The organism is Streptomyces sp. NPDC091209 (assembly GCF_044757755.1).
Lineage (GTDB): Bacteria > Actinomycetota > Actinomycetes > Streptomycetales > Streptomycetaceae > Streptomyces.
On the sequence record NZ_JBIVVR010000004.1, the window covers coordinates 1 to 57,671 of the forward strand.

At 70.6% G+C, this 57,671-nt stretch carries 45 protein-coding genes, 1 tRNA gene and 1 pseudogene (1 of these 47 running past the window's edge); 21 read left to right on the forward strand and 26 right to left on the reverse strand.

The window, feature by feature from the left end; translation table 11 throughout:
• Nucleotides 1–508 precede the first annotated feature (508 nt).
• The gene (locus ACIQRL_RS12945) at nt 509–832 is read right to left on the reverse strand and encodes a hypothetical protein (protein WP_401330871.1); all 324 of its coding nucleotides are present in this window, start codon (nt 830–832) and stop codon (nt 509–511) included.
• Between the two features lie 99 nt (nt 833–931).
• Nucleotides 932–1,019: transfer RNA gene (locus tag ACIQRL_RS12950), tRNA-Leu, on the reverse strand.
• A 142-nt stretch (nt 1,020–1,161) separates the two neighbouring features.
• Between ACIQRL_RS12950 and ACIQRL_RS12955 the strand changes: the two genes are divergently transcribed.
• Nucleotides 1,162–2,493 carry a DUF2254 domain-containing protein gene (locus ACIQRL_RS12955; protein ID WP_401330873.1) on the forward strand — a complete coding sequence of 444 codons (1,332 nt, stop codon included), beginning with the start codon at nt 1,162–1,164 and terminating at the stop codon, nt 2,491–2,493.
• 204 nt (nt 2,494–2,697) lie between these two features.
• Here the strand turns inward: ACIQRL_RS12955 and ACIQRL_RS12960 are convergent, their stop codons facing one another.
• The 3 genes from ACIQRL_RS12960 to sucC all read right to left on the reverse strand — a co-directional run bounded on the left by ACIQRL_RS12960 (nt 2,698) and on the right by sucC (nt 6,523).
• Nucleotides 2,698–4,296: an aldehyde dehydrogenase family protein gene (locus tag ACIQRL_RS12960; RefSeq protein WP_401330875.1), complete on the reverse strand. Its 1,599-nt coding sequence runs from the start codon at nt 4,294–4,296 to the stop codon at nt 2,698–2,700.
• A 143-nt stretch (nt 4,297–4,439) separates the two neighbouring features.
• A complete protein-coding gene (gene sucD, locus ACIQRL_RS12965; protein ID WP_401330877.1) occupies nt 4,440–5,381 on the reverse strand; it encodes a succinate--CoA ligase subunit alpha in 942 nt (313 codons plus the stop codon).
• An 11-nt stretch (nt 5,382–5,392) separates the two neighbouring features.
• Nucleotides 5,393–6,523, reverse strand: a complete 1,131-nt coding sequence (sucC, locus tag ACIQRL_RS12970; RefSeq protein WP_401330879.1) for an ADP-forming succinate--CoA ligase subunit beta — start codon at nt 6,521–6,523, stop codon at nt 5,393–5,395.
• 166 nt (nt 6,524–6,689) lie between these two features.
• Between sucC and frc the strand changes: the two genes are divergently transcribed.
• The 4 genes from frc to ACIQRL_RS12990 all read left to right on the forward strand — a co-directional run bounded on the left by frc (nt 6,690) and on the right by ACIQRL_RS12990 (nt 12,988).
• Nucleotides 6,690–7,922, forward strand: coding sequence for a formyl-CoA transferase (gene frc / locus ACIQRL_RS12975; RefSeq protein ID WP_401330881.1), 1,233 nt, complete (start codon nt 6,690–6,692; stop codon nt 7,920–7,922).
• A complete protein-coding gene (locus ACIQRL_RS12980) occupies nt 7,923–10,070 on the forward strand; it encodes an acetate--CoA ligase family protein (protein ID WP_401330883.1) in 2,148 nt (715 codons plus the stop codon).
• A gap of 123 nt (nt 10,071–10,193) precedes the next feature.
• Nucleotides 10,194–11,582, forward strand: coding sequence for an OFA family MFS transporter (locus ACIQRL_RS12985; RefSeq protein ID WP_401330885.1), 1,389 nt, complete (start codon nt 10,194–10,196; stop codon nt 11,580–11,582).
• Nucleotides 11,582–12,988 (forward strand): OFA family MFS transporter, encoded by a 1,407-nt coding sequence (locus ACIQRL_RS12990; RefSeq protein WP_401330887.1) that lies wholly within the window; start codon nt 11,582–11,584, stop codon nt 12,986–12,988. Before ACIQRL_RS12985 ends, ACIQRL_RS12990 begins: the two co-directional genes overlap by 1 nt.
• 230 nt (nt 12,989–13,218) lie before the next feature.
• Here ACIQRL_RS12990 and ACIQRL_RS12995 read toward each other — a convergent pair whose 3' ends face one another.
• The 4 genes from ACIQRL_RS12995 to ACIQRL_RS13010 all read right to left on the reverse strand — a co-directional run bounded on the left by ACIQRL_RS12995 (nt 13,219) and on the right by ACIQRL_RS13010 (nt 16,567).
• Nucleotides 13,219–13,893: a GntR family transcriptional regulator gene (locus ACIQRL_RS12995; RefSeq protein ID WP_401330889.1), complete on the reverse strand. Its 675-nt coding sequence runs from the start codon at nt 13,891–13,893 to the stop codon at nt 13,219–13,221.
• Nucleotides 13,894–14,049: 156 nt separating this feature from the next.
• The gene (locus ACIQRL_RS13000) at nt 14,050–14,997 is read right to left on the reverse strand and encodes a beta-ketoacyl-ACP synthase III (RefSeq protein WP_401330891.1); all 948 of its coding nucleotides are present in this window, start codon (nt 14,995–14,997) and stop codon (nt 14,050–14,052) included.
• Nucleotides 14,998–15,132: 135 nt separating this feature from the next.
• Entirely contained in the window at nt 15,133–15,267 is a 135-nt protein-coding gene (locus ACIQRL_RS13005) for a hypothetical protein (protein ID WP_261704980.1), read from the reverse strand.
• A complete protein-coding gene (locus ACIQRL_RS13010) occupies nt 15,236–16,567 on the reverse strand; it encodes an OFA family MFS transporter (protein ID WP_401330893.1) in 1,332 nt (443 codons plus the stop codon). The genes ACIQRL_RS13005 and ACIQRL_RS13010 overlap by 32 nt, the downstream gene beginning before the upstream one ends.
• A gap of 565 nt (nt 16,568–17,132) precedes the next feature.
• On the opposite strand from ACIQRL_RS13010, the gene ACIQRL_RS13015 reads away from it, so the two are divergent.
• Together ACIQRL_RS13015 and fdhD are read left to right on the forward strand one after the other, a co-directional pair.
• Nucleotides 17,133–18,104 (forward strand): 2-dehydropantoate 2-reductase, encoded by a 972-nt coding sequence (locus ACIQRL_RS13015; RefSeq protein ID WP_401330895.1) that lies wholly within the window; start codon nt 17,133–17,135, stop codon nt 18,102–18,104.
• A 249-nt stretch (nt 18,105–18,353) separates the two neighbouring features.
• Nucleotides 18,354–19,217, forward strand: a complete 864-nt coding sequence (gene fdhD, locus ACIQRL_RS13020) for a formate dehydrogenase accessory sulfurtransferase FdhD (RefSeq protein WP_401330897.1) — start codon at nt 18,354–18,356, stop codon at nt 19,215–19,217.
• Nucleotides 19,218–19,307: 90 nt separating this feature from the next.
• Here fdhD and ACIQRL_RS13025 read toward each other — a convergent pair whose 3' ends face one another.
• Nucleotides 19,308–20,126, reverse strand: a complete 819-nt coding sequence (locus ACIQRL_RS13025) for a LysR family transcriptional regulator (RefSeq protein ID WP_401330899.1) — start codon at nt 20,124–20,126, stop codon at nt 19,308–19,310.
• A 139-nt stretch (nt 20,127–20,265) separates the two neighbouring features.
• Here ACIQRL_RS13025 and ACIQRL_RS13030 point away from each other — a divergent pair, with 139 nt between their 5' ends.
• Nucleotides 20,266–20,994 (forward strand): SDR family oxidoreductase, encoded by a 729-nt coding sequence (locus ACIQRL_RS13030; protein ID WP_401330901.1) that lies wholly within the window; start codon nt 20,266–20,268, stop codon nt 20,992–20,994.
• A 25-nt stretch (nt 20,995–21,019) separates the two neighbouring features.
• On the opposite strand, the gene ACIQRL_RS13035 is transcribed toward ACIQRL_RS13030, so the two are convergent.
• On the reverse strand, nt 21,020–21,562 hold the full coding sequence (locus tag ACIQRL_RS13035) for an isochorismatase family protein (protein WP_401330903.1): 543 nt from the start codon (nt 21,560–21,562) through the stop codon (nt 21,020–21,022).
• Between the two features lie 245 nt (nt 21,563–21,807).
• Between ACIQRL_RS13035 and ACIQRL_RS13040 the strand changes: the two genes are divergently transcribed.
• Complete coding sequence (locus ACIQRL_RS13040) at nt 21,808–23,823, forward strand: exo-alpha-sialidase (protein ID WP_401330905.1); 2,016 nt, start codon at nt 21,808–21,810, stop codon at nt 23,821–23,823.
• A 201-nt stretch (nt 23,824–24,024) separates the two neighbouring features.
• On the opposite strand, the gene ACIQRL_RS13045 is transcribed toward ACIQRL_RS13040, so the two are convergent.
• Complete coding sequence (locus ACIQRL_RS13045) at nt 24,025–25,140, reverse strand: bile acid:sodium symporter family protein (protein WP_401331728.1); 1,116 nt, start codon at nt 25,138–25,140, stop codon at nt 24,025–24,027.
• A 171-nt stretch (nt 25,141–25,311) separates the two neighbouring features.
• Between ACIQRL_RS13045 and ACIQRL_RS13050 the strand changes: the two genes are divergently transcribed.
• From ACIQRL_RS13050 to ACIQRL_RS13065, 4 genes are all read left to right on the forward strand, one after another.
• Nucleotides 25,312–26,184: a LysR substrate-binding domain-containing protein gene (locus tag ACIQRL_RS13050; RefSeq protein WP_401330907.1), complete on the forward strand. Its 873-nt coding sequence runs from the start codon at nt 25,312–25,314 to the stop codon at nt 26,182–26,184.
• 319 nt (nt 26,185–26,503) lie between these two features.
• Nucleotides 26,504–28,330 (forward strand): AMP-dependent synthetase/ligase, encoded by a 1,827-nt coding sequence (locus tag ACIQRL_RS13055; protein WP_401330909.1) that lies wholly within the window; start codon nt 26,504–26,506, stop codon nt 28,328–28,330.
• Between the two features lie 316 nt (nt 28,331–28,646).
• Nucleotides 28,647–29,432 (forward strand): aldo/keto reductase, encoded by a 786-nt coding sequence (locus ACIQRL_RS13060; RefSeq protein ID WP_401331729.1) that lies wholly within the window; start codon nt 28,647–28,649, stop codon nt 29,430–29,432.
• A gap of 178 nt (nt 29,433–29,610) precedes the next feature.
• A complete protein-coding gene (locus ACIQRL_RS13065; RefSeq protein WP_401330911.1) occupies nt 29,611–30,306 on the forward strand; it encodes a glycoside hydrolase family 75 protein in 696 nt (231 codons plus the stop codon).
• A gap of 81 nt (nt 30,307–30,387) precedes the next feature.
• On the opposite strand, the gene ACIQRL_RS13070 is transcribed toward ACIQRL_RS13065, so the two are convergent.
• Nucleotides 30,388–31,089 (reverse strand): SDR family oxidoreductase, encoded by a 702-nt coding sequence (locus ACIQRL_RS13070; RefSeq protein ID WP_401330913.1) that lies wholly within the window; start codon nt 31,087–31,089, stop codon nt 30,388–30,390.
• A 129-nt stretch (nt 31,090–31,218) separates the two neighbouring features.
• A complete protein-coding gene (locus ACIQRL_RS13075) occupies nt 31,219–32,127 on the reverse strand; it encodes a class I SAM-dependent methyltransferase (protein WP_401330915.1) in 909 nt (302 codons plus the stop codon).
• Nucleotides 32,128–32,268: 141 nt separating this feature from the next.
• On the opposite strand from ACIQRL_RS13075, the gene ACIQRL_RS13080 reads away from it, so the two are divergent.
• Nucleotides 32,269–33,039 (forward strand): phytanoyl-CoA dioxygenase family protein, encoded by a 771-nt coding sequence (locus tag ACIQRL_RS13080; protein WP_401330917.1) that lies wholly within the window; start codon nt 32,269–32,271, stop codon nt 33,037–33,039.
• Nucleotides 33,040–33,068: 29 nt separating this feature from the next.
• On the opposite strand, the gene ACIQRL_RS13085 is transcribed toward ACIQRL_RS13080, so the two are convergent.
• Both ACIQRL_RS13085 and ACIQRL_RS13090 read right to left on the reverse strand, forming a co-directional pair.
• The gene (locus ACIQRL_RS13085; protein ID WP_401330919.1) at nt 33,069–34,787 is read right to left on the reverse strand and encodes a glycoside hydrolase family 6 protein; all 1,719 of its coding nucleotides are present in this window, start codon (nt 34,785–34,787) and stop codon (nt 33,069–33,071) included.
• Between the two features lie 11 nt (nt 34,788–34,798).
• Complete coding sequence (locus tag ACIQRL_RS13090; RefSeq protein WP_401330921.1) at nt 34,799–36,283, reverse strand: cellulase family glycosylhydrolase; 1,485 nt, start codon at nt 36,281–36,283, stop codon at nt 34,799–34,801.
• A 255-nt stretch (nt 36,284–36,538) separates the two neighbouring features.
• On the opposite strand from ACIQRL_RS13090, the gene ACIQRL_RS13095 reads away from it, so the two are divergent.
• From ACIQRL_RS13095 to ACIQRL_RS13110, 4 genes are all read left to right on the forward strand, one after another.
• Complete coding sequence (locus ACIQRL_RS13095) at nt 36,539–39,463, forward strand: glycoside hydrolase family 48 protein (protein ID WP_401330923.1); 2,925 nt, start codon at nt 36,539–36,541, stop codon at nt 39,461–39,463.
• 170 nt (nt 39,464–39,633) lie between these two features.
• Nucleotides 39,634–42,294: a cellulose binding domain-containing protein gene (locus ACIQRL_RS13100; RefSeq protein WP_401330925.1), complete on the forward strand. Its 2,661-nt coding sequence runs from the start codon at nt 39,634–39,636 to the stop codon at nt 42,292–42,294.
• A gap of 153 nt (nt 42,295–42,447) precedes the next feature.
• Nucleotides 42,448–43,029 carry a hypothetical protein gene (locus ACIQRL_RS13105; protein ID WP_401330927.1) on the forward strand — a complete coding sequence of 194 codons (582 nt, stop codon included), beginning with the start codon at nt 42,448–42,450 and terminating at the stop codon, nt 43,027–43,029.
• Nucleotides 43,030–43,154: 125 nt separating this feature from the next.
• Nucleotides 43,155–44,606 carry an amidase gene (locus ACIQRL_RS13110; protein WP_401330929.1) on the forward strand — a complete coding sequence of 484 codons (1,452 nt, stop codon included), beginning with the start codon at nt 43,155–43,157 and terminating at the stop codon, nt 44,604–44,606.
• Nucleotides 44,607–44,746: 140 nt separating this feature from the next.
• On the opposite strand, the gene ACIQRL_RS13115 is transcribed toward ACIQRL_RS13110, so the two are convergent.
• Together ACIQRL_RS13115 and ACIQRL_RS13120 are read right to left on the reverse strand one after the other, a co-directional pair.
• Nucleotides 44,747–46,618 carry a rhamnogalacturonan lyase gene (locus ACIQRL_RS13115; RefSeq protein ID WP_401330931.1) on the reverse strand — a complete coding sequence of 624 codons (1,872 nt, stop codon included), beginning with the start codon at nt 46,616–46,618 and terminating at the stop codon, nt 44,747–44,749.
• A gap of 87 nt (nt 46,619–46,705) precedes the next feature.
• Nucleotides 46,706–47,116, reverse strand: a pseudogene (locus ACIQRL_RS13120) (helix-turn-helix transcriptional regulator); the annotation flags it as partial.
• Between ACIQRL_RS13120 and ACIQRL_RS13125 the strand changes: the two are divergent.
• Entirely contained in the window at nt 47,073–47,444 is a 372-nt protein-coding gene (locus ACIQRL_RS13125; protein ID WP_401330933.1) for a hypothetical protein, read from the forward strand. The pseudogene ACIQRL_RS13120 and the gene ACIQRL_RS13125 overlap by 44 nt on opposite strands.
• Before the next feature lie 102 nt (nt 47,445–47,546).
• Here the strand turns inward: ACIQRL_RS13125 and ACIQRL_RS13130 are convergent, their stop codons facing one another.
• From ACIQRL_RS13130 to ACIQRL_RS13140, 3 genes are all read right to left on the reverse strand, one after another.
• Entirely contained in the window at nt 47,547–48,263 is a 717-nt protein-coding gene (locus ACIQRL_RS13130) for a methyltransferase domain-containing protein (RefSeq protein WP_401330935.1), read from the reverse strand.
• A gap of 5 nt (nt 48,264–48,268) precedes the next feature.
• Entirely contained in the window at nt 48,269–48,574 is a 306-nt protein-coding gene (locus ACIQRL_RS13135; RefSeq protein WP_401330937.1) for a 4a-hydroxytetrahydrobiopterin dehydratase, read from the reverse strand.
• 661 nt (nt 48,575–49,235) lie between these two features.
• The gene (locus ACIQRL_RS13140) at nt 49,236–50,306 is read right to left on the reverse strand and encodes an ADP-ribosylglycohydrolase family protein (protein WP_401330939.1); all 1,071 of its coding nucleotides are present in this window, start codon (nt 50,304–50,306) and stop codon (nt 49,236–49,238) included.
• A gap of 27 nt (nt 50,307–50,333) precedes the next feature.
• Between ACIQRL_RS13140 and ACIQRL_RS13145 the strand changes: the two genes are divergently transcribed.
• Nucleotides 50,334–51,170, forward strand: coding sequence for a helix-turn-helix domain-containing protein (locus ACIQRL_RS13145; protein ID WP_401330941.1), 837 nt, complete (start codon nt 50,334–50,336; stop codon nt 51,168–51,170).
• 168 nt (nt 51,171–51,338) lie between these two features.
• On the forward strand, nt 51,339–52,202 hold the full coding sequence (locus ACIQRL_RS13150; RefSeq protein WP_401330943.1) for a helix-turn-helix domain-containing protein: 864 nt from the start codon (nt 51,339–51,341) through the stop codon (nt 52,200–52,202).
• Between the two features lie 69 nt (nt 52,203–52,271).
• On the opposite strand, the gene dnaK is transcribed toward ACIQRL_RS13150, so the two are convergent.
• The 5 genes from dnaK to ACIQRL_RS13175 form a co-directional block, all read right to left on the reverse strand.
• A complete protein-coding gene (gene dnaK, locus ACIQRL_RS13155; RefSeq protein WP_401330945.1) occupies nt 52,272–54,149 on the reverse strand; it encodes a molecular chaperone DnaK in 1,878 nt (625 codons plus the stop codon).
• 144 nt (nt 54,150–54,293) lie between these two features.
• The gene (locus tag ACIQRL_RS13160; protein ID WP_401330947.1) at nt 54,294–54,719 is read right to left on the reverse strand and encodes an OsmC family protein; all 426 of its coding nucleotides are present in this window, start codon (nt 54,717–54,719) and stop codon (nt 54,294–54,296) included.
• 176 nt (nt 54,720–54,895) lie between these two features.
• Nucleotides 54,896–56,632 (reverse strand): hypothetical protein, encoded by a 1,737-nt coding sequence (locus ACIQRL_RS13165; protein ID WP_401331730.1) that lies wholly within the window; start codon nt 56,630–56,632, stop codon nt 54,896–54,898.
• A 77-nt stretch (nt 56,633–56,709) separates the two neighbouring features.
• On the reverse strand, nt 56,710–56,871 hold the full coding sequence (locus ACIQRL_RS13170; protein ID WP_401330949.1) for a hypothetical protein: 162 nt from the start codon (nt 56,869–56,871) through the stop codon (nt 56,710–56,712).
• Nucleotides 56,868–57,671, reverse strand: the 3' portion of a protein-coding gene (locus tag ACIQRL_RS13175; protein ID WP_401330951.1) for an ATP-binding protein. Its footprint extends 258 nt past the window's final position; 804 of the gene's 1,062 nt are visible here — the last part of the coding sequence; its start codon lies beyond the right edge, outside the window — the gene reads right to left on this strand; it ends in the stop codon at nt 56,868–56,870. The genes ACIQRL_RS13170 and ACIQRL_RS13175 overlap by 4 nt, the downstream gene beginning before the upstream one ends.

A 57,671-nucleotide genomic window follows, 5' to 3' on the forward strand; every position in this document is an offset into this window, starting at 1 on the left:
GAGGTGCTGGACCGGTGTCTGCACCACCTGCCACCAAGCCCTGCCCGCCACAGCACGCACGACGCCAAGATCGAGATAGACCTAACGGAGTCCTACTAGCGTTCGCGCTGGGGCACTGATCCCAACGCGCGCCCAGGGTGAATCGCTCGTGGCTCACAGGCGGGCTGGAGTCCAACAGACTCCGAGCGGTCCATCAATCCGGCAAGCGCACCAGTGGCGGCGGCCATAGACGGGACCAACCGACCCCCGCTACACACCGCAACGCTGGAGCGAGCCACTGGCGCACCCGGAAATTACCCACCAGAGTCCTGATGCTGATCAAAGTCCCCGCGTCACCACGCCCTGCGGCTCGCCGTTGACCGTTACGGCCGGATCGGCCTCCACCACGCGCACAGCCATGTCGATCGGTGCGGGGCGGACGTTGGCCGATTCAGCTGCCGAGAAGTGTCGGACATTGGAGGAACCGTCGGCGAACGGACGGACGGTGTGGGCCAGGAGGCGGGTCAGTTCATCGTCGAGGCCGTGCTGCAGGGGGGGTGCCGTCGGGGCCGAAGGAATCGATCTCGCGCTCGGCGAGCTGCTTGCCGGTGGCCGCGTGGGTGGCGGTGAGGTGCAGGATGCCGCTCTCGTTGTAGCGGAACTTGATCTCGATCCTGTTCCGGCGGATGCCCTGCTCACGGGTCGGTAGATCCACCTCGATGTTGGCCAGGGGGAAGGCGCGGTCGCTGTCGGCCGGGTAGCCGGCCTCGCCCTCGATCACCGGCACGCGCACGAAGGAAGCGCCCGGCGTGTCCGGGTAGAAGTTGGCCGAACCCTCCACCGAGCCGATCACGCGGCCCGAGGGCCCCAGGAACGACGAAAAACCGGTGAGTCATCCGACTCGACCGGTAATTCGCGAACGCATCGAGGACGATCTCGTGAACGTCCCTGCTGGTGTCCGAGGGGGGACTTGAACCCCCACGCCCGATAAAGGGCACTAGCACCTCAAGCTAGCGCGTCTGCCATTCCGCCACCCGGACTAGGTGTCTGCCGCCTGGCCGAGGGTGTTCCCCGCGGCGACATGGACAACAATACCAAGGTTTCGGACTGCCTCTCACCTGCATATCCGGGCCTCCGGAGCGGGTCCGCGGGGCGGCGTGGGGGTGCGCTTACAGTCTCACCATGGGCGACTGGATGACTACCGAGGGTTTGCGGGAAGGTCGGCGGCCGAGGGCGTTGTCGCCGTTGCGGGAGCATCTGCGGGACACGTTCTGGTTCGCGCCCACCGCGGCCATGGTGCTGGTCTTCGTGGTGTGGGCGGCGGCGAACGCGCTCGACACCGCGCTCGTCGAGGCGCTGCGAAAGGCGCACGACTACGACACCCTCGACGAGCTGCTGCGGCTGGCCGACGACGCGAAGACCGTGGTGACCGTGGTCGCCTCGGCGATGATGACCTTCATCGGTGTGGTCTTCAGCATCTCGCTGGTCGCCGTCCAGATGGCGAGCGGGCAGTTCAGTCCCCGCGTGGTGCGGATCTTCGTGCGGAGCCGGATCACCAAGGCCACGTTCGCCGTCTTCCTCGCGACCTTCCTGCTGTCGCTCCTGGTGCTGACCTCGTACGAGGGGCAGGCCGAACCACGGAAGGTGACCTCGGTCCCCCTGGTCCAGTCGGTTCTGACGCTCCTGATGCTGGGGCTCAGCCTCCTGCTCTTCGTGCTGTACGTGAACCAGACCCTGCGGCTCATGCGCATCAGCCATGTCATCGACCGCATCACCCGTGAGGCGTTCAAGGTCGTCGCGCGGATGCCCGTGGCCCGCTCGTCCGGCGAGGAGAACACGCTCGGCCCGGAGACCGCCCGGGTCGTCCACCACGGGCGGGCCGGCGTCCTGCGGGACGTGAACATCGCCCGGCTGGTGAAGGCGGCCCGGCAGCAGGATGTCGTCCTGCGGCTGATCCCGCGGATGGGGGATTTCGTCGTACCGGGTACGCCGCTGCTCGCCGTCCACGGAGGTTCCGCCCCGGCAGGGCGGTCGCTGAGTTACACCGTGTCCGTCGGGGTGGAGCGCACCTTTCACCAGGACTTCGCGTTCGGGCTTCGCCAGTTGTCCGACATCGGGCTGCGGGCGCTGTCGGCGGCGGTGAACGATCCGACCACGGCCGTGCAGGCGATCGACCGCATCGTGCAGTTCCTGGCCGCCGTCGCCGGCCGGCCCCTCGACGCGGCGCTCCATCGCGACCGGCGCGGGAGCGTGCGGCTGGTGCAACCCGTGCCGGGCTGGACCGAGCTGGTCGATCTCGGGTTCGCCGAGATCCGGGCGTGTGCGGTCGGCAGCCCGCAGGTCACCCGGCGCCTCGTCGCCGGGTTCGACGATCTGGCCGTGATCGCTCCCGCGGACCGCCGCGAGCCGCTGCTCCGGCACCGCGCCCTGCTCATCGAGGCCGTGGAGCGATCGGGGCTGGAGGCGTCGGACCGTGCCTTCGCACTGCGACCGGACCGGCAGGGCATCGGGTAGCCGACGCGGCTCGCTGGGCGGCCCCGCCCCGGTGGGACCCGGCGCACCCGGCCGTCCCGCAGGGCGGCGCCCGATGACGGACGCCGCCCGCTCTCACCCCATGAGACTCACCGAGCTCACCGAGCCCGCCAAGCCCGCCGGGCCCACAGCGCCACCGGGTCACCGGGTCACCGGGTCACCAGATCGGCCTCACCCGAGGTGGGCTCACGGCATCAAGTGGTACTCCGGGAAGTTCCCCGGCAGCCGTTCCCCCGCCGGGCCCTGGGTCACCGCGCGTACCAGCAGTTCCCCGCCCACGAACGCGCCGCGCCACGACGCGCCGAAGCCGCCGAACAGTTCGTCGCGGTCGCCCCGGGAGCGGGGCCGGCCGTGGCCGACCTTGAACGCCCGGATCTGCGGGGCCAGTCGGGTGTACGTCGCCTCGTCGTCCGTGGACAGGGTGGCGACCAGCGCTCCGTTCGACGCGTTCATCGCGGCGAGCAGTTCGGCCTCGGTGTCGACCAGGACGATGGTGTCGACGGGGCCGAAGGGTTCCGCGTGGTGCAGCGGTGAGGAGGGCGGCGGGTTGAGGAGCGTGACGGGCTGGACGTACGCCGATGTGTCCTGGCCGGGCAGGAAGCGGGTGTCGGACAGCCTGCCGCGGTGCAGCGGGACGGCGCCCCGGTCGATGGCCTCGGTGACCTGGTCGTGCAGTTCCTTGGCCTTGGCCGCGTTGATGACCGGGCCGAAGTCGAGGGACGGGTACGGGTCGTCCGGGTGCTCGACGGCGAGGGGGTGGCCGATCCGCAGGGTGCGGACGGCCGGAAGGTACGCGGCGAGGAAGTCGTCGAACAGGGTGCGCTGGACGACGAAGCGCGGGTACGCCGTGCAGCGCTGCTTGCCGTAGTCGAAGAGCTTGGGGACGACCGCCGTCAGCGCGTCCCAGTCGGTGTGGTTCCAGATGCCCCAGGTGTTGAGTCCCTCCTGTTCGAGGACATGGCGCTTGCCGAGGTCGGCGACGGCGGTGGCCACCGCGGCGCCGGTGTCCCGGCCGCCGACGAAGGAGACGCAGCCGATCTCGGGCGCGCGCACGAGCGCCTCCGACAGCTCGCCCCCGCTGCCGCTGACCAGGGTGACGGGGATGCCTTCGCGCACGGCGAGCGCGCAGGCCAGTGTGAGGCAGGCGACGCCGCCGTCGGTCGGGGTCTTGGCGATGACGGCGTTGCCCGCCAGGGCCTGGACCAGCATCGCGTGGACGAGGACGCTCATCGGGTAGTTCCAGCTCGCGATGTTGGAGACAGGGCCGTCGAGCGGGGCCCGGCCCGCCACCATGGGCTCGATGCCGTCGACGTACCAGCGCACGCCGTCGATCGCCCGGTCCACGTCGGCCTGGGCCAGCCGCCAGGGCTTGCCGATCTCCCAGACCAGCAGGAGGGCGAGCAGTTCGCGGTGTTCGGTCAGGGCGTCGAGTGTCGCCGCCACGCGGGCCCGGCGTTCCGCGAGGGGCACATGGCGCCAGGCCCGGTGCTGGTCGAGGGAGGCGCGGACGGCCCGCCGGGCGGTGGCGCCGTCGAGCCGGGGCGGTCCCGCGATGGGACTGCCGTCGACGGGGCTGGTCGCGGGCAGGGCCCGGCCGTCCGCCTGCCAGCCGGAGTTCCACAGGTTGAGCACCCGGTCGTCGCGGAACGCCTCGGGGGCGACGGTGAGACACCGCCGCCAGGCGTCGGTCCAGGACGTTCCGGACTTGAGGACGAGGGGGGTGGGGTTGAAGGGGACGGGATCGAGGGGATCGCGTTCACGAGCGTTGGCGTCGGGGGTCGTCACGGGTGTCTCCGCTCTCGGTGCACAGTCGGGGGCGGGGGGCCCGGCTTCCGCCGAACGGCAGGTCGTACGGGCCCGCGCGAACAGTCGTCGCGTACATAGTGGGAAGGTAGTGAGGTCGTTCGGCTTCCGGCAGTCACCTCACGTCAACTATGAGTGACATCACTCGGGGTCGCGCGCTCCTCCAGCCGGGCCAGGACGAGCCGTGCCGTCTCGGTCGGGGTGCCGCCCACCTGCACCCCGGCCGCCTCCAGGGCCTTCTTCTTGGCCCGGGCGGTGCCCGCGGAGCCGGAGACGATGGCGCCCGCGTGTCCCATGGTGCGGCCCTCGGGGGCGGTGAATCCGGCGATGTATCCGACGACCGGCTTGGTGACGTGATCGCGGATGTACGTGGCGGCCCGCTCCTCGGCGTCGCCACCGATCTCCCCGATGAGAACGATCAGCTCGGTGTCGGGGTCGTCCTGGAAGGCCGCCAGGCAGTCGATGTGCGAGGTGCCCACGACGGGGTCTCCGCCGATGCCTACACAGGTCGAGAAGCCGGTGTCCCGCAGTTCGTGCATGAGCTGGTAGGTGAGGGTGCCGGACTTGGAGACCAGGCCGACGCGTCCCGGCTTGGTGATGTCGGCGGGGATGATGCCCGCGTTGGACTGTCCGGGGGTGATGAGGCCGGGACAGTTGGGCCCGATGACGCGGGTCCCCCGGGCGGCTGCGTGCGCGCAGAAGGCGACGGAGTCGTGGACGGGGATGCCCTCGGTGATGACGACGGCGAGACCGATCCCGGCGTCTGCGGCCTCCAGTACGGCCGTACGGGCGAAGGCGGGCGGCACGAACACGACGCTCACGTCCGCGCCCGTCGCCTCGATCCCCTCGGCCACCGATCCGAAGACCGGGACGCTTCCGGAGGCGCTTCCCGGGCCCCCGGGGTACGGGGGGACGTCGAACTCGACGGTCCGGCCGGCCTTGCGCGGATTGACGCCGCCGACGACGTTCGTGCCGGCCACGAGCATGCGCCGGGTGTGTCTCATGCCCTCGGCACCGGTCATGCCCTGGACGAGGACCTTGGACTCCTTGGTGAGAAAGACGGCCATGTCCCGCTCCTTCAGGTGGTGTCGGCCAGTCGGGCGGCGAGGCGGGCGGCGGCGTCCATGGTGGCGGCCTGCCGTACCAGGGGGTGCGCGCGGTCGCCGAGAACGGCGCGGCCCCGTGCGGCGTTGTTGCCGTCGAGCCGGACCACCAGGGGCTTGGTCGGCCGTACGGTGTCCAGGGCCCGCACGATGCCGTCGGCGACGGCGTCGCAGGCGGTGATTCCGCCGAAGACGTTGACGAGGACGCATCTGACGTCCGGGTCGGAGAGCACGACGGAGAGGCCGTCGGACATGATCCGCGCGGACGCCCCGCCGCCGATGTCGAGGAAGTTGGCGGGGCGGGCCCCGCAGCCGGCGACCACGTCGAGGGTCGACATGACGAGGCCCGCGCCGTTGCCGATGACGCCGACCTCGCCGTCCAGCTTCACGTAGTTGAGGCCCCTGGCCGCGGCCGCCGCCTCCAGCGGGTCGGTGTGCGAAGCCTGGTGCTCGCCCCAACACGCTTGGCGGAAGCGGGCGTTGTCGTCGAGGGTCACCTTGCCGTCGAGGGCCACGATCTGGCCCTGGGTGGTGCGGACGAGAGGGTTCACCTCGACGAGGAGGGCGTCCTCGCGTGTGAGTACCTGCCAGAGCCGCGTGAGGATGTCGGCGGTACGCGGCGGCAGTCCGGCGGCCCGTACGATCTCGTGCGCCTTCGCCGAGGTGACGCCCTCCGCCGGGTCCACGGGGATGCGCGCCACCGCTTCCGGCCGGGCCGCGGCCACCTGCTCGATCTCCGTGCCGCCCTCGGTGGAGGCGACGGCGAGGAAGCGTCCGGCGGCACGGTCGAGGACGTACGAGACGTAGAACTCGCTCTCGATGTCGACGGGTTGGGCCAGCATCACGGTGCGGACCGGGTGGCCCTTGATGTCCATGCCGAGGATCCGGCGGGCCGTCCGTTCGGCGGCGGCGGGGTCCTCGGCGAGCCGCACGCCGCCCGCCCTGCCGCGCCCGCCGGTCCTGACCTGGGCCTTGACGACGACCCGGCCACCGAGCGCGCGGGCGATCCGGCGCGCCTCCCGGGGCGAGTCCGTGACCTCTGCGCGTGGCACCGGGATGCCGTGCTCCGCGAAGAGTTGCCGCGCCTGGTGCTCGTACAGGTCCATGATTCGGCTCCTGTCCTGAAAGTGGTGCACGACCCCTGGACATCACCCACCGGATGCGGGATAACAATCTTCATACAGTATTCGTCGACTGTATGCAATGTGCCGAACCTGGCCCACCGCCGGCTGCACCGGGGCGGTTCGAGGCAACGGACAAGTGAGGTGACCTGTGACGACCAAGGCTCTCGAAGGCATCCGCGTCCTGGACATGACGCACGTTCAGTCCGGGCCGTCGGCCACCCAGTTGATGGCCTGGCTCGGCGCCGACGTGGTCAAACTGGAGGCGCCGACCGGTGACATCACCCGCACCCAGCTGCGGGACATCCCGGACGCCGACTCCCTCTACTTCACCATGCTCAACAGCAACAAGCGCAGCATCACCCTCAACACCAAGACCGAGCGCGGCAAACAGCTCCTGACCGAGCTGATCCGCCGCTCCGATGTCATGGTGGAGAACTTCGGCCCCGGCGCGATCGACCGCATGGGCTTCACCTGGGACCGCGTCCGTGAGATCAACCCGCGGATCGTCTACGCCTCCATCAAGGGTTTCGGGGACGGCCCCTACACCGACTTCAAGGCGTACGAGGTGGTCGCGCAGGCCATGGGCGGTTCCATGGCGACCACCGGTTTCGAGGACGGTCCGCCGATGGCCACCGGCGCTCAGATCGGAGACTCCGGTACGGGCGTCCACGCCGTCGCCGCGATCCTCGCCGCGCTCCTCCAGCGCACCCGCACCGGGCGCGGCCAGCGCGTGAACGTCGCCATGCAGCACGCCGTCCTCAACCTCTGCCGGGTGAAGCTGCGCGACCAGCAGCGTCTCGCGCGCGGGCCGCTCGCCGAGTACCCCAACGAGGACTTCGGCGACGAGGTCCCGCGCTCGGGCAACGCCTCCGGCGGCGGCCAGCCGGGCTGGGCCGTCAGGTGCGCGCCCGGCGGCCCCAACGACTACGTGTACGTCATCGTCCAGCCCACCGGCTGGAAGCCGATCACGCGGCTGATCGGCCGCCCCGAACTCGCCGACGACGCCGAATGGGCCACCCCGCAGGCCCGGTTGCCCAGGCTCGCCAAGATGTTCCAGCTCATCGAGGAATGGACCGGCACCCTGCCCAAGTGGGAGGTGCTGGAGAAACTCAACGCCCAGAGCATCCCGTGCGGACCGATCCTGTCCACCAAGGAGATCATCGAGGACGCGTCACTGGCCGCCAACGACATGGTCGTCGAGGTCGAGCACCCCGAGCGCGGCTCCTACGTCACCGTCGGCAGTCCCCTCAAACTCTCCGACTCCCCCGTCGACATCACCGCCTCCCCGCTGCTCGGCGAGCACAACGAGGAGATCTACATCGGCGAACTCGGCCTCGGCGACGAGGAATTGCGGCTGCTGAAGTCGGGCGGGGTGATCTAGATGGCGGCCCAGGACCGGGTGGCGAGGGTGCGGGCGCTCCTCGACGGCGTACGACGCGAGGGGCGGACCGCGCTGACGGCGCCCGAGGGCAGGCTGGTCGCCGACGCCTACGGGATCGCCGTGCCCGGCGAGGAGTTGGCCCGCGACGAGGGCGAGGCGGTGGCCCACGCGGAACGCTTCGGCGGCCCGGTGGTGATGAAGGTCGTCTCCCCCGACATCCTGCACAAGACCGACGCGGGCGGGGTGCTGGTCGGTGTCGAGGGAGCGGCGGACGTACGGGCCGCCTTCCGCACCATCGTCGGGAACGCGCGGGCGTACGACCTCCGCGCCCGGATCGACGGCGTCCAGGTGCAGGAACTCGTCCCGCCGGGGCAGGAGGTCATCGTCGGCGCGGTGAGCGACCCGACGTTCGGGAAGGTCGTCGCGTTCGGGCTCGGCGGGGTGCTCGTCGAGGTCCTCAAGGACGTCACCTTCCGGCTCGCGCCGGTGAGCGACGACGAGGCGCTGTCGATGCTGGACTCCATCCGCTCGGCGGAGATCCTGCGCGGGGTGCGCGGCGCGCCGCCGGTGCACAGGACGGCCCTGGCCGAGCAGATCCGCCGGGTCTCCGAACTCGTCACGGACTTCCCCGAGATCGCCGAGGTGGACCTCAACCCGGTGATCGCCTCCCCGGAGGGCGCGGTCGCGGCGGACGTCCGCGTGCTCCTCGGCGGGAGCGCTCCGGCCGGGCGACGCCGGTACACCCGTGCGGAGATCCTCGCCTCGACGGACCGGCTGATGCGGCCGCGTTCGATCGCCGTGATCGGGGCCTCCGACGTCCCGGGCAAGATCGGTCACGCGGTGCTGCGCAACCTGATCGACGGGGGCTTCGCGGGCGAGATCCATCCGGTGAACCCCCGGGCCGACGACATCCAGGGCCGCAAGGCCTACGCGAGCGTCACGGACATTCCCGGGGAGGTGGACGTCGCGGTGTTCGCCGTGCCCGCCCGCGCGGTGGCCCGGGTTCTGGAGGAGGTGGGACGCAAGAACATCCCCAACGCGGTCCTGATCCCCTCCGGGTTCGCGGAGACCGGCGAACGGGGGCTCCAGGACGAGATCGTGGCCATCGGGGAGCGGTACGGCGTCAGGCTGCTGGGCCCGAACATCTACGGCTACTACTCGACCTGGCACGACGTGTGCGCCACGTTCTGCACGCCGTACGACGTGAAGGGCGGTGTCGCGCTCACCTCGCAGTCCGGTGGCATCGGCATGGCCGTCCTGGGATTCGCGCGGACCACGAAGACGGGTGTCTCGGCGATCGTCGGGCTCGGCAACAAGGCGGACCTGGACGAGGACGACCTGCTCACCTGGTTCGGCGAGGACCCGCACACGACGTGCGTCGCGATGCACCTGGAGGACCTCAAGGACGGCCGCGCCTTCGTGGCGGCGGCCCGCGCCACGGTCCCGAAGAAGCCCGTCGTCGTCCTGAAGGCGGGGCGGACCGCCGCCGGCGCGCGGGCCGCGGGCTCGCACACCGGAGCCCTCGCCGGCGACGACGCCGTGTACGACGACATCCTGCGGCAGGCCGGGGTCATCAGGGCTCCCGGACTGAACGACATGCTGGAGTACGCGCGCGCCCTGCCGGTGCTCCCGGCTCCCCGGGGCGACAACGTCGTGATCATCACGGGCGCGGGCGGCAGCGGCGTGCTCCTGTCCGACGCGGTGACCGACAACGGACTGTCCCTGATGGAGATCCCGCCGGACCTCGACGCCGCCTTCAGGAAGTTCATCCCGCCCTTCGGGGCCGCGGGCAACCCGGTGGACATCACGGGCGGCGAGCCGCCGTCGACGTACGAGGCGACGATCCGGCTGGGTCTGGAGGACCCGCGCGTCCACGCGCTCGTCCTCGGCTACTGGCACACCCTCGTGACCCCTCCCCTGGTCTTCGCCGAACTCGCCGCGCGCGTGGTGGCCGAGTTCCGCGAACGCGGCGTCGAGAAGCCGGTGGTGGCGTCGCTCGCGGGTGACGTGGAGGTCGAGGAGGCCTGCCGGTACCTGTACGAGCGGGGGGTCGTGGCCTACCCGTACACGACCGAGATGCCGGTGGCCGTCCTCGGCGCGAAGTACCGCTGGGCGCGCGCGGCAGGACTGATGGGGGGCCGCTCATGACATGAGTGTGCGCGGGGGCGGCCGACGGTGCGCGTCGACCGCCCCCGGGACCCGTGAGCGCACGAAAGGCATGGGGCAGGGGGCGCTGACCAGATCTTTCGACGCAAGGGGTGCTCGATCGACATGACAACAACCGACTACTCGACTGCGGTCCCTCATCGAGAGGTGAGAGACCGCCACGGCCGCGTGTACCGGGTCGGAGAGACCGACATCGACATCATGGGCCGCAGACGCGCGTGGATGGTCTTCCTGCCCTGGGCGGGCATGCTGGGGATCAGCTCCGCCGAGTACGCGTTCACCTCGGCGGAGGACACCCTCCACGAGGCCCACCTGTGGAGCAGCGGGCACATCTTCTGGCTGATGGGCGTCTGGATCTTCTTCCAGGCGGCCGTGGCCTTCCCGGCCGGGCGGCTGCGGGAGAGCGGCAGGCTCCCGGCCCGTACGGCGATGCTGCTGGGCGCGCTCGGCACCCTGCTCGGCTATGTGTCCCTGGCGTTCGCGCCGCATGTGGCGGTCGCCTACCTCGGCTTCGGCATGTGCAGCGGCATCGGCGCGGGTCTCGTCTACGCGACCTGCGTGAACATGGTCGGCAAGTGGTATCCGGAGCGCAAGGGCGGCAAGACGGGCTTCGTCAACGGCGGTTTCGCCTACGGGTCCGTGCCCTTCGTCTTCCTGTTCACCTCGTACATGGATCTGGGCAACTACCGGGGCGTCCTGGTGGGTGTCGGTCTGCTCTGCTGCGCCCTGGTCGCGGTGGCCGGCTGGTTCTTCAAGGACCCGCCGAAGGGCTGGTGGCCGGCGCACGTGGACCCGCTGAAGGTGTCCGACGACCCGAAGATCCGGCGGGCGCTGGAGAAGAACCCGCCGGCGGTGAAGCAGTACACCCCCAGGGATGCGGCCCGTACCCCCGTTCTCTGGATGATGTGGTTCTGCCTGCTGTGCACGGCCGGGATCAACATCTTCGGCATCGCCTTCCAGGTGCCGTTCGGCAAGGACATGGGCTTCGCGGGCGGGATCGTGGCCACGGCGATGTCCCTGAAGGCGATCGTCAACGGCACCGGGCGCGGGGTCATCGGCTGGATATCCGACCGCTTCGGAAGGCGGCACACGCTGATCATCGTCTGTCTGGTGCTGGGCTCCGCCCAGTTCGGCGTCCTGGTGTCCGGCCAGATGGGCAGCATGCCGTTCTTCCTGTTCTGCTCCATGGTCTCGGGCTTCGGCGGCGGCGCGATCTTCCCGCTGTTCGCGGCCATGACGGCGGACTACTTCGGTGAGAACAACAACGCCTCCAACTACGGGATGGTCTACAGCTCGAAGCTGATCTCGGGCCTGGTCGGCTCCGGCATGGGCGCGGTCGTCGTCGGCGCGTGGGACTACCACGGCGCCTTCGTGCTCGCCGGGTCCATCGGTCTGGCGTCCGCCGTACTGGCCCTGTTCCTCAAGGCACCGGGCCGGCCGCAGGCCCGCAGCATCGTTCCCAATCCGCACCCGCTCGGCGAGGAGATGGCCTGATGACGACGGAACCCATCGCGGAGAAGGGCGCGCCGGACGACCCCGGCGCCCCGGAGCGCGCCTACCGGGAGGTCACGGACGCCCGGGGGCGTGTCTACCGGATCGGCGAGACCGACCGGGACATCCTGGGCCACTCACGGAAGTTCATGGTGTACCTGCCGTGGGCCGCCATGATGGCCATCAGTGTCTTCGAGTACGCGTACGGCTCGGCCGAGGACACCCTGTCCCACGCCCACGGCTGGACGCAGAGCAACACCTTCTGGATCCTGAGCATTTGGGTCTTCTTCCAGGCGGGCATCGCCTTCCCCGCCGGCTGGCTGCGGGAGAAGGGGATCCTGACGGCCCGCAAGGCCATGTACACGGGCTCGGTCATGTGCGCGGCCGGCTTCCTCGCCCTCTCGCATCTGAGCAATGTGCTGCTGGCGATCCTGGGCTTCGGTGTCATCGGCGGCATCGGGTCCGGTCTGGTGTACGCGACCTGCATCAACATGGTCGGCAAGTGGTTCCCCGAACGCCGTGGCGCGCGGACGGGATTCGTCAACGGCGGATTCGCCTACGGCTCCCTGCCGTTCATCTTCATCTTCAACTACGCCTTCGACACGGCCAATTACCACCGTGTGCTGGACCTCATCGGCTGCTACGTGATGATCGTGGTGCTGTCCGCCGCGTTCTTCTTCAAGGACCCGCCGAAGAACTGGTGGCCCGCGGACATCGACCCGCTGACGTACGGCGGTTCCCCGAAGGGCGCCGCGAGTCTCTCCAAGAACCCTCCCGCCGTGAAGCAGTTCACCCCCAAGGAGGCCATCAGGACCGGCATGCTCCCGCTGATGTGGATCGCGCTCGTGATGACCGCGGGTGTGTCGATCTTCGGGATCTCCTTCCAGGTCGACTACGCCAAGGAGGTCGGCTTCGGGCCCCTGGTGGCGGCCTCGTCGATGGGCGTGATGGCGGTCATCAACGGCGTCGGCCGCGGCGTGGTGGGCTGGCTGTCCGACACGTACGGCCGCAAGCAGACCCTGGTGTTCGTCATCGTGGTCCTCGGTCTCGCGCAGTTCGGCGTGATCTGGGCCGGTGACATCCACAGCGAGGCGCTCTTCCTGATCTTCGCCTTCCTCTCCGGGTTCGGCGGCGGGGCCTTCTACCCGATGTTCGCGGCCCTGACTCCGGACTACTTCGGCGAGAACTACAACGCCACCAACTACGGGCTGGTGTACAGCGGAAAGCTGATCAGCGGTCTGTTCGGCGGGGGGCTCGGCTCGATGGTGGTCGCCGCCTGGGGCTACGACGGCGCGTACGCGCTGGCCGGCGGTATCTCCATGGCGGCGGCCGCGGTCGCCCTGCTGCTCCGGCAGCCGGGGCGCAGCACGGCGGACACCCCGGCACCACAGCCACAACCGGTCGGCTGAGCAACGGCCTTCCCGACGGGGGTGGCCCTCTCCGCGACCCGGCGGGAGGGTCACCCCCGGGTGCGTGCCGGCGCGCACCCGGCCGGCGTCCTCGTCCGGCGCGCGGAGCACGGGACGAAGGGAGGCGGGGCGCCGGAGGAAGAGCGCGGAGCACCGGACGAAGGGCGTGGGACGCCGGACGAAAGGCGTGGGACGCCGGACGAAAGGCGTGGGCGGGCCCGCTCGCCGGACTACTTCTCGCGGTCGTGGTACATCTTCCGCGTGTGCTCCGTGTGGGCCCGCATGACCGCGGTGGCCCGCTGTCCGTCGCGTTCCGCTATCGCGGCGATCAGTTCGCGGTGTTCGATCCAGGACTGCAGGCCTCGCTGGCGGGCCACCGGGGTGTAGTACCAGCGGACCCGGCGGTCGACCTGCGCGGCGAGCTCGGCGAGGACCGTGTTGCCGGCCAGCTCCATGACCTTGGCGTGCAGCCGCGCGTTCATCGCGACCGCGGCGTCCACGTCGTCGTCGGCGACCGCCCGCTCGCCCTCGGCGCACAGGGCTTCGAGCGCGCCGATGGCGGCGGTGCCCGCGTTGGCGGCGGCGAGCCGGGCCGCTTCGGCCTCCAGGAGCGTACGGACCGTGAGGAGCTGGTCGGCCTCCTCCTCGGTCGGCTCGTGCACGAACGCGCCCTGGGCGGGCCGCAGATCGACCCAGCCCTCGGTGCTCAACCGCTGGAGGGCTTCGCGCACGGGCTGCCGGGACACTCCGAGATGACCGGCGAGCTCGCTCTCGACGAGGTGCTGGCCGGGCCGCAGGGCGCGGGTGGTGATGAGTTCGAGCAGCGCCTCGTAGACGCGGTCACGGAGCGGGCCGGGCCGTTCGAGCCTGGGTACCGCTCCCTGAGGCAGTCCTGTCGACAACATCACGGTCCCTCCAGGGCAGCGCCGTCGCCGCGATAGGAAAGTCGATTGTCCATTGTCTTTCGCCTACAGTCTACGGCGCACAAATGGCCGACAGGCACAGGAGTCGGGCTTGTCACACCCGGGGACGCGAGGGCCGGACGAGCGGCTCGGGCCGCCTCACGGACAGCGGACGACCTGCCCCGCGTAGGAGAGGTTGCCGCCGAAGCCGAACAGCAGGACGGGGTCGCCGGTGGAGATCTCGCCGCGCTCGACGAGCTTGGAGAACGCGAGCGGGATGCTCGCGGCGGAGGTGTTCCCGGACTCGACGACATCGCGCGCCACGACGGCGTTGACCGCGCCGATCTTCAGGGCGAGGGGTTCGATGATGCGCAGGTTGGCCTGATGCAGGACGACCGCGGCGAGGTCCTCGGGGGCGAGGCCGGCCCGCTCGCAGGCCTTGCGGGCGAGCGGCGGGAGCTGCGTGGTGGCCCAGCGGTAGACGCTCTGCCCCTCCTGCGCGAACCGCGAGGGGGTGCCCTCGATGCGTACCGCGTGACCCATCTCGGGTACCGAGCCCCACAGCACCGGTCCGATACCGGGTTCCTCCCCGTCGGCGCAGGCCTCGACGACGGCGGCCCCCGCGCCGTCCCCGACGAGGACGCACGTGGTGCGGTCGGTCCAGTCCGCCACGTCGCTCATCTTGTCGGCGCCGATGACGAGCGCACGGGTCGCGGCACCGGCGCGCACGGTGTGGTCGGCGGTCGCGAGGGCATGGGTGAAGCCGGCGCAGACGACGTTGACGTCCATGGCGGCCGGGGAGGGGATGCCGAGGCGGGCCGAGACCCGGGCGGCCATGTTCGGGGAGCGGTCGACGGCCGTGGAGGTGGCCACGAGGACGAGGTCGATGTCGCCGGGCGTCAGGCCGGCGGCGGCGAGCGCCTTGGCGGCGGCGTGCGCGGCCAGCTCGTCGACCGGTTCGTCGGGGCCGGCGATGTGGCGGGTCCGGATGCCCACGCGGCTCCTGATCCACTCGTCACTGGTGTCGACCAGGCCCGCCAGGTCCTCGTTGGTGAGTACCTTGGCGGGCTGGTAATGGCCGACGGCGGCGATCCGTGAGCCGTTCATGAGTGGTCCCCCTCGTGCTTCGGTAGCGGGATCCACCAGTCTGTTCAATGACTCGCCGGTACGGCGGCAGGTGAAGCCACAGGATTGCGGCGCCAGGCTTGTCGGCTTCTGTCAGACTTCCGGAAGCCCGAACACCTACCCCGAGAACAATTGCGTCGCCTTCTGCACGAGCTCGTAGAGGCCGTAGCACAGGGGTGCGCCCACCCACAGCCAGGCGAAGACGATCAGCGCTCGCCGGTCAGGCGGACTCGGGCTGCTGTCGTGCGACATCGGCGGCCTCCCTCGGTGCGGGGATGTGGTGGCGGGCGTGCACGGGCCGTACGAACTCGTTCGCGACGAAGCCGACGGCGAGCAGCCCGATCATGATCAGGAACGACAGTTCGTACAGGGCGGAGCCGTGCTTGCCCGCGGCCTTCTGGTGGTCCGCGATCCAGTTCACGATCAGCGGGCCGAGGACGCCCGCGGTGGACCAGGCGGTGAGCAGCCTGCCGTGGATGGCGCCTACCTGGTAGGTGCCGAACAGGTCCTTCAGATACGCGGGGATCGTGGCGAAACCGCCGCCGTAGAAGGAGAGGATCACCAGCGCGCTCAGGATGAACAGGGGTTTGGACGAGTCCCCGAGCCATGCGATGAGGGCGTACATCAGGGCGCCGGCCCCGAGGTAGACGCGGTAGATGTTCTTGCGTCCGATCAGGTCGGAGGTCGAGGACCAGCCGATACGGCCCGCCATGTTCGCCGCGGACAGCAGGGCGACGAATCCGGCGGCCGCCGAGACGGACACCGGCGTGGACGTTCCCCCGAAGAAGTCCGTGATCATCGGGGCGGCCTTCTCCAGGATGCCGATGCCCGCGGTCACGTTCATGCAGAGGATGATCCACAGGCACCAGAACTGCGGGGTTCGGACGGCGTTCCGTGCGGAGACCTGGACCCCGTCGAGCGCGCTCGGCCCGGCCGCGGCCGGTTTCCCGCCGCGCGGCACGCGGACGAGCAGCACGCCGAGCGTCATGAACACGGCGTACGTCAGCCCGTGCACGAGGAACGCGAGAGCGATCCCGGAGGAGTCGGATCCGAACGACTTCAGCATCTGGGCCGACCAGGGCGAGGCGATCAGCGCGCCGCCGCCGAAGCCCATGATCGCGATGCCGGTGGCCATCCCGGGCCGGTCCGGGAACCACTTGATCAGCGTGGAGACGGGCGAGATGTAGCCGATGCCGAGGCCTGTTCCGCCGACGAAGCCGTAGCCGAGGACGATCAGCCAGTACTGCTCGGTGGCGGCGCCGAGCGCGGAGATGAGGAAGCCGGAGGAGAAGCAGACGAGGGCGACGGTCATCGCCCAGCGCGGGCCGTTGCGCTCGACGAGCGTGCCGCCGAACGCGGCCGACAGGCCGAGCATCACGATGGCGAGCTGGAAGGGCAGCGCGCTCTGGGTTCCGCTGAGGCCGAGCGCGGATTCGAGCGGCGGCTTGAAGACGCTCCAGGCGTAGGCCTGGCCGATGGAGAGATGGACCGACAGGGCGGCCGGCGGGACGAGCCAGCGGCTCCAACCGGGAGGTGCGACAGGAGGGCTCATGATCCGGGACGATAGGAAGCGGTCGCTCGGCTGTGAAGCGGCGTGACGCGAACTCGTCGACCGTATGCGATGAGCGGTATCCCTGACGCGACGAACGGTCACGGAGCGGGCCCTCGGGTCGGTCGGGCCGGGCACAGTGAGACCCGGAGGCCGGGTCCGGCCGGACGGCGCCAAGCCCGGATCAGGGTCGCCGGACACCGCCGAACCCGGGGGCCCGTCCAGTCGGACACCGCCAGGCCCGAGTCAGGGTCGCCGGACACCGCCAGGCCCGGGCCAGACTCGCCGCACACCGTCGGACCCGGAGGCCGGTCCGGCCGCACACCGCCAGACCCCGGCCACACTCGCCTCACACCGCCAGGCCCGGGCCAGACTCGCCGGACACCGCCGGGCCCGGGTCAGGGTCGGCGGTGTCCACCCCGGAGCGAGGGGGAGGGCGAGGGCGTGGGGGTGGGACGGCGGGAAGGGTTCTCAGCCCTTGCCCTCGCCGATTCCATCCTGTAGACAATATTTCGTCGACAGAGTTCGGAAGTTCCTCGGTACCCTCGACCGAACGGAGCGCCACACAGTGAGAGTCGCAGTTCTCGGCGCCGGTGCGATCGGCGCCTACGTCGGCGCCGCGCTGCACCGCGCCGGCGCCGACGTGCATCTCGTCGCCCGTGGACCGCATCTCGCGGCCATGAGGCAGCACGGCGTCCACGTCATCAGCCCGCGCGGGGACTTCACCGCGCGGGCCCACGCCACCGACGACCCGGCCGACATCGGTCCGGTCGACTACGTCTTCCTCGGCCTGAAGGCCAACTCGTACGCGGCGTGCGGGCCGCTCATCGAGCCACTGCTGCACGACACCACGGCGGTGATCGCCGCCCAGAACGGCATTCCCTGGTGGTACTTCCACCGGCACGGCGGACCCCACGACGGTCACCGCGTGGAGAGCGTGGACCCGGGCGGCGCGGTCAGCGCGGTGCTCGCGCCGGAGCGGGCCGTCGGATGTGTCGTGTACGCCGCTACCGAACTGGAGGGACCGGGCGTCGTCCGCCATCTCGAAGGCACCCGGTTCTCCATCGGGGAACCGGACCGGTCCGTCTCGGCGCGCTGCCGGGTTTTCAGCGACGCCATGCGCGACGGCGGGCTGAAATGCCCGGTCGAACCGGACCTGCGGAACGACATCTGGCTCAAGCTGCTCGGCAACATCTCCTTCAACCCGATCAGCGCGCTGGCCCGCGCCACGATGCGGCAGATGTGTCTGCACGGCGGGACGCGCAAGGTCATCGAGATCATGATGACCGAGACGCTGGCCGTCGCCCGGGCCCTCGGCTGCGAGGTGGGCGTGTCCATCGAGCGGCGCCTCGCGGGCGCCGAGCGCGTCGGCGACCACCGCACCTCCACGCTCCAGGACCTGGAGCGGGGCAAGCCGCTGGAACTCGACGTGCTGCTCGCGGCCGTCGTGGAGCTGGCGGAGATCACCGGGGTGCCGGTGCCGACCCTGCGTACGGTGCACGCCATCTCGGATCTGCTCGCGCTGCGGACGGCGGCATGAGCGCGGAGCGGGCCGCCCACGGCCGGAGCGGCCCGCGGCCCGCTCCGCGCGTACGGCACGACCGGCCCGGGGCACGCCAGCGGGTCCGGCCCGCGGCACGAGCGCGGGTCCGGCGCGCGGCGCGCATGCAGGACAATGAGGACGTGAAGGTCACCCGCCCCGCCCGTCGATCCGGTGACCCGCACGGCAACCGCCGCAGGAAGGGCCGATCCGGCCGGCCGCACGTACGGAAGCGGGACTGATCACGTCATGGGACGAGTCACGGAACGACGCAAGGTGATCCGCATCCGGGACGGGGCCGTGAGCACCCGTCCGGACACGCTCGTCGCCGAGGAACCGCTGGAGATCCGCCTGAACGGCAAGCCCCTGGCGATCACCATGCGCACCCCGGGCGACGACTTCGCGCTCGCCGCGGGCTTCCTGGTGAGCGAGGGGGTACTCGGCCGGGCCGACGAGCTGCAGAACATCGTGTACTGCGCGGGGGCCACGGTCGACGGCTCCAACTCGTACAACATCGTCGACGTACGGACGGCGCCCGGTGTCGTCATCCCCGACATCACGCTGGAACGCAATGTGTACACGACGTCGTCGTGCGGGCTGTGCGGCAAGGCGAGCCTGGACGCCGTCCGTACGACGGCCCGCTGGACCGTCGACGACACGGAGGGCGGCACCACTCCCCCGGTGCGGCTGGAGCCCGGGCTGCTCGCGGACCTCCCCGACCGGCTGCGCGCGGCCCAGCGGGTCTTCGACCGGACCGGGGGCCTGCACGCGGCGGCGCTGTTCACCGAGGAGGGCGAGCTGGTCGACGTACGCGAGGACGTGGGCCGGCACAACGCGGTCGACAAGCTGGTCGGCCGCGCCCTGCAGAACGGCACGCTCCCGCTCTCCCGGACGGTCCTGCTGGTCTCCGGCCGGGCGTCCTTCGAGCTGGCGCAGAAGGCCGTGATGGCGGGCGTCCCGGTGCTCGCCGCGGTCTCGGCTCCGTCGTCGCTGGCCGTCGACCTGGCGGCGGAGACCGGCCTGACCCTGGTCGGCTTCCTGCGCGGCGCCAACATGAACGTGTACGCGGGCGAGCACCGCATCGCCCTGCGGGCCGCGGCCGCCCAGGGCTGACACCGGCTCCCCGCGTCACGGCGGCGGGGCCCCGAACGGCGGGGAGCGCCCCCTGCGTCGGAGGGGCCCCGCTTCGGCCGACCGCCGATCTCAGCCCCGAACCCCCGCGACCTCGGCGAACGCGGCGATCAGGGGCGTGCGACGACTCCGCTCCCAGGCCAGGAACACCTGGTCGGGCGGCGCGTCCGTGACGGGTACGTACGTGATGTCCGGGCGTGAGTACTGCTCGGCGACGGACTCCGGTACGAGGGTGATGCCGGCCCCGCCCGCCACGCGCTCGAACTTCTCCTCGATGGTCCGGATCGGCAGGTCGTCCGGCCCGGGGTCGGAGTAGCGCAGCCAGGTCTCGCTCTCCAGGTCGGCGAGGGTCAACTCCTCCTTCCCGGCGAGCCGGTGGGCCGCCGGGAGCATCGCGACCCGGGCCTCGTCGAAGAGGGGCAGCAGCGCGAGTCCTTCCTCCTGGATCGGCCGGCGGACGTAGGCGAGGTCGACCGTCCCGTCGAGGATCAGCCGCTCCTGGTCGTCCCATTCGACCCGGCGCGCCTGCACGTCGACGTCGGGATGCCCGGCGCCGAAGGCCCGCAGGGCGTGGGTGACGACCACTCCGGCCCGGAAGCCGACGACGAGCCGGCCCGGGCCGCGGGCCGCCGCACGCCGCACCCGGCGCCGGGTCGCGTCGGCGGCGGCGAGCAACGGGTGGGCGTCGTCCAGGAGTTGGCGCCCGGCCGCGGTCAGGGCCACACCGCGGCTGTCCCGTTCGAGGAGCACGGCGTCCAAGTCCTTCTCCAGGGCCTTGATCTGACGGCTCAGTGCCGGCTGGGCGATGTGCAGTCGCTGCGCCGCGCGCCCGAAGTGCAGCAGTTCGGCCACCGCCACGAAGTAGCGGACCTTGCGCAGGTCGAGATCCATGACCGCCCCTCCGTCGTAGCGCCGACGATGCCTTCAGGGTATCGCCGACGCCGAAAGAGGTCTTGGACGGCGGGGCACGGCCGCGAGCAGGCTGGGAGACACCGGGGAGGACCCGGGAATCACGCGAAGGGGAACCGACATGGGTCACAGGGGTGTGCGAGGACAGCGGGTCGTCGTGATCGGCGGCACGGCGGGCATCGGGCTCGCGGTGGCGGAGGCTGCCGCCCGGGAGGGGGCCGAGGTGGTGGTCGCCTCGCGGCGCCGGGAGAGTGTGGACGCCGCCCTGGAGCGGCTGCCGTCGGACGCGCGGGGGCACGCGCTGGACGCGACCGACGAGCACGGCGTCCGGGATTTCTTCGGCCGGATCGGCGATTTCGACCACCTGGTCTACACGGCCGGTGAGTCATTGCTGCTGGGGAGTCTCGCCGCGTCCGATCCGGCGCAGGCTCGGCGTTTCCTGGACACCCGGCTGTGGGGCGCGTACACGGCCGTCAAATACGGCGCCCCGGCGATCCGCGAAGGCGGCTCGGTCGTCCTGACCACCGGCACGGCCGGGCGTCGGCCGATGCCGGGGACCACCGTCGCGGCGAGCCTGTGCGGGGCGATGGAGTCGCTCACCCGTGCCCTGGCCCTGGAGCTCGCCCCGATCCGGGTGAACGCGGTCTCGCCGGGGGTGGTCCGGACCGGGCTGTGGCGGGACCTGCCGGAGGAGGACCGCGACGGACTGTTCACGTCCGCCGCCGCGTCACTCCCCGTCGGCCGGGTGGGCGAGCCGGAGGACATCGCCGAGGCCTATCTGTATCTGATGCGCGGGGGCTACAGCACCGGCTCCGTCGTCGTGGCCGACGGGGGCGGCGTACTGGTGTGAGAGCACCCTCCGGCTCCCGCACGGCTCATCCCGCGATGAGGCGCACCTCGTCGGCGGTCACGACCGTGCCGAGGCGCGGGAAGTCCAGGCGGACGGAGGCCTCGTGCTCGGGAGCCGTGAACGCGGCCATCGCGTCCTGGACGAAGACCAGGTCGTAGCCGAGGTCACCGGCGGCGCGCGCGGTCGACTCGACGCCGAGGTTGGTGGCGATTCCGCCGAACACCAAGGTGGAGACGCCGTGTTCGCGCAGCCGCTCGTCCAGGCCGGTGCCCTGGAAGCCGCCGATGGTCCGCTTCACGATCTCCAGATCACCCTCCGCGACGAGTCCGGCGACGAGTCCGCTTCCGGGCGGCTGCTCCGGTACTCCGGACCGCTCGACCCGGATGAACACGACGAGCGCGCCCGCCTTCCGGAAGGAGGCCGCCAACTCCTCTGCGGTGGCGAGGACTTCGGTCCCCTTGTGCGGCGCCAGGGGCAACGCCACGATGCGCTCCATCAGATCGACGAGCACGAGGGCGGTGCGCGCCGGATCGAGGGCGAGACGGGGTTCGGCTTCGGGTGCGGTCATGACGGAACGTTAGCCCGCATCAGCCGTCCGTACCGGAAATCCGGATCAACAAGCCCGTGAACTGCTCTTCGCCGTGCGGTCACCTGGACACGCTCCGGCTGGTCGAAATCTGGCGTGAACACGACCGGTGCACGCTTCTTGTGAGGTGCGTGAGGGCCCAAGTAGCGTCTGCGGCGCGAACGTTGGACGTGGGATGTCCAGAGAATCCGTATTGCCCAGTCGCCGCACGAAGGGCAGGTCGCACCATGCCGTCACGCCTTGGCACCCGTCTGAGATCCACCTTCGCCGCCCGCCCGGGGCCCGGTTCCCGCACTCGCCCGAGGCCCGCCTTACCCGCCCGTCCACAGGCCGGCTCCCGCACCCGCTCGCGAGCCGCCCTCGCCCTCCGTTCGGGAGCCGGCTCCCGCGCCCGCCTCAAAGCCGCCCTGACCGCCGCTGTCAGCATCGCCGCGCTGGTCGCGCTCCCGGGCACGGCGCGGGCCGAACCGGCCGCCACCGGAGGCGAGTTCGAGCAGCAGGTGCTGTTCAAGGCCTCCCAGGACCCGGGTTACGCCTGCTTCCGCATACCGTCCGTCGTACGGACGACAGAGGGAACGCTGCTGGCGTTCGCCGAGGGGCGCGTCCTCAACTGCGGTGACGCGGCCGACATCGACATCGTGGTGAAGCGCTCCAGCGACGGCGGGCGCACCTGGAGCCCGCTCCAGGTCGTCAACGACGGGGGCGGGAACACCCACGGCAACCCCACACCGATCGTGGACCGTGAGACCGGCCGGATCGTGCTGGCGGAGACGTACAACACGGGCCGTACGGACAGCGCGAGCTGCTCGGTGCCGTGCGACCGGACCCCGCATCTCCAGTACAGCGACGACGACGGTCTCAGCTGGTCGCAGCCGCGCGACCTGAGCGACGAGATCCTGCCCGCGAACTGGAACTCCTGGTACGCCACCGGTCCGGTGCACGGCATCCAGCTCACCCGCGGCCGGCACGCGGGACGACTCGTCTTCGCCGTCAACACCGAGACCTGGAACGGCAGTCGGGTCACCGCCAACAACGCCGCGCTCATCACCAGCGACGACGACGGCGACCACTGGGACATCGGGGCGACCGACTCCTGGCCGATCGCCGACGACGGCACCTACCGGCAGAAGCCCTCCGAGATGACGCTCACCGAGCGCACCGACGGATCGGTCCTGGTCAGCGGTCGCGAGCAGGACGGCACCGACCTCGGGCACCGCACCGAGGCGGTCAGCAGGGACGGCGGCGACAGCTTCGTCTCCCCCTTCCGTGACATCCCGGACCTCTACGCGCCCCAGGTGCAGGGCTCGACCCTGCGCGTCGGCGACCGGATCCTGCTGTCCTGCCCCGCCGACCCGGACCGCCGCCGGACCATGATGGTCCGCTCCTCCTACGACGGCGGACGCACCTGGGACAGCGTGGACCGCGGAACGGTCGTCACCACCGACTGGTCCGGCTACTCCGACCTGGTGCGCGTCGACGGCGACACGGTGGGCCTGATGTACGAGGGCGGCGCGGTCGACGCGCGCGACGAGATCCGTTTCGCCCGCTTCACCGAGGACTGGCTCCAGCCGCGCCGCGGCCCTGACCCGACGACGGCCGACCTCGCTCCGTTCACCCGGCGGGCCGCGGTCCTAGGCGGCGCGGGGCGGACGGCGGGCGTCCTCGGGGACGCGATGGAGTTCGACGGTGTCGACGACGCCGTACGGCTGCCGTATCAGGACCGGCTGCCGCTGGGGACGAAGGACTTCACGGCGTCCCTGTGGTTCCGCTACACGGCCACCGGCGGTGAGCAGCCGCTGCTGTGGATGGGCGGGATCGGTACGACGCAGCCGCAGGTGTGGCTGCGCGGGGAGCCCGCGTCCAACCGGATCACCGGTCTCATCACGACCAGGAACGGCGCGTCGGCCCCTTCCACGGCGTTCGTGCGCACCGCGGGCGCGTTCAACGACGGCCAGTGGCACCATCTGGCGCTGCGCCGCGGCGGGGGACAGCTCACGCTGTTCCTCGACGGGACGACGGTCAGCACGGCGGACGTGCCGGGATCGGTCAGCCGGAACTCGCCGTTCGGGGTGCACATCGGCCAACGGATGGACAGCCGGGCGTACTTCACCGGTGCGATCGACGATGTTCGGGTCTACGACCGGGCGTTGAGCGACGACGAGCTGTCGGCACCGCCCTCGCGGAAGGTGACCGGGGACACCGTCCTGTGGCTCCCCATGGACCGGGTGAGCGGGGACCACTAACGGTCCCGTCCGTGCCCGACGACGCACGAGCGCGACGGCGGAACGGGACCGGGCTCGGCATCCTGCCGGCCCTGGTCCCGGCGGCCGTACCGCTCACCGTCCTCCCGGACCACCACCGGGAGGACGGTGCCACGCCGGGCGACGGCCACCGGGGCGTCCTCGGCTACGACGCCACCGGCGCGGCGGGCGCGGCGGTGCAGCTCAGCCGGGATGTGTCCCTGTACCGACCGCGATGCGTGACGTTGCGGCTGGGGAGACCTGGGACCTGGCGGACCCGCCGGACCCGCCCGTACCGGCGGCGGGACCGCCCGTGCCCGTCGTCCCTCCGGTGCCGGACGGCTCGTTCGGGCCGGTCCGGCCGTCCTCCCCGGTGACCTCGGGGTCGCGGGCGCGGCGCTTGGCGATCACCGCGCACACCATGAGCTGCATCTGGTGGAAGAGCATCAGCGGCAGCACGGCGAGCGAGGCGTGCGCGCCGAACAGGACGCCGGCCATGGGCAGGCCCGAGGCGAGCGACTTCTTGGACCCGGCGAACTGGATGGCGATCCGGTCCTCCCGGTTGAAGCGCAGGGCCTTCGCGCCGTACCAGGTCAGGAGGAGCATGACGCCGAGCAGCAGCGCCTCGACGACGAGGAGTCCCGCCAGCCGCACGGCGCTGACCTGGTGCCAGATGCCCTGCACCATGCCCTCGCTGAACGCGGTGTACACGACGAGCAGGATCGAGCCGCGGTCGACGTAGCCGAGGACCTTCTTGTGGCGGGTGATGAAGGCGCCGATCCAGGGGCGCAGCAGCTGCCCGGCCACGAACGGCACGAGCAGTTGCAGCACGATCCTGACCACTGAGTCGGCGGAGAACCCGCCGCCGCTGTTGCCGAGGAGGACCGCGGCGAGCAGCGGGGTGACGACGATGCCCGCGAGCGACGAGAAGGAGCCCGCGCAGATCGCGGCGGGCACGTTGCCGCGGGCGATGGAGGTGAAGGCGATGGACGACTGGATGGTCGACGGGACCAGCGTGAGGAAGAGCAGGCCGGTGTAGAGGTCGTGCGTCAGGAGCACCGGCTCCAGTCCGCGGGCGGCGAGGCCGAGGAGCGGGAACATCACGAAGGTGCAGATCAGCACCGTGCCGTGCAGCCGCCAGTGCTTGAGTCCGTCCACCGCCTCACGGGTGGACAGCCGCGCGCCGTAAAGGAAGAAGAGGAACGCGATGGCGGCCGTGGACGCGCCCGAGGCGACGTCGGCCGCCGTACCGCTCGCCGGGAACAGGGCGGCGAGGCCCACGGTCCCGAGCAGCAGCAGGATGTAGGGGTCGACCGGCATCCAGCTCGGCCACTGCAGGCGTTTCACGATGCTCCACTGCTCGGTTGCTCGGTTCGGTGCGGCTGATCGTCATCGGCGGATCGTGCCCTCTCCATCGTCCTCGCCCGGACCGCGATCGGGAATCCGTCATACCGCTCTGACTGTCATCACGTATCGCGATAACGTGGGGGTGTGTACGACCCTTCCCAGCTCCGTACGTTCCTGGCGGTGGCCCAGACGCTGAGCTTCACGCAGGCCGCCCGGCGGCTGGGGGTGCGCCAGTCCACGGTCAGCCAGCACGTACGGCGGCTGGAGGACGCGGCCGGGCGGCAGTTCTTCTCGCGCGACACACACTCCGTGGAGCTCACCGAGGACGGCGAGGCGATGCTCGGGTTCGCGCGGCGGATCCTGGAGGTGCAGGAGCAGGCCACGGCGTTCTTCACCGGGACACGGCTGCGCGGCCGGCTGCGCTTCGGCGCGTCCGAGGACTTCGTCCTGACCCGGCTGCCGGAGATCCTGGAGGGGTTCCGCTCCGACCATCCCGAGGTGGACCTGGAGCTGACGGTCGAGCTGTCCGGCACCCTCCACGAACAGCTCGCCGCCGGACATCTCGACCTGGTGCTGGCGAAACGGCGGCCGCAGGACCCGCGCGGCGAACTCGTCTGGCACGACCGCCTGGTGTGGATCGGCGCCCCGCGGCTGCGGCTGGACCCGGAACGCCCGGTCCCGCTGATCGTCTACCCTCCCCCGGGCATCACCCGCGCGCTCGCCCTCGAAGCGCTGGAACGCCAGGGCCGGCCGTGGCGCGTCGCCTGCACCAGCGGCAGTCTCAACGGGCTGATCGCGGCGGCCCGCGCGGGTCTCGGGGTGATGGCCCACTCACGGGGACTCGTGCCGCCCGGCCTGGTCCGGGTGCCGGAGCGAGCGGGGCTCCCGGAGCTCGGCGAGGTCGACTTCGTCCTGCTGCACGGCCACCGGCGGCCGTCCGCACAGGGGGCCGCGGACGCGCTCGCGACAGCGATCCTCGCGGGCGGGGACCGGCTGCACGGAGGGCAGCGGAGCTAAGAGGGAGCCAAGGGCTGTCCCGTGTCGCACGACAGCGTGTGCGGAGGTCCAGCGTCCGCACCGGGCCCGGAATCGGAGATTCCGAATCTGCCGACCGTGGCCTCTCGCTCCGGCGCCGGGTCGTAGCGATTCCGTGGAGATTGCGGACGCGAAACCTACGGACCCGTAAGGAGTTCTGTCCTACCCTTCCCCTTGTGTGTACATTTCAGTGGCTGACCTGTGTGGACACCGCACCCGTCGCCGGTTCGATCCCCCTCCCGTCCCGTCGAGCGGTGGGGTAGCTTTCACGGCGCTGTGCGGAGCGCCACGAGGAGCGGTATTGCGCGAGTTCACCAACCCCCCGTTGGCGTCGGCACCGCCGGTTGGCGGCCTGGCCGACGTCGTCTTCGACCATGCCCAGGAAGACCCGCTCCACATCGCGCTCGGCCGCAAGGACGAGCAGGGACAGTGGCGCGACGTCACCTCGGCCGAGTTCCGGGACGAGGTCCTGGCACTCGCCAAGGGCATGCTCGCCCAGGGCATCCGCTTCGGCGACCGGGTCGCCATCATGTGCCCCACCCGCTACGAGTGGACGCTCTTCGACTTCGCCCTGTGGACGATCGGCGCCCAGGTCGTGCCCGTCTACCCCACCTCCTCCGCCGAGCAGGTCTTCTGGATGCTGCACGACGCGCAGGTGTCGGCGGTCATGGTGGAGCACGAGGACCACGCGATGACCGTCGCCACGGTCGTCGACCGGCTCCCCCAGTTGCACAAGCTGTGGCAGCTCGACGTGGGCGCGGTGCACGAGCTGTACGAGGCGGGCGCGCACCTCGACGACGAGGTGGTCCACCGGCACCGCCGCGCGGTCACCCCCGAATCCATCGCGACGATCATCTACACCTCGGGCACCACCGGACGCCCCAAGGGCTGTGTCATCTCGCACGCGAACTTCATGTTCGAGGCGGACACCGTCATCACCCGCTGGGAACCCGTCTTCCACTCCAAGCGCGGTGACGAGGCCTCGACCCTGCTGTTCCTGCCGCTCGCGCACGTCTTCGGGCGGATGGTGCAGATCGCCGCGTTCCGCGGGAAGGTCAAGTTCGGGCACCAGCCTCAACTGAACGCGTCCGCGCTGCTGCCGGACCTGGCCGCGTTCCGGCCCACCTTCTTCCTGGCCGTGCCGTACATCTTCGAGAAGGTCTTCAACGCCGCCCGCCGCAAGGCCGAGAGGGAGGGCAAGGCCGGTCCCTTCGAGAAGGCCGTCGACGCCGCCGTGCGCTACGCGGACGCCGTCGAGTCCAAGGCCTGGGGCATCGGTCCGGGCCCCTCGGCGAGTCTGCGCATGCAGCACCAGGTCTTCGACAAGCTCGTCTACTCCAAGGTGCGGGCCGCGATGGGCGGCCGGGTCAGGCACGCGATGTCGGGCGGCTCGGCGATGGACCGGCGGCTCGGGCTGTTCTTCGCGGGCGCGGGCGTGACCATCTACGAGGGGTACGGGCTCACCGAGTCCACGGCCGCCGCGACCGCCAACCCGCCCGAGCTCACCCGGTTCGGCACCGTCGGCCAGGCGATCCCCGGCACCACCGTGCACATCGCGGACGACGGCGAGATCTGGCTGAACGGCGGCAATGTCTTCCAGGGCTACCTCAACAACGACAAGGCCACCGACGCCACCCTGCACGACGGCTGGCTCGCCACCGGCGACCTCGGGTCCCTGGACGAGGACGGCTACCTCACGATCACCGGGCGCAAGAAGGAGATCCTGGTGACCTCCGGCGGCAAGAGCGTCTCGCCGGGCGTGCTGGAGGAGCGGGTGCGCGACCATCCGCTGGTCGCCCAGTGCATAGTGGTCGGCAACGACCGGCCGTACATCGCCGCGCTCGTCACCCTCGACGCCGAGGCGGTCGAGCACTGGCTCCAGATGCGCGGCAAGCCGCCGCTGTCCGCCGGTGATCTGGTGCGCGACCCCGATCTGGAGACCGAGGTGCGGCGCGCCGTGGTCGCCGCGAACACGCTGGTCTCGCAGGCCGAGTCGATCCGAACGTTCCGGATCCTGGCCAACCAGTTCACCGAGGAGCACGGCCTGCTGACGCCGTCGCTGAAACTGAAGCGCCGGGCGATCGAGAAGGCGTACTCGGCGGAGGTCGAGGCGCTCTACCGGACGTAGTCCCGGGCCGGTCCGGACCCTCTCCGAGGACGAGGACTCATCACGCCGTCGCCCTTCACCCGTCCCGCTTCGGCCGACTCCCGCCTGGTTCTTCCTGCTTGCGCCGACTTTCTTGGGGTCACCTCCGGCTTCACTCCGGCTCTCCCGGCGCGATTGATCGGATTATTTCAGCCAATCTTCGATTCCTCGGGCCGGGAGGCCGGTCAGGAATGCATCACGGCCCGTGATCGTTGACGATACGAGTACCACCCGACGACTGAAGGATCGAGAGCTCGTGAGCAAGGTCCCCCCGATCATCCTGAACAACGGCGTCGAGATGCCGCAGCTGGGCTTCGGCGTCTGGCAGGTGCCGGACGACGAGGCGGAGCGAGCGGTCGCCACGGCGCTGGAGTCCGGGTACCGCAGCATCGACACAGCGGCGATCTACGGCAACGAGGAGGGCACCGGCAAGGCCGTCAACGCCTCCGGCATCGCCCGCGAGGAGCTCTTCGTCACCACCAAGCTCTGGAACAGCGACCAGGGGTACGACTCCGCCCTGCGCGCCTTCGACACCTCGCTGGCGAAACTCGGCCTGGACTATGTCGACCTGTACCTGATCCACTGGCCGACGCCGTCCCGGGGCACGTACGTCGACACGTTCAAGGCCTTCGAGAAGATCTACGCCGACGGCCGCGCCAAGGCCATCGGCACGTCGAACTTCCTGCCGGAGCACCTGGCGAAGCTGATCGACGAGACGTCCGTCATCCCGGCCGTCAACCAGATCGAGCTGCACCCGCACCTCCAGCAGCGCGCGGCCCGCGAGCTCCACGCCGAGCAGGGCATCGCGACCGAGGCCTGGTCACCGCTGGGCCAGGGCAAGGGCCTCCTGGAGGTGCCGGCGATCGTCGCCATCGCCCAGAAGCACGGCCGCACCCCGGCCCAGATCGTCCTGCGCTGGCACCTCCAGCTCGGCAACATCGTGATCCCGAAGTCCGTGACCCCGACCCGGATCAAGGAGAACATCGACGTCTTCGACTTCTCCCTGGACACCGAGGACATCGCGGCGATCTCGGCACTGAACGAGGACCGCCGGCTGGGCCCGGACCCCGCCGTCTTCGGCTGACCGCCCCGCCCGCACCACCGGGCCGCCGGCCGGGACGCCCACCGCGTCCGGGCCGGCGGCCTTTTCGCGTCCTTGGACCGGACCAAGTCGGCCACAGGTCTTGACGCGGTCATGCAAGGAGGGCCACTTTGTGTGGCAACCCGGTAAGGAAAGTTTCCTAACAGAAGGGTCCCCCACAGTGCGCACTCGAACACTGACCCTGTCCGCGGCCGTCGGCGCGGCGCTGCTCGCCGTCGCCACGCTCCCGGCCAGCGCCTCCGGCACCGCCAACCCCCGCTCGGCACAGGAGGGTTCGGTCAGCGCGGCCGCCCTCCTCGCCAAGGTGACGTCCTGCTCACAGATATCGAGCGGCAAGTACAAGACCGACGACGAGACCTCGGCCACCGTCCCCGTCTGCGGCAAGAACGGCGCCGTGTTCTGGAAGGCCGACATGGACATCGACTGCGACGGCCAGGTCACCAGCAAATGCAGTTCCGACACCGACCCCTGGTTCCAGGACGACACCGCCTTCCACCAGTCCAACGGCCAGGCGCTGCGCGCCGATTCACTGCCGTACGTCGTCGTGCCGAGCACCAGCAGCATCTGGAAGTACACGAGTTCGGGAATCAAGGGCGGCGGTGTCGTCGCCGTCGTCTACAACGGCAAGGTCGAGTACGCGGTGGTGGGCGACACCGGACCGACGAAGATCATCGGTGAGGCGTCGTACGCCACGGCGCACGCGCTGGGCATCGACCCCGACCCGGCGACGGGCGGGGCCGATTCGGGCGTGACGTACATCCTGTTCAAGAACTCGCAGGTGTCACCGATCGAGAGCCACAGCGCGGCCGTGTCGCTCGGGGACTCGCTGGCCAAGCAGTTCCTCGCGAACAACTGAGGCCCTGAACGGCGGGGTTGCCCATCGCCCCGTCCCGGATCGGACAAGCCCGACGGAGACACCGTCCCCGCCGGGCCCGGATCAGACGGGCTGGCCGATCGGGCGGACGACGACCGTGTTCACGTCGACGCCCGTCGGCTGTCCGACCGCCCAGACGATCGAGTCGGCGAGCTGGTCCGCCGTCAGCAGGTGCCCCGGCGGGAGGCTGCCGTAGCTGTCCCAGAACGGGGTCTCCACCCGGCCGGGCGAGATCAGGGTCACGCCCACGCCGTACTCGGTGACCTGGCGCCTGGTGTTCTCGGCGAGCCCGGTCACCGCCCACTTGGTCGCGCCGTAGATGTTGCCGGGCGTGTTCACATGCCCGGCAACGCTGCCGATCAGCACGATGCGGCCGCGGCTCGCCTTCAACGCGTCGATGGACGCCCTGATGAGCAGCGCGGGGCCCAGCACATTGGTCAGCACCATCTCGGACCAGCCGGCCGGATCGCCCTCCGCGACCGTGTCATGGGTGGCGAAACCGGCGTTGGCGACGACGGTGTCGAGCCGCCCGAACTCCTTGAGCGTCGCCTCGACCGCCGCCCGCACCTGCTCGTACTCGGCCGCGTGCCCGACGACCGTCAACAGCCCCTCGGGGTTGCCGAGTTCCTCGGCGAATCCACGCAGGCGCTCCTCCCCGCGACCGGTCACGGCCACCCGCTGCCCGGCGTCGAGCAGCCGGCGCGCGACAGCGGCCCCGATACCGCTGCCGCCTCCGGTGATGAGTGCGACAGGAGAGTCGGTCATGGTGTACCCCCAGGAGTGTCCGGCCGGCGCGGGCCGACTGTGCGGCGAACTCCGGGAGTTCATCACTTGGAGCACACTCGATGTCAAGGCCCGCCCGGCGGCCCCGCGGCCGGGTGACGTTCACCGGGACTACTCCGGTTTGACCCCCACGTACACCGTCATCGCCGTCAGCACGAACACGTCCGGGCGGTGGTGCACGCTCGCCTTGTCGTCCGGATCGAGGAGCCGGTCGAGCGTGGCGAGGTCCTGCGCGTCGAGCCCCTCGGCGAGGCCGTCGCGGCGGCGGGTGAGGACGGTGCCGACGAAGGCGCGGGCCTCGTCCGAGAGCGGGGCGGGGAGGTCGAGGAGGAACGTGCGGGTCGCCGTGTGCCGCAGGCCGACGGCGCTGAGCAGGGCGGGCCAGTCCTCCGTCTCCGCCACCGCTCCGGGCAGCTCGGCCCGCATGCGGGTGAACCACTCGTCGTGCACCGCGTCGATGCGGGACTCCAGGCCGGGCCGGCCGATGCCGGTGTCGCGCGGGAGGAAACGCGTGGGCAGACCGCCCTCCAGCAGGGCGAGGGTGCCGCCGGGTGCCAGGCTCCGGACGAAGCCCGCGAGCGCGGCCCGCTGGTCGCCGACATGGTGCAGCGACCTGCTGGCCCACAACAGGTCCGCGGGGTACTCCACGTCACCCACCCCCTCGGAGAGTTCGGCCTCGACCGTGCTGAAGCGGTCCGCGACGCCGAGCCGCTCGGCGCGGGCGCGGGCCTCCGCCAGCAGGGGTTCGACGCCGTCCACGGCGACGACCCGCGCGCCGGGGAACTTCTCGGCGAGCAGACAGGAGATGACCCCGGGACCGCTGCCCGCGTCCACGATCAGCCCCGGCTCGGGCCGCTGCTCCCGCAGCCACTCGGCCGCCTCGACGTACACCGGGGTGAACAGCTCCGCCTCCTGCACCAGCATGGGCAGCATCTCGGAGAAGTCCATGTGGGTGTGATCGTGTCCGTTCCCGTGGTGACGCGCGGGGCCGTGATCGTGATCGTGGTGGTCGGGTGCCATGGGACAAGCCTCTCTCTCGGGATGGGGACAGCGTGCGCCGCCACTCCCGGAAACAGCCAGTCGTGTTGCTCGAACGGCAAAAAGAGAGCGCCGCCGGAAAACCGGATGCGCCCGCGGGGACCCGTCACCGAGCATGGCCGCATGGACGACGTCACGCTGGAGCGCTTCCTCGAGGACGGCTTCGTGCGGATCGAGGGCGCCTTCCCGCCCCGGGTCGCATCGGACTGCGTCCGGCTGCTGTGGGAGGAGACGGGCTGCTCCCCGGAGGATCCCGCCACCTGGACCGAGCCCGTGCGCTGGATCTCCGGGATGGCCCAGGGCCCCTTCGCCGCCGCCGTCAACTCGCCCGCCCTGCACGAGGCGTTCGATCTGCTGCTCGGGGAGGGCCGCTGGGAGCCGCGCTACTCGCTGGGCAGTTTCCCGCTGCGTTTCCCGCACGAACAGGAGCCGGACGACGCGGGCTGGCACATCGAGGGAAGCTATCTGCCCGCGGGCGCGACCTGGTACCACACCAATCTGCGGTCCAGGGATCGCGCGCTGCTGATGCTGTTCCTGTTCACCGACGTGGGCCCCGAGGACGCCCCGACCCGCATCCGCGTCGGCTCGCATCTGGACGTGCCGCCGCTCCTGGAGCCGTACGGGGAGGAGGGGGTCTCGGGGCTGGACATCGCGCCGCGGCTGGTCGAGGCGTCGGCGCACCGGCCGGTCGCGTACGCCACCGGCCGGCCCGGCGACGTGTACCTGTGTCATCCGTTCCTGGTGCACGCGGCGCAGCCGCACCACGGGAGCCGGCCCCGGTTCATGGCGCAGCCGCCGCTGGCCCCGGCGGTGCCCCTGGAGCTGGAGCGGGCCGACGGGGACTACTCGGCGGTGGAGTTCGCGATCCGCCAGGGGCTGGGGAAGGGGAGCTGACCCCTGGCGGACCGCGCGTGCTCAGCCGGTCACAGGGCCGGGTACGCGTTCTTCATGAGCTCCTGGAACTGGGCGGAGAACCAGTGCCCGGAGAGCGGGGCGTTCGGCAGCGCGCCGGAGAGGCTGTTCCCGTTCCGGGCGTTGCCCGTGTACGTCGGGTCGCACATCCGGTCGAAGCCCTTGCCCTCGTCGTTCGCGATCGCCGTGCTGGAGCCGTCGGACTCGCCCGGAGGCTTCATCCACACATAGGCGTCGATGCCGGTCGCCGGTGCCGCCTGCGGCCGCTCGCCGAGGCCGGCGCCCGACTGGTTGCACCAGTTGCCGATGTGGATACGGCGGTCGTAGCGCCCTCCGTCGACGTACGCGTCGACGCTGGTCGTCGCGCCGGGTCCGGCGGGCCGGGCCGTGCCGCCCCAGCCGTTCCTGGAGGTGTCGATCAGCATGCCGATACCGGAGTTGAAGCCGACCGAGACGAGCTGGGTGCGGAAGGCCTGCGCGAAGGAGAGCTCGTCGACATAGCGGTTCCAGTCCACCCACTTGGACTGGCGCACCGAGGTGCCGTTCACCGTGTCGTTGATGGTGAAGTTGTTCTCCTTCAGGGCGCTGTAGTTCGCCGTGTTGGTGATGAAGCCCTGGACGTCGTTCACCGTCGCGCCCTCGGCGGTCGCCGCCTGCTTGAAGAGGGTGGCGGCGGGGGCGAAGTTGTCGTCCCAGCCGAGCCATCCGTGGTGGCCGGCGTCGAGGTAGTTGTAGACGTTCGGGATCGCGCCGAGCTTGGCGAGCGCGTAGCCGACGCCCTTCACGTAGTTGCCGTTGGCGAGCATGGTGTCGCAGTTCGCGGTGGCGGTGGCGCGGCTGCCGGTGTTGGTGACGAGGTTCGGCAGCGAGTCGATCTCGATGGTGGTGACGATCCGCAGCGAGGCGTACTTGCTGTCCGAGAGGATCGCCGCGATCGGGTCGATGAACTGCGTCTTGTACTTGTCGATGTCCGTCGGGCCGAGTTCGCCGTTGGAGGCGAGGGCGGCGCAGTCGCGTCCGGGCAGGTCGTAGACGACGAGTTGGACGACCTCTTCGCCGGTGCCCTTCTGGGCGAGTGCCGCGTCGAGGTGGGCGCGCAGGCCCATGCTGGTGGACGAGCCGTTGATCGCGGCGATCCGGTCGAGCCAGACGCCGGTGGGCTGGTTGGAGATCCGGCTGCCGCCGGTCTCGGCGGCGGCCTTCGCCGACCACTCCGGGTTCACGTACACCTTGGCGCCGGCGTACGGGTTGTCGACCTTGCCCGAGGGGTCGGTGCCGCCTCCGCCTCCCCCGCCGCCACTGCCGTCGTCGACGTTGCAGGTCACGCCGTCCAGCGTGAAGGCGGTGGGCAGCGCGTTGGTGCCGCTGTAGGAGCCGTTGAAGCCGAAGCTGACCGAACTCCCCGTGGCCAGGGTGCCGTTGTAGGTCTCGTTGTTCGCGGTGACGGCGGTGCCGCTCTGGGTGAGCTTGGTGTTCCAGTAGCTGGTGACCTTCTGGTTGCCGGCGTAGGCCCACTTCACCGACCAACTGGACTTGGCGGCGCTGTTGTTGGTGACGGTGACGGCGGCGGTGAAGCCGGTGTCCCACTGGCTCTGCACCTTGTAGTCGACGGTGCAGGGGATGGCGGCGACGGCCTTGGTGCCGACGTCCGCGGGGACCGCCGAGGCGGCGCCCGATCCCGCGGCGATCAGGGCGAGTGCCCCGAGGAGTGCTGTTCTTGCGCGGCTCATGTGCGGGTTCCCTATCCGTTGAGGGCGCGCAGGTGGTCGCGCAGCCCGATGCCGTAGGAGGTCGGAGTTCCGTCGTAGTTCGAGATCAGCGACGGACCGGAGGAACAGTCCCAGGTGTTCCAGGTCCAGCCGAGATAGGAGAGCCCCCGGTCGTCGAACCACTTCATGACGGTGTCGACGAAGGAGTGGGAGCAGGTGTTCTCCCCGATCTCCCCCGCCACGAGGGGGACCTGGGCCGCGACCGGGGCGAGTGTCGAGTTCCAGCAGCTCTCGCTCGCGCAGGTGTTGAAGTTGTAGCCGTGGTACGCGGCGACGAGATTGCCCGTGGGATCACTCGGTTTGTACGTCAGCCACTGGCTCAGGTCGTTGGAGTACGCGAGACCGCCGGCCAGGATCAGGTTCTTCGCGCCGGTGCCGCGTACCGCGTCGACCAGGCTCTGCATTCCGGCGACCGGGTAGGAGATGCCGGGGCAGGTGCCGCCGTCGCGCCAGCAGGTCCACGCCTGGGTGGTCGTGGAGGTCGCGCGGTCCGGGTAGGGCTCGTTGAACAGGTCGAACGCGACCGCCTGGTCGTCCTTGAAGGTGCTCGCGACCGAGGACCAGAAGGACGGGGTGTACTGCGCGTCGGGCATCGGTTTCTGGCAGGTGGCGTGCACGTCGGAACAGCCCGCCGAGTTGCCCGTGTACTGGCCGTACGTCCAGTGCAGATCGAGGACCGGGGTCATGCCGTGCGCCTCGACCCTGGCCACCAGGTCCTTGACCGCGGAGATGTAGTTGGCGCCGGCGTACTCCGGTTTGACGTTGGACAGGCCCAGCCAGCACTCCTCGTTCAGCGGGATGCGGACCGTGTTGACCTTCCAGTCGGCGATCGCCTTGACGGAGGCGTCGTCGACGGGACCGTCGAAGAAGCCGTAGCCCTGGACGCACATGAACTCGCCGCCGGAGCGGTTGACGCCGAGCAGCCTGCGGCCGGCTCCGGCGGAGTCGACCAGCTTGTTGCCCGAGACGTGCAGTTTCGGTGCCTCACCGCCGGTCGGCGGCGGGTCGGTCGGGGTGGGTGTGGGCGTGGGCGTCGGCTGGGCGTCCACATTGCAGGTGGTGCCGTTGAGCCGGAAGGCCGTCGGCACCGCGTTGCTTCCCGACCAGGAGGCGAGGAACCCGGCGCTGACGCTCGCGCCGGTGGCCAGCGAGCCGTTCCAGCTCTCGTTGGACGCGGTCACCGTCGTACCGGACTGGGACCACTTGGCGCTCCAGCCCTGGGTGACCTTCTGACCACCGGAGAAGTCGAAGCCGAGACTCCAACTGCTGAGCGCCGCCATGTTGTTGGTGATTTTCACGGCGCCCTGGAAGCCGGTGTCCCACTGGCCGGTGACCGAGTACTCCACCGTGCACGCGGGCGTTGCTCCCGAGGCCGTGACGACCGGCGCGACGGCCGTGCCCACAAGGGCGACCGCGGCGCCGATCACTAAGAGGGACAAACGCGGGGGGTGACGCATGAAGCGACTCCTTGCAGCTCTGACGCGCCGTGATCGACGCGTCGACTGATGGAACCGCTCCCACTGGTGCCGATGAAGCTAGCGCCAAGTTCCGTTGTTGGACAGAGGAGTTGCACTGTCGATCAATCGAATCATTTCGACTCTTCAAGCACCTTGACCCCTCACACCCCTCTCTCCAATATGGGAGCGCTCCCACTGGTTCAAGGCTTGTTGCTCCTCCCCCCATTCTCCGAGCCGCAAGGAGGAACCAGCACCATGGATCCCAGCCCTCGATGGAGACGTCGCCGCAGTTCACGGCGCCTGTGGACCGCCGTAGTGGCGGCTCTCGCCCTTCCGCTCGCGACTCTGGCGACCGGTACGACTCCCGCACACGCGGCCACCGTTCAGTGCAGCGTCGACTACAAGACCAACGACTGGGGCTCCGGCTTCACCGCGGATCTGACGATCACCAACCGGGGCACCGACGCCATCAACGGCTGGACCCTGACGTACGCCTACACGGGCAACCAGACGCTCACCAACGGCTGGAACGGGACCTGGTCCCAGTCGGGCAGGACGGTCACCGCGAAGAACGCGGCGTGGAACGGGACGATCGCCGCCGGGACCGCCGTGACCGCCGGCGCCCAGTTCACCTACAGCGGCACCAACACCGCGCCCGCGTCCTACGCCGTCAACGGCACCACCTGCACCGGTGCGCATCAACCGCCGGTCACCGTGCTGACCAGCCCCGCGGCGGGAGCCGTCTACACCCAGGGCGACGCCGTCCCGCTGGCCGCGACGGCCGCCGCGGCGGACGGGGCGACCGTCTCCAAGGTCGAGTTCTACGACGACACGACCCTGCTCGGCACCGACACCAGCTCACCGTTCACGCTGTCCGCGTCCGGACTGGCCGTCGGCAGTCACTCCCTCCTCGCGAAGGCCTACGACAGCCTGGGCGCGTCGGCGGAGTCCACGCCGGCCGGCATCACGGTCGCGGCGGGACCCGCGATCGTCGCATCGCCGACCCAACTCGGCGTCCAGCAGAGCAAGTCGGGGACATTCGCGGTGAAGCTCTCGACGCAGCCGAGCGCGAACGTGACGGTGGCGGTGGCCCGCACGGACGGGAACACCGGGCTGTCCGTGACCGGCGGTTCGAGTCTGACCTTCACTCCGTCCAACTGGAACACGGCCCAGACGGTGACGATCACCGCCGACGCCTCGGGCACGGGGTCCGCGACCTTCACCGCCTCGGCGACCGGCCAGGCCAAGGCCACCGTCACCGTGACGGAACTGGCCGCGACGAAGGCGTACGACGCGCGTTTCCTGGACCTGTACGGCAAGATCACCAACCCGGCGAACGGCTACTTCTCCCCCGAGGGCATTCCCTACCACTCGGTGGAGACACTGATCGTCGAGGCGCCCGACCAGGGACACGAGACGACGTCGGAGGCGTACAGCTATCTGATCTGGCTGCAGGCGATGTACGGGAAGGTCACCGGCGACTGGTCCAAGTTCAACGCCGCGTGGACGACCATGGAGACGTACATGATCCCCACCCACGCCGACCAGCCGACGAACTCCTTCTACAACGCCTCCAAGCCGGCCACCTACGCGCCCGAGCTCGACACTCCGAACGAGTATCCGGCCAAGCTCGACACCGGTGTCTCGGTCGGCTCCGACCCGATCGCCGCCGAGCTGAAGAGCGCGTACGGCACGGACGACGTCTACGGCATGCACTGGCTCCAGGACGTGGACAACACCTACGGCTACGGCAACGAGCCCGGCAAGTGCGAGGCGGGTCCGACCGCGACCGGTCCGTCGTACATCAACACCTTCCAGCGCGGTGCGCAGGAGTCGGTGTGGGAGACGGTGCCGCAGCCGACCTGCGACGCCTTCAAGTACGGCGGCAAGAACGGGTACTTGGACCTCTTCACCGGGGACTCCTCGTACGCGAAGCAGTGGAAGTACACGGACGCTCCGGACGCCGACGCGCGTGCGGTGCAGGCCGCCTACTGGGCCGATGTGTGGGCCAAGGCGCAGGGCAAGAGCGCCGACGTCTCGACGACCGTCGGCAAGGCGGCGAAGATGGGCGACTATCTGCGCTACGCCATGTACGACAAGTACTTCAAGAAAATAGGCAATTGCGTCGGACCGACGACCTGCCCTGCGGGTACCGGCAAGGACGCCTCGCACTATCTGCTCTCCTGGTACTACGCCTGGGGCGGCGCGAACGACACCTCGGCGGGCTGGGCCTGGCGCATCGGCTCCAGCCACACCCACGGCGGCTACCAGAACCCGCTGGCCGCCTACGCGCTCAGCACCAACGCCGACCTGAAGCCCAAGTCGGCGACGGGCGCCTCGGACTGGGCCACCTCGCTGACCCGCCAACTGGAGTTCTACCGCTGGCTCCAGTCGAACGAGGGTGCCATCGCGGGCGGCGCCACCAACAGCTGGGCCGGCCGTTACGCGACGCCTCCCGCCGGGACGCCGACCTTCTACGGCATGTACTACGACCAGCAGCCGGTGTACCACGACCCGCCGTCCAACCAGTGGTTCGGCTTCCAGGCGTGGTCCATGGAGCGGGTCGCCGAGTACTACCAGCAGACGGGGAACGCGAGCGCCAAGGCGGTCCTCGACAAGTGGGTCGCCTGGGCACTGTCCAAGACCACGATCAACCCGGACGGCACCTACCAGATCCCCTCCACGCTCCAGTGGTCCGGCGCCCCGGACACCTGGAACGCGTCAAGTCCCGGCGCCAACAGCGGACTTCACGTAACCGTAGCCGACTACACGAACGACGTCGGGGTGGCCGCCGCGTACGCCAAGACCCTGTCGTACTACGCCGCCAAGTCCGGCAACACCCAGGCGAAGACGACGGCCAAGGCGCTCCTCGACGGCATGTGGAACAACTACCAGGACGGTCTGGGCATAGCCGTCCCGGAGACCCGCGCCGACTACAACCGCTTCAACGACAGCGTGTACGTGCCGAGCACCTTCACCGGCACGATGCCGAACGGCGACGCGGTCAACTCCGCCTCGACCTTCGCCTCGTTGCGGTCCTTCTACAAGAACGACCCGGCCTGGTCGAAGATCCAGAGCTATCTGGCGGGCGGCGCCGCGCCCTCCTTCACGTACCACCGGTTCTGGGCGCAGGCGGACATCGCCCTCGCCATGGGTTCGTACGCGGAGCTTCTCGAATAGTCCCCGCTGTGGCTCCGCGTACGCGGCCCTGTCCCTGACGGCAGGGCCACCGGCCGGGCGGCCCCTCACCGCACTGAGGGCCGCCCGGCCATCACATGTTCCGCCCCAACTCCGTTGCTATTCCCTCCTTTTCCTCCCCTTTCCCCCATCGTTTCCGGAGAGGACCCACCGTGCGAAGAACCCGCATCCTCACGGCCGTACTCGCCCTCGCCGCCGGACTGCTGGCCGGCACCCCGCCCGCACTGGCCGCGAGCTCCCCCACGGCAGTCGTCGCGGCCGACACGTACACCTGGAAGAACGCCCGCATCGACGGCGGCGGCTTCGTTCCCGGCATCGTCTTCAACCGCTCCGAGAAGAACCTCGCCTACGCCCGTACGGACATCGGAGGCGCCTATCGCTGGGTCCAGGCGTCCAAGAGCTGGACCCCGCTGCTCGACTCGGTCGGCTGGAACGAGTGGGGCCACTCCGGCGTCGTCAGCCTCGCCTCCGACTCCGTCGACCCGAACAACGTGTACGCGGCGGTCGGCACGTACACCAACAGCTGGGACCCGACGAACGGGGCCGTTCTGCGCTCCGCCGACCGGGGCGCGAGCTGGCAGAAGGCCGACCTTCCCTTCAAGCTGGGCGGCAACATGCCCGGACGCGGCATGGGTGAGCGGCTGGCCGTCGACCCCAACAAGAACAACGTGCTGTATCTCGGCGCGCCCAGCGGCAAGGGCCTGTGGAAGTCCACGGACTCCGGAGCCAGTTGGTCGCAGGTCACCGGCTTCCCGAACGTCGGCGACTATGTGCAGGACGCGACCGACACCAGCGGCTACGCCTCCGACAACCAGGGCATCGTGTGGGTCACCTTCGACGAGTCGACCGGCACCTCGGGCAGCGCCACGCAGGCGATCTACGTGGGGGTCGCCGACAAGGACAACGCGGTCTACCGCTCGACGGACGGCGGGGCGACCTGGTCCCGGCTCGCGGGTCAGCCCACCGGCTACCTCGCCCACAAAGGCGTCCTCGACGCGGTGAACGGCTACCTCTATCTCGCCTACAGCGACAAGGGCGGCCCGTACGACGGCGGCAAGGGCCAGTTGTGGCGGTACGCGACCCGGACCGGGACGTGGACGAACATCAGTCCGGTCGCGGAGGCCGACACCTATTACGGGTTCAGCGGGCTGAGTGTCGACCGGCAGCACCCCGGCACCGTGATGGCGACGGCGTACAGCTCCTGGTGGCCGGACACCCAGATCTTCCGGTCCACCGACAGCGGCGGGACCTGGACCAAGGCGTGGGACTACACGTCGTACCCCAACCGCTCGAACCGCTACACGATGGACGTCTCGTCCGTGCCCTGGCTGACCTTCGGCGCGAATCCCTCGCCGCCCGAACAGACGCCCAAGCTCGGCTGGATGACCGAGGGGTTGGAGATCGACCCGTTCGACTCCGCCCGGATGATGTACGGGACGGGCGCGACGATCTACGGCACCGAGAACCTCACCAACTGGGACACCGGAAGCCAGTTCACCGTCAAGCCCATGGTCCAGGGTCTGGAGGAGACGGCCGTCAACGACCTCGCCTCGCCCCCGTCGGGCGCCCCCCTCCTCAGCGCGCTCGGTGACATCGGCGGCTTCCGGCACAGGGACCTCACCAAGGTCCCGTCGATGATGTACACCTCGCCGAACCTCACCACCACGACCAGCCTCGACTACGCCGAGTCCAACCCGAACACGGTGGTCCGCGTCGGCAACCTCGACTCCGGGCCGCACATCGGTTTCTCGACGGACAACGGCGCCAACTGGTTCGCGGGCAGCGACCCTTCGGGAGTCACCGGCGGCGGAACGGTCGCCGCGGCCTCCGACGGCAGCCGCTTCGTGTGGAGCCCGGCCGGCACCGGGGTGCGGTACACCACCGGGTTCGGTACGTCGTGGTCCGCGTCGAGCGGCATCCCCTCCGGCGCGGTCGTCGAGTCGGACCGGGTCGACCCGAAGACGTTCTACGGCTTCAAGTCGGGCACGTTCTACGTCAGTTCGGACGGCGGCGCGACCTTCACGGCGTCCTCGGCCGGCAGTCTGCCGAGCGGGGACAGCGTGCGCTTCAAGGCGCTGCCGGGCACCAAGGGCGATGTCTGGCTCGCGGGCGGCGCGAGCGACGGCGCGTACGGACTGTGGCACTCGACGGACGGTGGCGCGAACTTCGTCAAGCTGTCGAACGTCGAGCAGGCCGACACCATCGGCTTCGGCAAGGCGGCCACCGGTGCCTCGTACCAGACGCTCTACAGCAGCGCGAAGATCGGGGGCGTCCGCGGGATCTTCCGCTCCACGGACGAGGGCGCGACCTGGACACGCATCAACGACGATGCCCACCAGTGGGGTTGGACGGGGGCCGCCATCACCGGGGACCCGCGGATATACGGGCGGGTGTACGTCGCGACGAACGGGCGCGGGATCGTCTACGGCGACAGCTCGGACACCGGGGACGGTGGCGGGGGTGGCGGTACGGACCCGACGCCGCCACCGACGGGGGCCTGCACGGTGACGTACAAGATCACGAACCAGTGGTCGGGTGGTTTCCAGGCCGACGTGTCACTGGCCAACACCGGCTCCACCGCCTGGACCGGCTGGACACTGGGCTGGACCTTCCCGGACGGCCAGAAGATCACCCAGCTCTGGAACGCCGACTACACCCAGTCGGGCGCGACCGTCACGGCGAAGAACCTGACCTGGAACGCGCACGTGGCACCGGGGTCGACCGTGGGCTTCGGCTTCACGGGGAGCTGGACGGGGGCCAACACGAATCCCGGGTCCTTCAAACTGGGGGACCAGACCTGCGCGGTGAGTTGACCTTCTCGTCCGCCACCCACAGGGGCGCGTGTCCGTCGGACGCGCGCCCCACCCAGGATGATCACAACTACGTCACCACCTTCACTTTCCACTCACACTCTCTTCACATCGCCCGATATCGTCGCCCCACCACGAACCATCCCTGGGGGGACCATGTCGTACAACCAGCAGCCGCCGTACGGATACGGACGGGCGCCCGTGCCGCCCGGGCCCGCACCGCGGCCGGCCGGACCGCGTTGGGCGCGCAAGCGCTACGTACTGCCCGCGATCGCCTTCGCGTTCCTCGTCGGCATCGGCGCCGGCGGCGGTGACAGCAGTGGCAACGACAGCGGCCAGAAGAACACCACGAAGGCCGCGGCCGCCAAGGTGCAGCCGGCCCCCACCGTCACCATCACGACGACGGCCACCGCGACGGCAACGGCGACCGCGAAGCCGAAGCCGGCACCGACGGTGACCGCGACGAAGACGGTCAAGGTGAGCGTCACCGTCACCGCGAGAGCCGCCTCAGGCAGCGGCGGCTCCGGAGGCGGCAGCGGCAGCGGCAGCGGCAGCGGCAGCGGCAGCGGCAGCGGCACCAGCGTCAGCACCTGCTCGATCACCTCCAACGCCGGCAACTGCTACTCGGCGGGCCAGTACTGCCGCAACAGCGACCACGGCGCCAGCACGACCACCGCGGGCGGCACCAGGATCACCTGCTCGTACCGCTCCGGAGGCTGGCGCTGGACCTACAGCTGACGCCGACGCCCTCGCAGAGACAGCCCACTCGACATCACCTGGGACACGACGAGGATCAAGAGGTCCGTCCCGTTGCGTCGAGTGGCATTTCGTGACCTCTCCCAGAGGCCCCTACGGTCGGATTCATGAATGGGAATCTACGGACGGCCGAAGAACTCGCGGCTGACTTACGTGCCGGTGAAGTGACCTCGGCGGAACTGACCGACGCCGCGATCGCCCGAATCGAGCGGGACGACAAGGCGATCAACGCGATCTGTGTGCCGGACTTCGACCGTGCGCGGGCCGCCGCGCGCGGTGCCGACCGGGCTCGCGCCCGCGGCGAGGACCGGCCGCTGCTCGGTATTCCGGTGACGGTCAAAGAGTCCTACAACATGGCTGGGCTGCCCACGACCTGGGGCATGCCGCAACACCGGGACTACATGCCGGCCGAGGACGCGGTGCAGGTGTCGCGGCTCAAGGCCGCGGGCGCGGTGGTGCTGGGTAAGACCAATGTGCCTTTTGGGCTGCAAGATATCCAGAGCTTCAACGAGATCTACGGCACCACCAACAACCCGTGGGATCACGGCCGCACGCCGGGTGGTTCCTCCGGCGGATCAGCGGCGGCCCTGGCGTCCGGATTCGGCGCGCTGTCCATCGGCTCCGACCTCGCCGGTTCGCTGCGCACCCCCGCGCATTTCTGCGGCATCTATGCGCACAAGCCGACACTCGGGCTGGCGGCGGCCCGCGGTATGGTACCGCCGCCCACGCCGGCATTGCCGGTCGACCTCGACCTCGCCGTCGTCGGCCCGATGGCGCGTACTGCCCGCGACCTCACGCTTCTGCTCGACGTGATGGCCGGACCGGACCCGCTGACGCTGGGTGTGGCGCACCAGGTGACGCTCCCGCCCGCGCGCCACGAACGGCTGAGCGACTTCCGGGTCCTGGTCCTCGACCAGCATCCGCTCATCCCCACCGGGGCCGCTGTGCGGGCGGGCGTGAACCGGGTGGCCGACGCCCTTGTCGACGGCGGCGCCCGCGTCGAACGGCACAGTCCGCTGCTGCCCGATCTGACCGAAGCCGCGTTGCTCTACACGCAGTTGCTGTTCTCGGGCTCCGTCGCGCGCTTTCCCATCGAAGCGTACGAGGAACTGCGGGCCCGCGCCGCCCGACTGGGCGTGGACGACCGGAGTCTCGACGCGGCGCGGCTGCGCGGCATGGTGTTCAGCCACCGCGACTGGATCGAGGCGAACAGCCGTCGCGAGCTCCACCGCCACGGCTGGCGGCAGTTCTTCGCCGAGTTCGACGCCGTGGTGTGTCCCGTCACGCCCACTCCCGCGTTCCCGCACGACCACAACCCCGATCCGAGGGAACGCTGCCTCGACATCGACGGCGTCGAGTACCCGTACTTCGACCAGCTCGTCTGGGCCGGTCTGCCCACCATGCCCGGCCTGCCCGCCACCGCAGTACCGGCGGACCGGTCCCCCGAGGGGCTGCCGGTGGGGGTTCAGCTCATGGGTCCGATGTTCGAGGACCGCACCCCGCTGCGGCTGGCCGAACTGCTCGAGGAGAGGATCGGCGGCTTCCGGGCACAGAAGTAGGGGCGTATTGCCGGGTGTCCCTGGATCTCCCCTGGTCCTCCCCTGATCCTCCCCGGGGCGATCGGCTCATGAATGCGGCGGCCGTCCGGACACGTCGGACGGCCGCCTTTCATCTCACCGCGGATGAACGTCTTCCCGGTTCACGGTGTGTACACCGTCGGCCGGGGCGCCGTGGCCATGCCGTTGCCGATGAAGAAGCTCGGGTGCGGCGGCTGGTTGTAGGCCGTGTTCTGCCAGGCCAGGGCCGTACGGTACTGGGTGTCGTGGAGGAGTGTGGTGATCTTCGTGGTCGTTTCGTACGGGGTGGAGTAGATCCTCAGGGCCGTGTTGTCCGTCGTGGGCCAGACGACCTCCTCGCGCCAGTCGCCGAGGATGTCGCCGGACAGGCACGGCGTCGCCTTGGTGCCGTTGTCGGAATGGACGCCCGAGCCGGTCAGCAGGCGGGTGTCGGCGGACGTGCCGTACTTGTCGATGTGGGTGTCGTCGAGGAGTTCGCGGACCGTGTCCCCGTCCCACCAGGACAGGAAGTTGACGCTGCCGGGCTTGCGGGTGGCCACGACCGTGCCCTGCGGGTTGCGGACGCCGTCGGCGTGCGAGGACCAGGACTCGGCCCCCGCGCTGCCGGCCCAGACGTCGCCGGACACGCCCCGGCCGTTGTCGCCGTCGGCGGCCGTCGACCACAGGATCGCGCCGGTCCTCGCGTCCGCCATCCACGAGGCCGGCTTGGTGGAGTCCTCGTCGACCTTGAACTCCTCCAGGCCCGCGCGGGAGGGGTCGAGATCGCCGACGTGCATCGCGTCTCCGTGGCCGTTCTTGGTGGTCCACAGTCCGGAGCCGTTGTCGTCCACGGCCATCGAGCCGTACACGATCTCGTCCTTGCCGTCACCGTCGACATCGGCCACGGACAACTGGTGATTGCCCTGCCCGTCGTACCCCTTGCCGCTGTTGGTCGAGGAGTTGGTGTCGAAGGTCCAGCGCCGGGTGAAGGCGCCGGCCCGCCAGTCCCAGGCGGCGATGACGGTACGGGTGTAGTAGCCGCGCGCCATGACGAGGGAGGGCCGGGAGCCGTCCAAGTAGGCCGTCCCCGCGAGGAACCGGTCGACCCGGTTGCCGTAGGAGTCGCCCCAGGAGGAGACCGTGCCGCGCGCCGGGACGTAGTCGACGGTGCCCATGGCCGCGCCCGTCTGCCCGTTGAACATGGTCAGGTACTCGGGGCCCGAGAGGACGTATCCGCTGGAGTTCCGGTAGTCGGCCGAGGAACTGCCGATCACCGTGCCCCGCCCGTCCGTCGTGCCGTCCGCCGTCTTCATGGCGACCTCGGCCTTGCCGTCGCCGTCGTAGTCGTACACCTGGAACTGCGTGTAGTGGGCGCCCGAGCGGACGTTCCTGCCCAGGTCGACGCGCCACAGGCGGGTGCCGTCGAGCTTGATGCCGTCGACGATCGTGTCACCGGTGTAGCCGGACTGGGAGTTGTCCTTGGCGTTCGTCGGCTGCCATTTGAGGACGAAGTCGAGCTGCCCGTCGCCGTCGAGGTCACCGACGGACGCGTCGTTGGCCTCGTAGGTGTACGCGACCCCGTCGGGGGTGGTGCCGCCGGCGGGCGGGGTGATGGGAACGTCCTTGTAGCCCGTACGGAACTGGACGGCGTGCACCGAGTCACCCTGCTCCACGCCGTTCACGACGGCGCGGACCGTGTAGTCGGCCTGGGCGGGCGCGCCCGAGTGGAAATAGTTCGTGGAGCCGCTGATCGGGGCGGAGTTGACCAGCGTACCGGCGCGGTAGACGTTGAACGACACGTCGTTCGGGTCGGTGCCGAGCCAGCGCCAGCTGACCAGGTTGCCGCTGTCGGTGTGGACGCTGACGACTCCCCGGTCCAGGGCTTCGACCTGTCTCGCCGTGGCGGCCTGGGCCGGACCCGCGCCAAGTGCGCTCAGTCCGGCGGCGATCAGGGCGGCGGCCGCCAGGGCCGAGCCGATCGCGCGTCTGCGGTGCTGCCGTTGCGGGTGCTGCACGATGGATACCTCCTGAGAGGACAGATGCTTCCGCCCTCTCAGTCGCCGCCGCCCACAAGGGAGTTGCCGCCTCGCAGCAAGCGCTCTCTACGCGTATCTGCGGGCCAGTTCGGCGACGGTTCCGGCGATGCGGGCGCGCAGTTCGGGCGATTCCAGGACCTCGATCGCCGTCCCGAGCCGCAGGAAGTCGTCGTGGGCCTGGTCCTCCGACTCGATGGGGACGGTGGCACGCGTCCAGCCGTCGTTCTCCGTACGGCCGTTGAGCGTCACCGCTTGCCCGGCGGGTCCGCTCAGCCGGGTTCCCGGCGCGATCCGGACGACTGCCTCCGCTCGGTGCAGCCGCTCGTGGAAGTCCCGCTGGTACGCCGTCCAGTACGCCGCCAGGTCGAATCCTTCGGGTCGCGCGAACTCCTCGTCGGAGGCGGCGAGTTCGAGGATCTGGTCCACCCGGAACGTGCGCGGCCCCGGACCGGCGACGACATACCAGCGGCCCGCCTTCTCGGACGGCACCCCGCCCGCCACCTTCGTCGTCCTGCACCGGGGCGGTGACGGCAGCGCCTACCTCAACGCGTACAGCTCGGTGTGGGACAACGTCCTGCACTTCCAATGCGCCGCCGCGGGCCAGCCGGTGCTGGGCTGCCCCGACCGGGACCCGGCCCACTTCATCGTCCCGGACCTCCCGTGGATCGGCTGCGTCTGGGAACTGCCGCCGATCCTGCACGAGCGGGACGCCTGGGTGCGGCACCTTCTCGCCTCCGAAGTACCCGACCTGGAGGCCTACTTGAACGACTCGCTGCCCGAGGGAACCACGGGGGACCGCGCATGAGCAACGCCCGCACCATGCAGTTCACCCGAAGGCAGGCCGTCTGACCTGTGCCGGACCGGGGTTTCATCGACTTCGGTCGCGTACGTGTGAGTTCAGACGGGTTCAAGACTTGCGAAACGCCCGCAAGGTGAACTCGGGTTCCTGACGCGGGACATCCGGGTCCGGCAAGGCCTCGATACGGTCGGCGAGTCGGGGGCCGCCGGCCGCGTAGAGCTCGCCGGCCCGGATGTGGTGGGCGACGCGGCGGGGTGTCCTGCCCTGACCGTGGCCCCGGAAGCGGGCCGTGCCGCTCCGGAGCAGGCCGCGTTCGGCGGCGTACGCCGTGACGCGTTCGGCTTCGTCCGTGGCCCGCTCGGCGCGATAGGGCGCGGCCAACGCGTCTATGTCGCTGCCGACATGATGGGCCGCGGCCTTGTCGACGGTGGTGACGAACACGCCGCCCGGGCGCAGGACCCGTGCGGCCTCGGCGACGACGGGACCCGCGTCGCCCAGCAGGTGCAGCAGCCAGATCGCCGAGACGGCGTCGAACGAGCCGTTCGGGAAGGGGAGCCGACGGCAGTCGGCGAGGACGACGGATCCCGGCAGGCGCGCCGCGGCCCGGCGTGCCATGCCGTAGGCCGCGTCCGTGCCCGTGGCCCTGAGCCCGGGCCGCCCCGCGACGAGCCGGCGCGTCACGATGCCGGTGCCACAGGCCAGGTCGAGCAGGCTGCGGGCGGCGGAGGGGACCAGCGCGAGCACGGCGTCCGCGGCCGCGGCGGCCCTTGGCTCACCGCCCCGCGTCGCGTCGTACCTGTCCGCTTCCTTGTCGTAGTCCAGCACAGAGGTCAGTTTGCGCCGTGTCCCGGTGCGAGCGCCTCCACCCTGCGGGCGAGATCGAAGTCGAGCGCGGTGACGGCGCCGCCGACGCTGTGCGTGTTCACCGTGAGGGCGATCGTGTTGTAGCCGAGGGTGAGGTCGGAGTGGTGGTCGAGCTCCTCCTGCACCTGGGCGATGTGCACGACCATCGCGGTCGCCGCGAAGTGCGAGCCGAGCCGGTAGGTACGGGCGAGCCGGTCCCCTTCCAGCGACCAGCCGGGCAACTCCGCCAGCCGTTCGTCGATCTCCTTCTGTGCCAGCGGTTCGACGGCCATGGAACGGATCCCTTCGTACGGCGGGTGAGATGTGCGGGGTGGGGCGATGAGTACAGGGTGAGGCCCTTGCCAGCGTGCCACAGCCGCACCCGGCAGGCGGGCACGGCGCGAGCGGCGCGGCTCGGCTCGTGGCCGACCCGGTTGCCACGTCGACGGCCCGTCGACGGCCCGGCCCGGGGCGCATCGCCGACCGCCCGGCCACGGTGTCCGAAGGCGGCCCGGAGTCCGGGGTGGCTCGGCGACGGCCCGACTCGTGGTGACCCGGCAGCGGCCGGCCCCGGCGGATCGCCGCCGGGCCCGGACCGGCGCGTGGCCCGCCCCTGGCCCCGACGAGCGCGGAACGCCTGGAGCGGCCCGGCTGGATCAGCGGTGCGGGCCCGGGGTGGACCACCCGCGGACCCGGACCGGCGCGTGGCCCGCCCCTGGCCCCGACGAGCGCGGAACGCCTGGAGCGGCCCGGCTGGATCAGCGATGCGGGCCCGGGGCGGACCACCCGCGGACCCGAACCGGCATGTGGCCCGCCCCTGGCCCCGACGAGCGCGGAACGCCTGGAGCGGCCCGGCTGGATCAGCGATCCGGGCCCGGGGTGGACCGTCGGCGGTGGCCGGGGACACGCTTGTGCGGCGGTGTCCGGGAGGGGCGGGGCCGGCTGACCGGGCGCTCACCGGCGTACGCACTCCGTCGCGAAGTCGTCCGCCAGGAGCGTGATCGTGGCGCGGCCCTCGATCCGTTCCAGCCATTCCTGGGGGAGCCCGTGGTCGCCGTGCCGGGCGCCGAGGAGGTTGCCGCAGATCGCGCCGGTGGAATCACTGTCGCCCGAATGGTTCACGGACAGGAGCAGGGCGTCGGTGACCCGGGGCACGGCGAGGGCACAGTAGACGGCGATGGCCAGGGCCTCCTCGGCGATCCAGCCGGCGCCGAGGGACTCGGCCTTCTCGGCGGTCGGAGCGCCTTCGGAGGCGAGGTCGAGGGCGCGGTTCAGGGCGGCCGTGGTCTCCTCGTGCCCGGGGTGGCGGGCGAGCAGCCGCAGCGCGCGCAGGACGGCGCCTTCCAGGGAGTCCCCGGCGACCAAGTGGGCGACGATCGCCGCGAGGGCTCCGGAGGCGTAGTACCCCGTGGGGTGGCCGTGGGTCATCTGGGCGCAGCGGGCGGCCATGCCGAACACCGTCCCGGCCGGGGCGCGGCTCAGCCCGAACGGCGCCGAGCGCATGACCGCGCCGCACCCCTTGGAGTCCGGGTTGACGGGTCCGGGCGGGCCGAGCTCGCTCATCGGGTCGGGACAGTGGTCCTGCTCCCCGAGCCCGGAGAGGCAGGCGTTGCCGGGTGCCCGGCGGGCGTACAGCCAGGTCTGCGCGGCGAGTCCGCCCTTGACGTCCAGGCCGGGTCCCGGCTCGGACTGGGTGTCGAGCCACCGGCCGTACGCCCAGCGCACCAGCCGTGACCAGCCGCCCCCGATCCCCTTGAGCCGCTCGCGGGCGTGCGCCTGCTGGAGGCCCTCCACCGTGAACAGCGTCATCTGGGTGTCGTCGCTGATCCGGCCCACCACCCCGTCGGCGTCGGGGACGGGTCCGGCCACCCCGCGCGGTCCGTGCGCGGCGCGGATCCGGTCCAGGGAGTCGAACTCGACGGGATAGCCGAGGGCGTCGCCGAGCGCGCCGCCCAGCAGGCAGCCGCGGACGCGTGCCCGGTAGAGGGCCTCCGCCTCCCAGGACAGGTTCCACAAGTCGTTCACGTGCCACTCCTCGACTACGGTCCTCGTATGCGCATTGTCCCGTCCCGTGCCGCCGCCGTCTCAAGTGCCTCCGCCGAGAAGGGTGTCGGGCCGCTGCTGCGCGGCTGGCGCGAGGAACGGCGGGTGAGTCAGCTGGAGCTGGCGCTGCGGGCGGGCTCCTCGGCCCGGCACGTCAGTTTCATCGAGACGGGCCGCTCCCGCCCGAGCGAGGAGATGGTGCTGCGGCTCGCCGAACACCTCGACGTGCCGGTGCGCGAGCGCAACGCGCTGCTGCTCGCGGCCGGTTACGCCCCGCACTATCCGGAGACCCCGCTCGACGACCCCTCGATGGACGCGCTGCGTGAGGGCGTCGAGCGGCTGATCCAGTGCTACGAGCCGTATCCGGCGCTGGTGGTCGACGCGACGTACGACGTTCTCGCCGCGAACCGCGGCATCGCCATGCTGCTGGACGGCGTCCCGGAACGGCTCCTCGTGCCGCCGCTGAACGCGATGCGGCTGGCCCTCCACCCGGAGGGCCTGGCGCCGCGTATCCGCAATCTGCGCACCTGGCGGAACCACCTGCTCGCCCAGATGGAACGGCAGATCGCGCTGCGCCGTTCGCGGCCGCTGCGCGCGCTGTACGAGGAGGTGGCGGCCTATCCGGTCCCGGACCGGGACGCGGTCGAGGACGACGAGTCGCTCGGGTCCGCCCCGCGGTTCGCGCTGCCGATGCGGATCGAGCACGACGGCCGGGTGCTGTCGTTCGTCTCGTCCATCTCGACGTTCAACACCCCGATGGACGTGACGGTCGCCGAGCTGGCCATCGAGACGCTCCTCCCGGCGGACCCGGCGACGGTCAAGTACCTTCATTCACAGTACGAGTGATGAACCGTCACCGATCCGGTGCCGGTCATCCGGTCGCGGAGCTCGGCACCCGTCAGGGTCGATGGATCTCACATCACCCTGGATGCCGTCGTGTTGGGGTCAACCTCTGATGGTTCTCCACAGACATGGCACACTGCACGCATACTTCGGCGCGTGGGGAGGCGTGGCGTGAGTGAGCGGCGGCCGGCACCCACGGTGGGGCAGGTGGTTCTGGGGCGACGGCTCCAGGAGTTGCGCGAGGTCGCGGGCCTGAAACGGGAAGAGGCGGCGCGTGTCCTGCGGGTCGCGCCGGCGACCGTGCGACGCATGGAGACGGCCGAGGTCGCCCTCAAGATCCCGTACGTGCAGGTGCTGTTGACGACGTACGGGGTGGCCGACGACGAGGCGGACGTCTTCGTCGCGCTGGCCGAGGAGGCGAACGAGCCCGGCTGGTGGCAGCGGTACCACGACGTGCTGCCTGACTGGTTCAGCATGCACGTCAGCCTGGAGGGCGCGGCCCAGCTCATCCGCTCGTACGAACCGCACTTCGTGCCGGGGCTGTTGCAGACCGAGGAGTACGCGCGGGCCGTGCTGGAGGCCGGGACGGTCGGGCAGACGGGCCCCGGCGCCATCGACCGGCATGTGGCACTGCGCATGAAGCGACAGGCGCTGCTCACCCGTGAGAACCCTCCCCACCTCTGGGTGATCATGGACGAGACGGCGTTGCTGCGTCCCGTCAGCATCCGGGGTGAGGTCATGCGCGAGCAGATGGACCGGCTCCTCGAATGGGTCGAGCTCGATCATGTGACGCTCCAGGTGGCGGAGTTCGCGGCCGGCCCGCACCCGGGGACGTACACCTCCTTCGCGCTGTTCCGCTTCGCCGAGCGGGAGCTGCCGGACATCGTGTACAGCGAATACGTGACCGGCGCCCTGTACCTCGACGCGCGCGAGGAGGTGGCTCTGCACCTGGAGGTGCTGGACCACATGTCGGCCCACTCCGCCTCCGCCCACCGCACCAAGGAACTCCTGCGGGAGTGCCGCGAGCGGTACTGAGCGGGCCCCGGTCTCGCGGGCCCGCCGGGACGAGCGACCCTGTCGGGTGGCCCGGGACCTGCGATAGATCTAGGCGGCACCGTCCTTGGCGGTCCCGTCCCGCTCCTCGTCCACGATCTCGGCGTCCAGCACTCCCTCGTCCTCGCCCTGAGCGTGCTCGGTGGCGGGCTGGTCCTCCTGTGCCGACTCCTGCTGGGCCCGGGCGTACATGGCCTGGCCCATCTGCTGGCTGACGGTGGCCAGTTTCTCGATGGCGCCGCGCAGGGCCGCCGTGTCGGTGGAGGAGTCCTCCAGGAGCTCTTTCAGTTCCGCGGCCGCCGAGGCGACCTCGGTCTTCGTGTCGGCGGGGACGCGCTCGTCGTTCTCGCGGACGAACTTCTCGGTCTGGTAGACGAGTTGCTCGCCGTGGTTGCGGGTCTCAGCGGCCTCCCGGCGGCGCCGGTCCTCCTCGGCGTACTGCTCGGCCTCACGCACCAGGCGGTCGATGTCGTTCTTGGGCAGCGCCGATCCGCCGGTCACGGTCATCTTCTGCTCGCGCCCGGTGGCCAGGTCCTTCGCCGAGACGTGCATGATCCCGTTGGCGTCGATGTCGAAGGCGACCTCGATCTGCGGGACCCCGCGCGGCGCGGGAGGCAGACCGGTGAGGTCGAAGACCCCGAGCTTCTTGTTGTACGCGGCGATCTCGCGCTCGCCCTGGTAGACCTGGATGCCGACCGACGGCTGGTTGTCGGCGGCCGTCGTGAAGATCTCCGAACGCCGGGTGGGAATCGTGGTGTTGCGCTCGATGAGCGTGGTCATGATGCCGCCCTTGGTCTCGATGCCGAGGGACAGCGGGGTGACGTCGAGGAGCAGCACGTCCTTCACGTCTCCCCGGATCACCCCGGCCTGGAGTCCGGCGCCGACGGCCACGACCTCGTCCGGGTTCACGCCCTTGTGCGGGTCCTTGCCGGTGAGTTCCTTCACCAGGTCGGTGACGGCGGGCATGCGGGTGGACCCGCCGACCAGGATGACGTGATCGACCGCCGAGAGCTTCACACCGGCGTCCTTGACGGCCTGGTGGAAGGGGGTCCTGCAGCGGTCGAGCAGGTCGGCCGTCAGTTCCTGGAACTGAGCACGCGTCAGCTTCTCCTCGAGGTGCAGCGGGCCTTCGGCGGTGGCGGTGATGTAGGGCAGGTTGACGTTGGTCTCGGTGGCCGAGGACAGCTCGATCTTGGCCTTCTCGGCACCCTCGCGGAGACGTTGCAGCGCCATCTTGTCGCGTCCGAGATCGATGCCGTGCGCGGCCTTGAAGCGCTGCGCGAGGTGTTCGAGGATCCGCTGGTCCCAGTCGTCGCCGCCGAGCCGGGTGTCCCCGTTGGTCGCCTTGACCTCGATGACGCCGTCCCCGATCTCCAGGAGCGAGACGTCGAAGGTACCGCCGCCCAGGTCGAAGACGAGGACTGTCTGCTCCTCCCCGCGGTCGAGCCCGTAGGCCAGGGCGGCGGCCGTCGGCTCGTTGATGATCCGTAAGACCTTCAGGCCCGCGATCTCGCCCGCCTCCTTGGTGGCCTGGCGCTGTGCGTCGTCGAAGTAGGCGGGCACGGTGATCACGGCGTCCGTGACGTCCTCGCCGAGATAGGCCTCGGCGTCCCGTTTCAGTTTCTGCAGCACGCGCGCGGACAGCTCCTGCGCGCGGTAGCGGGTGCCGTCGATGGTGCCCTTCTCGGGAAACCGCCAGGTCACATCGCCCATGTACCGCTTCACCGACCGCGCGGTGCGGTCCACGTTCGTCACGGCCTGCCGTTTCGCGACCTCCCCGACCAGCACCTCGCCGTTCTTGGCGAAGGCCACCACCGAGGGTGTGGTGCGCGCGCCCTCGGCATTGGCGACGACCGTCGCCTCACCCCCTTCCAGTACGGCCACCACCGAGTTCGTCGTACCGAGATCGATTCCGACCGCACGTGCCATGTCCGTCCCCTTCCGCCAGGGCTCTGCCCGCCCTCAAGCACAAGACGCGCATTCCCGCTTGTCAATGGCGCGGACGGCCCCGACGGGGGCAAACACGCCGATGCCGCGCCCCCGCGGGGAGGACGCGGCATCGGCGTACGAACGTCAGGCGAGCTTCGCCGACAGGGTGATCGGCGTGCCGGTCAGGGCCTGGCTGACCGGGCAGTTCTTCTTGGCGTCCTCGGCGGCCGCGACGAAACCGTCGTTGTCGAGGCCCGGCACCGTTCCCTCGACCGTGAGGTGGATGCCGGTGATGCCCTCGCCGGGCTGGAAGGTGACGTCGGCGTTGGTGAGGAGCTTGGTGGGCGGGGTGCCGGCACCCGCGAGGGCGTGCGACAGCGCCATGGAGAAGCAGCTGGAGTGGGCGGCCGCGATCAGTTCCTCGGGGCTGGTCTTGCCGTTCGCGTCCTGGGCCCGCGACGCCCACGTCACCGGCTGCTGGCCGATGCCGGAGGAGTCGAAGGTGACGACGCCGTTGCCCTCGAGCAGGTTGCCTTCCCACACGGTGTGTGCGGTGCGCGTGGTTGCCACGATGAGTCCTTTCGGGTGTGGTCCCGTTGCCGGGGTCCGTGTCTCCCATCCGATCACACCCGGGCCCGGTACACCCCGCGGATCGGGCGGCGACCTGCCGGGGCGTGTCCGGGATTTCCCCGACGGGGGCCGGGAGAGGGTCTGCTGACGCAGCGTCGCCCGGACGCCTGGGCTGCTCAGGTCACCCGGAAGACCGGTCCGCGCGCGGTGAACGGGAGCCGTGCGCTCTTCGGGATCAGATAGGCGTGCTCGCGCCGCACCCGCAGCACGTCGCAGTATCCGTCCGTGATCACCAGGACGGGCGCACCCGGCGGGAAGTCGTCGGCGCGGTGCAGCAGGTCGACGCCCGGCTGCAGCACGGTGCCGCCGCGCCCGTGCACCCGCACGCGTCCGGCGATCTCCGTGACCGGCAGATAGCCCGCGTCGTGCGGCGCGGCGTCGCAGAACACGACGCGGGCGGCCGGTACGTCGCGGGCCTCGGCGTACGAGGCGATGGCACCCAGCGCCTTGCCGAGCAGCGTGCGGTCCATGGAGCCGGAGGTGTCGAGCACGACGCCGAAGGTGCAGCGGGCGATCTCCTCGGGCGGGAACCAGCGGCCCGCGCGCGGGATGTCGGGGGTGGCCGCCTGCCGGCGGGAGGGACGTGCGTACGACCGCAGGGGCTCGGGGCGGGGTACGAACTCGTCGAACCAGCGGGCGAGCCGGGCGTCCCAGGGCAGCGGCGGATGGCTGAGCGCGCGGATCTCCTCGACCAGACCGCCGGGCAGGAACCCGCGCTCCTGCTGCTGGTGCAGATCGAGACCCCGGGCCAGACCGCGCCGGTAGAACTCGTCGAGGTCGACATAGTCGCGCGGCGAGCCGAGCGGCCCGCCCAGGATGTCGCCCGCTCCCTTGCCGCGCAGCGTGGCGAGGCGGCGCATCCGGCGCAGATCGCCGGCGATCCGGTCGTAGACCTCCTCGGCCGAGAGGTCCTTCAACTCCGCGTCGTACAACAGCCCGTCGGGCATCGTGCCGATCCGCATCTCGCACAGCCAGCCGTTGATCACATAGTCGGCGGCGATGTTGAAGAGGTACGGATCACGGGTGCCGCAGCGGTCGCCGTGCCGCAGGGCGGCGTGCAGCATCTCGTGCGCGAGGACGAACCGCCATTCCTCGTCGCTGAAATCGCGCAGCGGGTTGATGTAGATCTCGGCCGCCTCCGTGTCGACGGCGGCGACGGAGATGTCGTAGGCGCGGGCGATCTCGGCGTCGGCGACGAGGGTGATGCCCGCCGCGACGCCGCCGAGCAGCGGGTAGGAGGAGACGAACCAGCTCAGCGCCCGCTCCCAGGGCTGGAGCCGGGTGGGTCCTCCGCGCATGGACGCCCGCCGGCCGCCCGCCACGTCCATCGCGTCGGCCATGGTGCGGGTCAGCGCGTGCGCGAAGGCCACCTGCCAGTCGGGCGGGGTACCGCCCATCCAGGTGTTCCAGGGCACCAGCACCTGGTCCGGCTCGCCGCCCGCCGTACCGCAGTGCTCGTACATGGGCGGGATGCCGTCGCGGCGCCAGCGTGCGGCGAGCCGTTCCTCGTCGCCGTCGGGGTAGGAGGCCGGGAGCTCCTCGGGGGTGAGGCCCACCGGGAAGCCGAGCAGGAAGCGGTTCACCACCACGCAGCGGGCGGCCAGGTCGAAACGGTCCGGCTGCTCGCGCGTGCCGGCCGCGGCGGGGACATGGCCGAAGCCCAGATGGATGACGGCGTGCGCCACGGCCCAGGCCCAGGCGGTGGGTTCGGCGCGGACGGTGTGGTTGGCGTGCACGGTCCCGTCGGAGTCGACGGCCACCAGTCCGTTCCGGGGAGCCATGGTGCACGTCTCCTGCCGGCAGGTGCTGAAGCCGATGGCGGCCAGCGCGCGGTTGGCCCGCACCAGCCGCATCCCCTCGGCGAACGCCTCGGCGGCGGGATCGGGTTGGCTCTTCGCGCCGGTCTTGGCCTCGGCCTTGCGGGAACGGCTCACCGCACGGCCTCCACGGCCTCCACGGCCTTGGCCGCCACGACGCCCCCAGGCACTCCGGCCACTCCGGCCGCCTTGGCCGCCCCGACCACTCCGGCCGTCTTCGCTGCCCCGGCCGCCCCGACGGACTTACGAGGGTTCCGAGTCGTACGGGATCTCACTGGCGCGCCTCCACCAGGCGCGGCATGTCCCGGGCGGCCTCCACCAGGAACCAGGCGGGCAGGACGGGATTGCCGTCGGCGTCGGACGCGATGACGCTCTGGGCGACCTCGACGGAGATCTCGGCGAGCTGGACGAGCAGGGACTTGGCGCGGTACGCCGTCTGGCGGGCGTTCGCCGAGAGGTGTTCCCGGTCGGCGGGCAGTTCCTTGACGAGCCGGCCTCGGAAGGACTCCGCGAGGTAGTAGAGGAGGTCGCGGTCCTCCATGCGGGAGGGCCAACGGGCGTCACCCTTCAGGATGGCCTCGATGCCGAACCGGCTGCGCACGATCTTGACGTAGCCGCAGAAGGCGACGGCGTGCGCGGGCGTCAGCGTGCCGTGGGCGATCACCTTCAGGGTCTCCTCGTCGATCGCGGGGCCGAAGGAGCCCAGCGCGTCGGAGAGCATGTGCCAGGAGCGCGGCGTGGAGAACGGCTCCTCCGTCTTCGGCGGCCTGGACCACAGATGGTCGGGCCGGTCGGTGAGGTGGTCGAGCACCCAGGGGTGGATGTCGTTCGCGGCCGCCCAGACGAGCCAGTCCTTCGGGGAGACCTCCAGGTGGACGTGCGTGAGACGGTTGACCAGGGCCGAGGCGATCGGGCGAGCAAGCGCGTTGTCCGTCGCGCGGTTGCCCGCGCCGATCACGATGGAGCCCTTGGGCAGCTCGTACTCACCGATGCGGCGGTCCAGGATCAGCGAGTAGAAGGCCTTCTGCACATCGGGGGTCGCCGCGTTCAGCTCGTCCAGGAACAGGCAGTACGG

Coding starts and splice junctions, on each gene's coding strand:
- ACIQRL_RS12955 (WP_401330873.1), top strand. CDS start 1,162: ATGGGCGACTGGATGACTACCGAGGGTTTGCGGGAAGGTCGGCGGCCG.
- ACIQRL_RS13035 (WP_401330903.1), bottom strand. CDS start 21,562: ATGACCGCACCCGAAGCCGAACCCCGTCTCGCCCTCGATCCGGCGCGC.
- fdhD (WP_401330897.1), top strand. CDS start 18,354: ATGGGACGAGTCACGGAACGACGCAAGGTGATCCGCATCCGGGACGGG.
- ACIQRL_RS12985 (WP_401330885.1), top strand. CDS start 10,194: ATGACAACAACCGACTACTCGACTGCGGTCCCTCATCGAGAGGTGAGA.
- sucD (WP_401330877.1), bottom strand. CDS start 5,381: ATGGCCGTCTTTCTCACCAAGGAGTCCAAGGTCCTCGTCCAGGGCATG.
- ACIQRL_RS13135 (WP_401330937.1), bottom strand. CDS start 48,574: ATGGCCGTCGAACCGCTGGCACAGAAGGAGATCGACGAACGGCTGGCG.
- ACIQRL_RS12990 (WP_401330887.1), top strand. CDS start 11,582: ATGACGACGGAACCCATCGCGGAGAAGGGCGCGCCGGACGACCCCGGC.
- ACIQRL_RS13000 (WP_401330891.1), bottom strand. CDS start 14,997: ATGAACGGCTCACGGATCGCCGCCGTCGGCCATTACCAGCCCGCCAAG.
- dnaK (WP_401330945.1), bottom strand. CDS start 54,149: ATGGCACGTGCGGTCGGAATCGATCTCGGTACGACGAACTCGGTGGTG.
- ACIQRL_RS13005 (WP_261704980.1), bottom strand. CDS start 15,267: ATGTCGCACGACAGCAGCCCGAGTCCGCCTGACCGGCGAGCGCTGATC.
- ACIQRL_RS13110 (WP_401330929.1), top strand. CDS start 43,155: ATGAATGGGAATCTACGGACGGCCGAAGAACTCGCGGCTGACTTACGT.
- ACIQRL_RS12980 (WP_401330883.1), top strand. CDS start 7,923: ATGGCGGCCCAGGACCGGGTGGCGAGGGTGCGGGCGCTCCTCGACGGC.
- ACIQRL_RS13095 (WP_401330923.1), top strand. CDS start 36,539: ATGGATCCCAGCCCTCGATGGAGACGTCGCCGCAGTTCACGGCGCCTG.
- ACIQRL_RS13060 (WP_401331729.1), top strand. CDS start 28,647: ATGCCGCAGCTGGGCTTCGGCGTCTGGCAGGTGCCGGACGACGAGGCG.
- ACIQRL_RS13105 (WP_401330927.1), top strand. CDS start 42,448: ATGTCGTACAACCAGCAGCCGCCGTACGGATACGGACGGGCGCCCGTG.
- ACIQRL_RS13010 (WP_401330893.1), bottom strand. CDS start 16,567: ATGAGCCCTCCTGTCGCACCTCCCGGTTGGAGCCGCTGGCTCGTCCCG.
- ACIQRL_RS13145 (WP_401330941.1), top strand. CDS start 50,334: ATGCGCATTGTCCCGTCCCGTGCCGCCGCCGTCTCAAGTGCCTCCGCC.
- ACIQRL_RS13030 (WP_401330901.1), top strand. CDS start 20,266: ATGGGTCACAGGGGTGTGCGAGGACAGCGGGTCGTCGTGATCGGCGGC.
- ACIQRL_RS13080 (WP_401330917.1), top strand. CDS start 32,269: ATGGACGACGTCACGCTGGAGCGCTTCCTCGAGGACGGCTTCGTGCGG.
- ACIQRL_RS13045 (WP_401331728.1), bottom strand. CDS start 25,140: ATGCCGGTCGACCCCTACATCCTGCTGCTGCTCGGGACCGTGGGCCTC.
- ACIQRL_RS12995 (WP_401330889.1), bottom strand. CDS start 13,893: ATGTTGTCGACAGGACTGCCTCAGGGAGCGGTACCCAGGCTCGAACGG.
- ACIQRL_RS13165 (WP_401331730.1), bottom strand. CDS start 56,632: ATGCGGCTGGTGCGGGCCAACCGCGCGCTGGCCGCCATCGGCTTCAGC.
- ACIQRL_RS13070 (WP_401330913.1), bottom strand. CDS start 31,089: ATGACCGACTCTCCTGTCGCACTCATCACCGGAGGCGGCAGCGGTATC.
- ACIQRL_RS13040 (WP_401330905.1), top strand. CDS start 21,808: ATGCCGTCACGCCTTGGCACCCGTCTGAGATCCACCTTCGCCGCCCGC.
- ACIQRL_RS13075 (WP_401330915.1), bottom strand. CDS start 32,127: ATGGCACCCGACCACCACGATCACGATCACGGCCCCGCGCGTCACCAC.
- ACIQRL_RS13085 (WP_401330919.1), bottom strand. CDS start 34,787: ATGAGCCGCGCAAGAACAGCACTCCTCGGGGCACTCGCCCTGATCGCC.
- sucC (WP_401330879.1), bottom strand. CDS start 6,523: ATGGACCTGTACGAGCACCAGGCGCGGCAACTCTTCGCGGAGCACGGC.
- ACIQRL_RS13025 (WP_401330899.1), bottom strand. CDS start 20,126: ATGGATCTCGACCTGCGCAAGGTCCGCTACTTCGTGGCGGTGGCCGAA.
- ACIQRL_RS13090 (WP_401330921.1), bottom strand. CDS start 36,283: ATGCGTCACCCCCCGCGTTTGTCCCTCTTAGTGATCGGCGCCGCGGTC.